The organism is Enterobacter sp. fkY84-1 (assembly GCF_052974705.1).
In genome coordinates, this window is the sequence record NZ_CP169393.1 from 230,282 (window position 1) to 287,952 (window position 57,671).

Here is a 57,671-nt window from a genome sequence, read left to right on the forward strand (position 1 = left end):
TGGCCATCGGCAGAACGTGCTCGCCGTCGACCATCACGATAAAGCTGGCTTCTTCACCGTCGAGGAACTCTTCAATCACGATACGGTGGCCCGCATCGCCGAAAGCGTTACCTGCCAGCATGTCCTGAACCGCGGCTTCGGCTTCTTCGAGCGTCATCGCGACGATCACGCCTTTACCGGCGGCCAGACCGTCGGCCTTGATAACAATCGGCGCGCCCTTCTCACGTAAGTAGGCCAGAGCAGGCTCCACTTCAGTGAAATTCTGATATTCCGCCGTCGGGATATTATGACGCGCGAGGAAATCTTTGGTGAAGGCTTTGGAGCCTTCCAGCTGCGCGGCCCCTTGCGTTGGGCCGAAGATTGTCAGGCCCGCCGCGCGGAACGCGTCAACGACGCCAATCACCAGCGGCGCTTCCGGGCCGACGATGGTCAGGTCGATTTTCTCCTGCTGAGCAAAGCTTAACAGCGCCGGAATGTCGGTCACGCCGATAGCCACGTTCTGCAGCGCGGGTTCCAGTGCGGTACCGGCGTTGCCCGGTGCCACGAAGACCGTTTTAACCAGCGGAGACTGGGCCGCTTTCCACGCCAGCGCGTGCTCGCGTCCGCCGTTACCAATCACTAATACTTTCATTTTCTGCTCCGGGAATTAATGGCGGAAGTGACGCATGTCGGTGAAGATCATCGCAATGCCGTGTTCGTCGGCAGCGGCAATCACTTCGTCGTCACGGATTGAGCCGCCAGGCTGGATCACGCAGGTGATGCCGACAGCGGCTGCGGCGTCGATACCGTCACGGAACGGGAAGAAGGCGTCAGAGGCCATGGCGGAGCCTTTGACTTCCAGGCCTTCATCGCCTGCTTTAATACCCGCGATTTTCGCCGAGTAAACGCGGCTCATCTGGCCTGCGCCTATCCCGATAGTCATGTTCCCTTTGGCATAGACGATGGCGTTGGATTTCACGAACTTCGCCACCTTCCAGCAGAACAGCGCGTCACGCAGCTCCTGTTCGGTCGGCTGGCGTTTCGTTACCACGCGCAGGTCGGCTTCTGTCACCATCCCCAGATCGCGGTCCTGAACCAGCAGGCCGCCGTTCACGCGCTTGAAGTCCAGGCCCGGCACGCGTTCTGCCCACTGGCCGCAAACCAGCACGCGCACGTTCTGTTTTGCCGCGGTGATTTTCAGCGCGTCTTCGGAGGCCGATGGCGCGATGATCACTTCGACAAACTGGCGGGAGATGATGGCCTGAGCGGTTTCAGCATTCAGCTCGCGGTTGAAGGCGATAATGCCGCCGAACGCGGAGGTCGGGTCGGTTTTGTAGGCGCGGTCGTAAGCGTCCAGGATAGAGGTACTGACCGCTACGCCACATGGGTTCGCATGCTTGACGATAACACAGGCCGGCTCGCTGAATTCTTTCACGCATTCCAGCGCTGCGTCTGTATCGGCAATGTTGTTATAGGAGAGCGCTTTGCCTTGCACCTGCTGGGCGGTCGCAACTGAGGCTTCTTTTACCTCTTCTTCTATATAGAAGGCAGCCTGCTGGTGGCTGTTCTCGCCGTAGCGCATATCCTGCTTCTTAATGAAGTTCAGATTCAGGGTGCGCGGGAAGCGGCCTGAAGGATCTTTGCTTTCACCGTGGTAAGCCGGCACCAGGCTACCGAAGTAGTTGGCGATCATGCTGTCGTACGCGGCGGTGTGCTCGAAGGCTTTGATGGCGAGGTCGAAACGCGTTTCCAGGGTCAGCGACCCATCGTTGGCGTCCATCTCATTAATAATGGCGCTGTAATCGCTGCTCTTGACCACGATGGCGACATCTTTATGGTTCTTGGCCGCAGAGCGCACCATGGTCGGGCCACCGATATCAATATTCTCTACGGCATCTTCCAGAGAGCAGCCTTCGCGCGCCACGGTCTGGGCGAACGGGTAGAGGTTAACGACAACCATGTCGATCGGCGCGATATCGTGCTGTTCCATAATGGCGTCGTCCTGACCGCGACGGCCAAGAATACCGCCGTGGACTTTCGGGTGCAGGGTTTTGACGCGTCCATCCATCATTTCCGGGAAACCGGTGTAATCGGACACTTCGGTTACCGGCAGACCTTTATCTGCTAACAGGCGAGCGGTTCCACCTGTGGAAAGCAGCTCTACACCGCGTGCAGAAAGTGCCTGAGCGAATTCGACGATACCGGCTTTATCAGAAACACTGAGCAGAGCGCGGCGGACTGGACGACGTTGTTGCATGGTAAATCCCCTGGATTTCACGATTACAGAGAGCGTTAGATGAATTTTCCTGTGAAAAACTCATCTAACACACCTGACGAGGCATCCTTGTAAAGCGCGAGCATTTTAACGAAAACGTTTGCGCAACGCTCGCACATTTTCACTTTTTCGCATCATTGTGGATAAGTCTGTGTGTAAAAAGGTATAAGGCGGGGTTTTGCTGTGGAATGCAGCAGTCAGTCATTTTTCTGTCATTTAGCGGTTGCGGCCTGCGGAGAACTCCCTATAATGCGCCTCCATCGACACGGCGGATGTGAATCACTTCACACAACAAGCGGTTCGGTTGAAGAGAAAAAATCCTGAAATAACGGGTTGACTCTGAAAGAGGAAAGCGTAATATACGCCACCTCGCAACGGTGAGCGAAAGCCGCGTTGCACTGCTCTTTAACAATTTATCAGACAATCTGTGTGGGCACTCAAAGTGACATGGATTCTTAACGTCGCAAGACGAAAAATGAATACCAAGTCTCTGAGTGAACATGCGTAATTCATTACGAAGTTTAATTCACGAGCATCAAACTTAAATTGAAGAGTTTGATCATGGCTCAGATTGAACGCTGGCGGCAGGCCTAACACATGCAAGTCGAGCGGTAACACAGGGAGCTTGCTCCTGGGTGACGAGCGGCGGACGGGTGAGTAATGTCTGGGAAACTGCCTGATGGAGGGGGATAACTACTGGAAACGGTAGCTAATACCGCATAACGTCGCAAGACCAAAGAGGGGGACCTTCGGGCCTCTTGCCATCAGATGTGCCCAGATGGGATTAGCTAGTAGGTGGGGTAACGGCTCACCTAGGCGACGATCCCTAGCTGGTCTGAGAGGATGACCAGCCACACTGGAACTGAGACACGGTCCAGACTCCTACGGGAGGCAGCAGTGGGGAATATTGCACAATGGGCGCAAGCCTGATGCAGCCATGCCGCGTGTATGAAGAAGGCCTTCGGGTTGTAAAGTACTTTCAGCGGGGAGGAAGGTGTTGAGGTTAATAACCTCAGCAATTGACGTTACCCGCAGAAGAAGCACCGGCTAACTCCGTGCCAGCAGCCGCGGTAATACGGAGGGTGCAAGCGTTAATCGGAATTACTGGGCGTAAAGCGCACGCAGGCGGTCTGTCAAGTCGGATGTGAAATCCCCGGGCTCAACCTGGGAACTGCATTCGAAACTGGCAGGCTAGAGTCTTGTAGAGGGGGGTAGAATTCCAGGTGTAGCGGTGAAATGCGTAGAGATCTGGAGGAATACCGGTGGCGAAGGCGGCCCCCTGGACAAAGACTGACGCTCAGGTGCGAAAGCGTGGGGAGCAAACAGGATTAGATACCCTGGTAGTCCACGCCGTAAACGATGTCGACTTGGAGGTTGTGCCCTTGAGGCGTGGCTTCCGGAGCTAACGCGTTAAGTCGACCGCCTGGGGAGTACGGCCGCAAGGTTAAAACTCAAATGAATTGACGGGGGCCCGCACAAGCGGTGGAGCATGTGGTTTAATTCGATGCAACGCGAAGAACCTTACCTACTCTTGACATCCAGAGAACTTAGCAGAGATGCTTTGGTGCCTTCGGGAACTCTGAGACAGGTGCTGCATGGCTGTCGTCAGCTCGTGTTGTGAAATGTTGGGTTAAGTCCCGCAACGAGCGCAACCCTTATCCTTTGTTGCCAGCGGTTCGGCCGGGAACTCAAAGGAGACTGCCAGTGATAAACTGGAGGAAGGTGGGGATGACGTCAAGTCATCATGGCCCTTACGAGTAGGGCTACACACGTGCTACAATGGCGCATACAAAGAGAAGCGACCTCGCGAGAGCAAGCGGACCTCATAAAGTGCGTCGTAGTCCGGATTGGAGTCTGCAACTCGACTCCATGAAGTCGGAATCGCTAGTAATCGTAGATCAGAATGCTACGGTGAATACGTTCCCGGGCCTTGTACACACCGCCCGTCACACCATGGGAGTGGGTTGCAAAAGAAGTAGGTAGCTTAACCTTCGGGAGGGCGCTTACCACTTTGTGATTCATGACTGGGGTGAAGTCGTAACAAGGTAACCGTAGGGGAACCTGCGGTTGGATCACCTCCTTACCTTAAAGAACCTGCCTTTGCAGTGCTCACACAGATTGTCTGATGAATGATGAACTTCTGAATGTACTTTTGAGTGCATTAAGAAGTTTTGCTCTTTAAAAATCTGGATCAAGCTGAAAATTGAAACGACACATCTTAAATGGTGTGTTCGAGTCTCTCAAATTTTCGCAATCAGAAGTGAAACATCTTCGGGTTGTGAGGTTAAGCGACTAAGCGTACACGGTGGATGCCCTGGCAGTCAGAGGCGATGAAGGACGTGCTAATCTGCGAAAAGCGCCGGCGAGGTGATATGAACCTTTGACCCGGCGATGTCCGAATGGGGAAACCCAGTGTGATTCGTCACACTATCGTTAACTGAATACATAGGTTAACGAGGCGAACCGGGGGAACTGAAACATCTAAGTACCCCGAGGAAAAGAAATCAACCGAGATTCCCCCAGTAGCGGCGAGCGAACGGGGAGCAGCCCAGAGTCTGAATCAGCTTGTGTGTTAGTGGAAGCGTCTGGAAAGTCGCACGGTACAGGGTGACAGTCCCGTACACGAAAGCACACAGGCTGTGAACTCGAAGAGTAGGGCGGGACACGTGGTATCCTGTCTGAATATGGGGGGACCATCCTCCAAGGCTAAATACTCCTGACTGACCGATAGTGAACCAGTACCGTGAGGGAAAGGCGAAAAGAACCCCGGCGAGGGGAGTGAAAAAGAACCTGAAACCGTGTACGTACAAGCAGTGGGAGCACCTTCGTGGTGTGACTGCGTACCTTTTGTATAATGGGTCAGCGACTTATATTCTGTAGCAAGGTTAACCGTATAGGGGAGCCGAAGGGAAACCGAGTCTTAACTGGGCGTTAAGTTGCAGGGTATAGACCCGAAACCCGGTGATCTAGCCATGGGCAGGTTGAAGGTTGGGTAACACTAACTGGAGGACCGAACCGACTAATGTTGAAAAATTAGCGGATGACTTGTGGCTGGGGGTGAAAGGCCAATCAAACCGGGAGATAGCTGGTTCTCCCCGAAAGCTATTTAGGTAGCGCCTCGTGAACTCATCTTCGGGGGTAGAGCACTGTTTCGGCTAGGGGGCCATCCCGGCTTACCAACCCGATGCAAACTACGAATACCGAAGAATGTTATCACGGGAGACACACGGCGGGTGCTAACGTCCGTCGTGAAGAGGGAAACAACCCAGACCGCCAGCTAAGGTCCCAAAGTCATGGTTAAGTGGGAAACGATGTGGGAAGGCACAGACAGCCAGGATGTTGGCTTAGAAGCAGCCATCATTTAAAGAAAGCGTAATAGCTCACTGGTCGAGTCGGCCTGCGCGGAAGATGTAACGGGGCTAAACCATGCACCGAAGCTGCGGCAGCGACGCTTATGCGTTGTTGGGTAGGGGAGCGTTCTGTAAGCCGTTGAAGGTGTGCTGTGAGGCATGCTGGAGGTATCAGAAGTGCGAATGCTGACATAAGTAACGATAAAGCGGGTGAAAAGCCCGCTCGCCGGAAGACCAAGGGTTCCTGTCCAACGTTAATCGGGGCAGGGTGAGTCGACCCCTAAGGCGAGGCCGAAAGGCGTAGTCGATGGGAAACAGGTTAATATTCCTGTACTTGGTGTTACTGCGAAGGGGGGACGGAGAAGGCTATGTTAGCCGGGCGACGGTTGTCCCGGTTTAAGCATGTAGGCGGAACGATTAGGTAAATCCGGTCGTTTTTTAACGCTGAGGTGTGATGACGAGGCACTACGGTGCTGAAGTAACAAATGCCCTGCTTCCAGGAAAAGCCTCTAAGCATCAGGTAACATCAAATCGTACCCCAAACCGACACAGGTGGTCAGGTAGAGAATACCAAGGCGCTTGAGAGAACTCGGGTGAAGGAACTAGGCAAAATGGTGCCGTAACTTCGGGAGAAGGCACGCTGATATGTAGGTGAAGCCCCTGCGGGTGGAGCTGAAATCAGTCGAAGATACCAGCTGGCTGCAACTGTTTATTAAAAACACAGCACTGTGCAAACACGAAAGTGGACGTATACGGTGTGACGCCTGCCCGGTGCCGGAAGGTTAATTGATGGGGTTAGCGGCAACGCGAAGCTCTTGATCGAAGCCCCGGTAAACGGCGGCCGTAACTATAACGGTCCTAAGGTAGCGAAATTCCTTGTCGGGTAAGTTCCGACCTGCACGAATGGCGTAATGATGGCCAGGCTGTCTCCACCCGAGACTCAGTGAAATTGAACTCGCTGTGAAGATGCAGTGTACCCGCGGCAAGACGGAAAGACCCCGTGAACCTTTACTATAGCTTGACACTGAACACTGGTCCTTGATGTGTAGGATAGGTGGGAGGCTTTGAAGCGTGGACGCCAGTCTGCGTGGAGCCGTCCTTGAAATACCACCCTTTAATGGCTGGTGTTCTAACGTAGACCCGTAATCCGGGTTGCGGACAGTGTCTGGTGGGTAGTTTGACTGGGGCGGTCTCCTCCCAAAGAGTAACGGAGGAGCACGAAGGTTAGCTAATCCTGGTCGGACATCAGGAGGTTAGTGCAATGGCATAAGCTAGCTTGACTGCGAGAGTGACGGCTCGAGCAGGTGCGAAAGCAGGTCATAGTGATCCGGTGGTTCTGAATGGAAGGGCCATCGCTCAACGGATAAAAGGTACTCCGGGGATAACAGGCTGATACCGCCCAAGAGTTCATATCGACGGCGGTGTTTGGCACCTCGATGTCGGCTCATCACATCCTGGGGCTGAAGTAGGTCCCAAGGGTATGGCTGTTCGCCATTTAAAGTGGTACGCGAGCTGGGTTTAGAACGTCGTGAGACAGTTCGGTCCCTATCTGCCGTGGGCGCTGGAGAATTGAGGGGGGCTGCTCCTAGTACGAGAGGACCGGAGTGGACGCATCACTGGTGTTCGGGTTGTCATGCCAATGGCACTGCCCGGTAGCTAAATGCGGAAAAGATAAGTGCTGAAAGCATCTAAGCACGAAACTTGCCCCGAGATGAGTTCTCCCTGAGACTTTAAGTCTCCTGAAGGAACGTTGAAGACGACGACGTTGATAGGTCGGGTGTGTAAGCGCAGCGATGCGTTGAGCTAACCGATACTAATGAACCGTGAGGCTTAACCTTACAACGCCGAAGATGTTTTGGCGAAGAGACAGACACGATTTTCAGCCTGATACAGATTAAACAGAATTTGCCTGGCGGCTTTAGCGCGGTGGTCCCACCTGACCCCATGCCGAACTCAGAAGTGAAACGCCGTAGCGCCGATGGTAGTGTGGGGTCTCCCCATGTGAGAGTAGGGAACTGCCAGGCATCAATTAGAAGAACCCCGTACCGAAAGGTGCGGGGTTTTTTGTTTTTGTTTTTCTTCCTCTCCCTCTCCCTGAAACTTTCTCACCTTCGCCTTGCAGACTCGACATTCCGATCATTTCTGGGTATCGTTAGCTGTCTGGATGTCTAAACGTTTATACGTATGTTGTGAGGATATAAAGCTATGCCGATTCGGGTGCAGGACGAGCTACCAGCCGTCAATTTCTTGCGTGAAGAAAATGTCTTTGTGATGACGACTTCACGTGCGACAGGTCAGGAAATTCGCCCGCTGAAGGTGCTTATTCTCAATCTGATGCCCAAAAAGATCGAAACAGAAAACCAGTTCCTGCGTCTGCTGTCGAACTCCCCGCTGCAGGTTGATATTCAACTGCTGCGGATCGACGCCCGTGAGTCTCGCAATACGCCTTCTGAGCACCTGAACAACTTCTACTGCAACTTTGATGACATTCAGGGTGAAAACTTCGACGGACTGATTGTGACCGGCGCGCCGCTGGGCCTGGTGGAATTTAACGATGTTGCCTACTGGCCGCAGATCAAACAGGTGCTGGAATGGGCAAAAGATCACGTCACGTCCACGCTGTTTGTCTGTTGGGCGGTACAAGCCGCACTGAATATTTTGTATGGCATCCCCAAGCAAACCCGCACTGAAAAGCTCTCCGGCGTATACGAACACCATATTCTCCATCCCCATGCGTTGCTGACGCGCGGGTTTGATGATTCTTTCCTGGCTCCGCATTCCCGCTACGCTGACTTCCCGGCCCAGCTGATTCGTGATTACACCGATCTGGAGATCCTGGCCGAAACGGAAGATGGGGACGCTTACCTGTTTGCCAGTAAAGATAAGCGCATTGCCTTTGTGACCGGACATCCTGAGTACGATCCGCACACCCTTGCGTCAGAGTATTTCCGTGATGTCGAAGCGGGTCTGAACCCGGATGTCCCGTACAACTATTTCCCGAAAGACGATCCGCAAAACAAACCGAGAGCGACCTGGCGCAGCCACGGGAATTTGCTTTTTACTAACTGGCTCAACTATTACGTCTACCAGATAACACCATACGATCTGCGTCACATGAACCCGACGCTGGAGTAATCGTCTGCACTAAACGATCCTAAAGCATTTCAGCTATTCAAATCAGGCACCTTCGGGTGCCTTTTTTATTTCCGAAATGTCACTCATCATTCTTTAAAACTTTAATTTCAATAAAATCAATCAATTAATTGCAATTTATAATTAAAATGGAAATAGTTTTTGATTTTAGAAAAAATAGAGATAGTCTTAATTCTGCTGAGCGAAAACTACCCAACGATCTTTCGTTCGCATCGGGAGCGTGATTTTGGATCTTTGATGAGGAGCAGAGTAATGACTCAACAGGCAACGACGGTCGATGAACTGGCCTTTACCCAGCCGTATGGCGAGCAAGAACAGCAAGTATTAACGGCAGAAGCGGTAGAATTTCTGACTGAACTGGTGACCCGCTTTACGCCGCAGCGCAATAAGCTGCTGGCGGCACGTATTCATCAGCAGCAGGAAATTGATAACGGCAAGTTGCCTGGTTTTATTTCGGAAACTGCTTCCATTCGTCGTGGCGAGTGGAAAATCCGCGGCATCCCTGAAGATTTACAGGATCGTCGCGTTGAGATCACCGGTCCGGTAGAACGCAAAATGGTGATCAACGCTATGAACGCGAACGTTAGAGTCTTTATGGCCGATTTTGAAGACTCGCTGGCACCGGACTGGCGTAAGGTCATCGACGGGCAGATCAACCTGCGCGACGCCGTAAACGGCACCATCAGCTATACCAATGAAGCCGGCAAAATATACCAGCTCAAACCGAACCCGGCGGTGCTGATCTGTCGCGTGCGCGGCCTGCACCTGCCCGAAAAACATGTCACCTGGCGTGGAGAAGCCATTCCTGGAAGCCTGTTTGATTTTGCACTCTATTTCTTCCACAACTACAAAGCCCTGCTGGCGAAAGGCAGCGGCCCGTATTTCTATCTGCCTAAAACGCAGGCCTGGCAGGAAGCAGCCTGGTGGAGCGAGGTCTTCAGCTATGCGGAAGATCGTTTCAACCTGCCGCGCGGCACCATCAAAGCCACCCTGCTGATTGAAACGCTGCCCGCCGTATTCCAGATGCATGAAATCCTGCATGCGCTGCGCGACCACATTGTGGGTCTGAACTGTGGACGCTGGGACTATATTTTCAGCTATATCAAAACCCTGAAAAATTATCCCGATCGCGTGCTCCCCGATCGTCAGGTTGTCACCATGGACAAACCGTTCCTGAGCGCCTATTCGCGTCTGCTGATCAAAACCTGCCACAAGCGCGGTGCCTTTGCGATGGGCGGCATGGCAGCCTTTATCCCGAGCAAAGACGCAGAGCGCAACAATCAGGTGCTCAACAAGGTGAAAGCCGACAAAGAGCTTGAAGCACGTAACGGCCACGACGGGACGTGGATCGCCCATCCGGGTTTGGCCGATACGGCGATGGAGGTCTTTAACCGCGTGCTCGGCGACAACAAAAACCAGCTGTTTGTCACCCGTGAAGACGATGCACCAATCGCAGAAGAACAGCTGCTGGCGCCGTGCGCGGGCGAACGTACGGAAGAGGGCATGCGTGCCAACATTCGCGTCGCGGTGCAGTACATCGAAGCGTGGATCTCCGGCAACGGCTGCGTGCCGATCTACGGCCTGATGGAAGATGCTGCGACGGCGGAGATCTCACGTACCTCTATCTGGCAGTGGATCCACCATCAAAAAACGCTCAGCAACGGCAAACCGGTGACCAAGACCCTGTTCCGCCAGATGCTGGCCGAAGAGATGCGGGTGATCCAGGACGAGCTGGGCGAACACCGCTTCAGCAGCGGGCGTTTTGACGACGCTGCGCGCCTGATGGAGCAAATCACCACATCAGATGACTTAATCGACTTCCTGACCCTGCCGGGCTACCGCTTCCTGGCGTAACTCACCACATAACAATATGGAGCATCTGCACATGAAAACCCGTACCCAACAGATCGAAGAATTAAAGAAAGAGTGGACTCAACCTCGCTGGGAAGGCATCCGCCGCCCGTACAGCGCGGAAGACGTGGTGAAATTACGCGGCTCGGTCAATCCGGAATGCACGCTGGCGCAAAATGGCGCCGCGAAAATGTGGAAGCTGCTGCACGGTGGTGCCAAAAAAGGCTACATCAACAGCCTCGGTGCGCTGACCGGCGGTCAGGCACTGCAGCAGGCGAAGGCCGGTATTGAGGCTATCTACCTCTCCGGCTGGCAGGTCGCGGCGGACGCCAACCTGGCCTCCAGCATGTACCCGGATCAGTCGCTCTATCCGGCTAACTCCGTGCCGTCGGTCGTGGATCGGATCAACAACACCTTCCGCCGTGCGGATCAGATCCAGTGGGCGGCGGGTATTGAGCCAAACGATCCGCGCTTTATTGACTACTTCCTGCCGATCGTTGCGGATGCGGAAGCGGGCTTCGGCGGCGTGCTGAACGCCTTTGAGCTGATGAAATCGATGATTGAAGCCGGTGCAGCGGCCGTTCACTTCGAAGATCAGCTGGCGTCAGTGAAGAAGTGCGGACACATGGGCGGTAAGGTGCTGGTTCCTACACAGGAAGCGGTGCAGAAGCTGGTTGCCGCGCGTCTGGCTGCTGACGTGCTCGGCGTGCCGACGCTGGTCATTGCCCGTACCGATGCCGACGCGGCTGACCTGATCACCTCTGACTGCGATCCGTACGACAGCGAGTTCATCACCGGCGAGCGCACCAGCGAAGGGTTCTATCGTACCCACGCGGGTATCGAGCAGGCGATCAGCCGCGGTCTGGCGTACGCGCCGTACGCGGATCTGGTCTGGTGTGAAACCTCTACGCCGGATCTGGCGCTGGCAAAACGCTTTGCCGACGCCATTCATGCGAAGTACCCGGGCAAACTGCTGGCCTACAACTGCTCGCCGTCCTTCAACTGGCAGAAAAAGCTGGATGACAAAACCATCGCTAGCTTCCAGCAGCAGCTGTCCGACATGGGCTACAAATACCAGTTCATTACGCTGGCAGGCATCCACAGCATGTGGTTCAACATGTTCGACCTGGCGCACGCCTATGCGCAGGGTGAGGGCATGAAGCACTATGTTGAGAAGGTGCAGCAGCCGGAATTTGCGGCGGGCAAAGACGGTTACACCTTCGTGTCTCACCAGCAGGAGGTGGGCACCGGCTACTTTGATAATGTGACCACGATTATTCAGGGCGGCACCTCCTCCGTCACCGCCTTAACGGGTTCAACGGAAGAAGCACAGTTCTAATCTTTTCCCCCTCTCCCCCCTGGGGAGAGGGTTGGTGGTGAGGGGGAATATATGTCGCGTGGCCTGGAATTACTGATTGCCCAAACTATTTTGCAGGGCTTCGATGCCCAGTATGGTCGTTTTCTGGAAGTAACCTCCGGCGCCCAGCAGCGCTTCGAACACGCAGACTGGCATGCGGTTCAGCAGGCCATGAAGCAGCGTATCCATCTTTATGACCACCACGTGGGTCTGGTGGTGGAGCAGCTGCGCTGTATTACCGACGGTAAAAGTCCGGACGCGGAATTTTTACTGCGCGTAAAAGAGCATTACACCCATCTGTTACCCGACTACCCGCGCTTCGAGATTGCGGAGAGCTTTTTCAACTCCGTCTATTGCCGGTTATTTGACCACCGCTCATTATCTCCTGAGCGGTTATTTATCTTCAGTTCCCAGCCCGAGCGACGCTTTCGTACCATTCCGCGTCCGCTGGCGAAAGATTTCTTCCCCGATCGCGGATGGGAAAAGCTCCTGCACCGCGTGCTGACGGATCTGCCGCTGCGTCTGCCCTGGGAGAATAAAGCCCGGGATATCGGGTATATCCACGCCCATCTCAAAGAAGCATTCGGCGCGGAGGTGCTCAGCCACAGCCATTTGCAGGTAGCCAACGAGCTTTTCTACCGCAATAAAGCGGCCTGGCTGGTGGGCAAACTGGTTACGCCGACGGCCATTGTGCCGTTTCTGCTGCCCATTCATCGTACCGACGACGGGGAACTGTTTGTTGATACCTGCCTGACTACCAGCGCCGAGGCCAGCATCGTGTTTGGCTTCGCCCGTTCCTATTTTATGGTGTACGCTCCGCTGCCCGCCGCGCTGGTGGAGTGGCTGCGCGAGATCCTGCCGGGTAAAACCACCGCCGAGCTGTATATGGCCATTGGTTGCCAGAAGCACGCCAAAACGGAAAGCTACCGGGAGTACCTGCGCTATGTCACCACGGCCGATGAGCAGTTCATCGAAGCGCCCGGCATTCGCGGCATGGTGATGCTGGTTTTTACGCTGCCGGGCTTCGACCGGGTCTTTAAGGTGATTAAGGACAGATTCGCGCCGCAGAAAGAGATGACCGCCGCGCACGTCCGCGCCTGCTACCAGCTGGTTAAGGAGCACGACCGCGTCGGGCGCATGGCGGATACTCAGGAATTCGAAAACTTTGTGCTGGATAAGCAGCAGATCGATCCGGCACTCATGGCACTTTTACTGCAGGAAGCGCCCGCCAAAATCACCGATCTTGGTGACAAGATCGTCATTAGCCATCTCTACATTGAACGACGCATGGTGCCGCTGAATATCTGGCTGGAGCAGTCCGACGGTCAGGCTTTAAGAGATGCGATTGAAGAGTACGGCAACGCGATTCGCCAGCTTGCCGCCGCCAATATCTTCCCGGGCGATATGCTATTCAAAAACTTCGGCGTCACCCGTCACGGGCGGGTAGTGTTCTACGATTACGACGAGATTTGCTACATGACCGAGGTGAACTTCCGCGATATCCCACCGGCCCGCTACCCGGAAGATGAGCTTTCCGGCGAGCCGTGGTACAGCGTTTCGCCGGGCGATGTGTTTCCCGAAGAGTTTCGCCACTGGCTCTGCGCCGATCCGCGCATCGGGCCGCTATTCGAAGAGATGCATGCCGATCTGTTCCGCGCCAGCTACTGGCGGGGACTGCAAACGCGGATCAAAAACGGGCACGTGGAAGATGTGTACGCTTACCGTCGCAAGCAGCGGTTTTGCATCCGGTTTTCAGAGGGCATCATGTAGGCCGGGTAAGGCGAAGCCGCCACCCGGCAATGCATGCTTAACGAATCCCACCGTACGCCAGCGTGACCTCTTTCGCCGCCTTAATCACCAGCGCACCCAACTCAGTGACCCGATCGTCGGTCATACGCGAAATCGGCCCGGAAATAGAGATGGCGGCAAACGGCTCGCGGTGCTCGTCAAAAATGCAGGCTGCGATACAGCGCAGGCCGAGGGCGTGCTCCTCGTCGTCAAACGAATAGCCGCGCTTGCGGGTCAGGGCCAGGTCTTCTTTCAGATGCACCGGCGAAACCAGCGTGGCGTGGGTATAGGCATGCAGTCCTTTACGGTGCAGCAGCCCCGTCACCTGCTCCTCGGTCAGCTGCGAGAGGAACGCTTTACCCGCCCCTGAGGCATGCATCGGCAGCTTGCCGCCAATCGGCGCGGACATGCGCATCAGCTGCGTGCATTGCACCTGGTCGATGATAATCGCCTGATGGTCGCTCTGGTCGAGCACGGCCAGATTCACGGTCTCGCCCGACTCTTCCATCAATTTGCGCAGAATCGGGTGCACAATCGCCAGCAGGTTACGGCTCTGCAGGAAGCTGCTGCCCACGATAAACGCATGCGCGCCCACCGCCCAGTGCCCCAGCTCGCCTACCTGGCGGACAAAGCCCAGCTGCTGCATGGTGGTCAGCAGGCGGTGCGTCGTGGAGTTCGGCAGGCCAGCCTGCTGGGCCAGCTCCGTCAGGGCCACGCTGCTGTGCGACTCGGCTATCCACTCCAGCAGCTTCAGACCGCGCGTGAGCGATTGAACCTGTCCACCCTGTTGTGCGGCAGCGGTGGTGGCAGCAGGTTTTCTGCCGCGTTTAGCGGGAACGGTCGCGACCATGACGATCTCCTTTTTCTGTATCGTGGAAATCATTTTCGTTTTATTTGGTGAATTTGCAACCGTTATCCTGACTGATCGGAGGAGTGATAGTGAACATGTCTCATGTTACCGCTGAGCGACTTTTCCACCCTGCGAGATTGTGCCAGTATGGAACGCAGCCTTTTGGCCTTGTTGAGCGTTGTCGGGAGCAAGTGTGAGCAGCAAAGTAGAGCAACTGCGTGCGCAGTTAAATGAACGAATTCTGGTGCTGGACGGCGGCATGGGCACCATGATCCAGGGCTATCGTCTGAGCGAAGGCGATTTCCGCGGCGAACGCTTCGCTGACTGGCCCTGTGACCTGAAAGGGAACAACGACCTGCTGGTGCTCAGCAAGCCGTCCGTGATCAAGGATATCCACAACGCCTACTTCGAAGCGGGCGCGGATATCGTTGAAACCAACACCTTTAACTCGACAACCATCGCCATGGCGGATTACCAGATGGAATCCCTGTCGGCGGAGATCAACTTTGAAGCCGCAAAGCTTGCGCGCGCCTGCGCCGACGAGTGGACGGCCCGCACGCCGGACAAGCCGCGCTACGTTGCCGGGGTGCTTGGCCCAACCAACCGCACCGCGTCGATTTCACCGGACGTCAACGACCCGGCGTTTCGTAATATCACCTTTGACCAGCTGGTTGTTGCCTACCGTGAATCGACCAGAGCGCTGGTGGAAGGCGGTTCCGATCTGATCCTGATTGAAACGGTATTCGACACCCTCAACGCCAAGGCCGCGATTTACGCGGTGAAAGAGGAGTTCGAGGCGCTGGGCGTTGACCTGCCGATCATGATTTCCGGCACCATCACCGATGCCTCCGGCCGTACCCTGTCCGGCCAGACCACCGAAGCGTTTTATAACTCCCTGCGCCACGCCGACGCGCTCTCCTTCGGCCTGAACTGCGCGCTGGGCCCGGACGAGCTGCGCCAGTACGTGCAGGAGCTGTCGCGCATTGCGGAATGCTACGTTACCGCGCACCCGAACGCCGGTCTGCCGAACGCCTTCGGTGAATACGATCTGGATGCCGACACCATGGCGGCGCAAATCCGCGAGTGGGCCGAGTCTGGATTTCTCAACATCGTCGGCGGCTGCTGCGGCACCACGCCGGAGCACATCGCCGCCATGAGCAACGCCGTGGCCGGACTGCCGCCACGCAGGCTGCCCGAACTGCCGGTTGCCTGTCGCCTCTCCGGCCTTGAGCCGTTAACCATCGGCGAAGACAGCCTGTTTGTGAACGTGGGTGAGCGTACAAACGTCACCGGCTCCGCGAAGTTCAAGCGTCTGATCAAAGAAGAGAAGTACAGCGAAGCGCTGGACGTTGCCCGCCAGCAGGTGGAAAGCGGCGCGCAGATTATCGATATCAACATGGATGAGGGGATGCTCGACGCCGAGGCGGCGATGGTGCGTTTCCTCAACCTGATTGCCGGTGAGCCGGACATCGCCCGCGTGCCGATCATGATCGACTCCTCCAAATGGGAGGTGATCGAGAAGGGGCTGAAGTGCATTCAGGGTAAAGGCATCGTCAACTCTATCTCGATGAAAGAGGGCGTGGATGTTTTCATCCACCACGCGAAGCAGGTCCGCCGCTACGGAGCCGCTGTGGTGGTGATGGCTTTTGATGAAGTGGGCCAGGCCGACACCCGCGCGCGTAAAATTGAGATTTGCCGCCGCGCGTACAAAATACTGACCGAAGAGGTAGGCTTCCCGCCGGAAGACATCATCTTTGACCCGAACATCTTCGCCGTGGCGACCGGCATCGAAGAGCACAACAACTACGCCCAGGACTTTATCGGCGCGTGCGAGGACATCAAGCGCGAGCTGCCGCATGCCCTCATCTCCGGCGGCGTATCGAACGTCTCGTTCTCGTTCCGCGGCAACGACCCGGTGCGTGAAGCGATCCACGCCGTGTTCCTCTACTACGCCATCCGCAACGGGATGGACATGGGGATCGTCAACGCCGGCCAGCTGGCGATTTATGACGACCTGCCTGCGGAGCTACGCGACGCGGTAGAAGACGTGATCCTCAACCGCCGCGACGACGCCACGGAGCGGCTGCTTGACCTGGCAGAAAAATACCGCGGCAGCAAGTCGGATGACGCAGCCAACGTTCAGCAGGCCGAGTGGCGCGCCTGGGACGTGAAAAAACGTCTGGAATATTCGCTGGTAAAAGGCATCACCGAGTTTATCGAGCAGGACACCGAAGAGGCGCGCCAGCAGGCAGCCCGCCCGATTGAGGTCATTGAAGGCCCGCTGATGGACGGCATGAACGTGGTCGGCGATCTGTTCGGCGAGGGCAAAATGTTCCTGCCGCAGGTGGTGAAATCCGCCCGCGTGATGAAGCAGGCCGTGGCGTACCTTGAGCCGTTTATCGAGGCCAGCAAAGAGAAAGGCTCCAGCAACGGCAAAATGGTCATCGCCACCGTGAAGGGCGACGTGCACGACATCGGCAAGAACATCGTCGGCGTGGTGCTGCAGTGCAATAACTACGAGATTATCGACCTTGGCGTGATGGTCCCGGCGGATAAAATCCTCAAGACCGCGCGCGAAGTGAATGCCGACCTGATTGGCCTCTCCGGGCTGATCACCCCGTCGCTGGACGAGATGGTTAACGTGGCGAAGGAGATGGAGCGTCAGGGCTTCACCATTCCGCTGCTGATTGGCGGCGCGACCACCTCCAAGGCGCACACGGCGGTGAAAATCGAGCAGAACTACAGCGGGCCGACGGTCTACGTGCAGAACGCCTCGCGCACGGTGGGCGTGGTCTCCGCGCTGCTCTCTGACACCCAGCGCGACGAGTTTGTTGAGCGCACCCGCAAAGAGTACGAAACCGTTCGCATCCAGCACGGGCGCAAGAAACCGCGCACCCCGCCAGTTTCACTCCAGGCGGCGCGCGATAACGATCTGGCGTTTGACTGGTCGAGCTATACGCCGCCGGTCGCGCATCGCCTGGGCGTTCAGGAGGTTAGTGCCAGCATCGAAACGCTGCGCAACTACATCGACTGGACGCCGTTCTTTATGACCTGGTCGCTCGCGGGCAAATATCCGCGCATTCTGGAAGATGAGGTGGTGGGCGAGGAGGCGAAACGCCTGTTTAACGATGCCAACGACATGCTCGACAGGCTAAGCGCGGAGAAAACCCTCAACCCACGCGGCGTGGTGGGGCTGTTCCCGGCCAACCGCGTGGGTGACGACATCGAAATTTACCGCGATGAAACCCGCACTCACGTGCTGGCAGTCAGCCGCCATCTGCGCCAGCAAACCGAGAAAGTGGGCTTTGCCAACTACTGCCTGGCCGATTTTGTCGCGCCGAAGCTGAGCGGTAAAGCCGACTATATTGGCGCCTTTGCGGTAACCGGCGGTCTGGAAGAAGATGCGCTGGCGGACGCGTTCGAAGCGCAGCACGATGATTACAATAAAATCATGGTGAAAGCGATCGCCGACCGCCTGGCGGAAGCCTTCGCCGAGTACCTGCACGAGCGCGTGCGTAAGGTGCACTGGGGCTACGCGGCGAACGAAAACCTCAGCAACGAGGAGCTGATCCGCGAAAACTACCAGGGGATTCGTCCGGCGCCGGGCTACCCGGCCTGTCCGGAACACACCGAAAAGGGCACGATCTGGCAACTGCTGGACGTCGAAGCCCATACCGGGATGAAGCTCACCGAGTCGTACGCCATGTGGCCGGGCGCGTCCGTCTCCGGCTGGTACTTCAGCCACCCGGACAGCAAGTACTTTGCCGTGGCGCAGCTTCAGCGCGATCAGATTGAAGATTACGCCCTGCGCAAAAGCATGAGCGTGTCAGAAGTAGAGCGCTGGCTGGCACCGAACTTAGGCTACGACGCAGACTAACGTCACTTTTCCTTACAACAAACAGGGCACCTCATGGGTGCCTTGTCTCTTTCTTACGCTTAACCCCTTATACTGAAATAAGGTTCTATCCCTGGCACCCGGTGGCGGTGCGCTTACCGGGCCTGTGCGTAGGTCAGATAAGGCGTCGCCGTCATCCGACATGGCAACGCGCAGGGAACCTCAGGAAAACCGATAAAGATAAGGAGGAAAACCATCCGTGCTGACCCTGTTACATCTGCTCTCTGCAGTCGCACTGCTCGTATGGGGCACCCATATCGTCCGTACCGGCGTGATGCGCGTATTTGGCGCCCGTTTACGTACCGTTCTCAGCAGCAGCGTTGAGAAGAAGCCGCTCGCCTTCTGCGCAGGCATTGGCGTAACGGCACTCGTTCAGAGCAGCAACGCCACAACCCTGCTTGTCACCTCTTTTGTGGCGCAGGATCTGGTGGCGCTGGCCCCGGCGCTGGTCATTGTGCTGGGGGCTGATGTGGGTACCGCGCTGATGGCGCGTATCCTGACCTTCGATCTCTCCTGGCTGTCGCCGCTGCTGATTTTTGTCGGCGTCATCTTCTTCCTCGGCCGCAAACAGACGCGCGCCGGGCAGCTTGGTCGCGTGGGGATTGGCCTGGGGCTGATTCTGCTGGCGCTGGAGCTGATTGTGCAGGCGGTCACCCCGATTACCGAGGCCAACGGCGTGCAGGTCATCTTCGCCTCCCTGACCGGTGACATCATGCTCGACGCGCTGATTGGCGCGGTGTTTGCCATCGTCAGCTACTCCAGCCTGGCCGCCGTGCTGCTGACGGCCACGCTCACCGCCGCCGGGGCGATCTCCTTCCCGGTCGCGCTGTGTCTGGTGATCGGTGCCAACCTCGGCTCTGGCCTGCTGGCGATGCTCAATAACAGCGCCGCCAACGCCGCCGCCCGCCGCGTGGCGCTCGGTAGCCTGCTGTTTAAGCTGGTGGGCAGCCTGATTATTCTGCCCTTTATCCATCCGCTGGCGAACCTGATGGATAACCTCCCGCTGCCGAAGGCGGAGCTGGTGATCTACTTCCACGTGTTCTATAACCTGGTGCGCTGCCTGGCGATGGTCCCTTTTGCCGGGTCGATGGCTCGCTTCTGCGAGCGACTCATTCAGGACGAACCGGAGCTGGACGCCCGCCTGAAGCCAAAGCATCTGGATACCTCCGCGCTGGACACCCCGGCGCTGGCGCTGGCGAATGCCGCGCGCGAGACGCTGCGCATGGGCGACGCCATGGAAACCATGCTCGAAGGGCTGCAAAAGGTGATGCACGGCGAGCCGCGAGAGGAGAAAGAGCTGCGCAGACTGGCGGACGATATCAACGTGCTCTATACCGCCATTAAGCTTTACCTGGCCCGCATGCCGCAGGACGAGCTGGCGGAGGAGGAGTCCCGCCGCTGGGCGGAAATCATTGAGATGTCGCTCAACCTTGAGCAGGCCTCCGATATTGTTGAGCGCATGGGCAGCGAGATAGCCGATAAGTCGCTGGCCGCCCGCCGGGCGTTCTCCGTTGAAGGCTTAAAAGAGCTTGAAGCGCTGCACGAACAGCTGGTCAGCAACCTCAAGCTGGCGATGCTGGTCTTCTTCTCCAGCGACGTGCCGAGCGCGCGCCGCCTGCGCCGCAACAAGCATCGCTTCCGCATTCTTAACCGCCGCTACTCGCACGCCCACGTTGAGCGCCTGCATCAGCAGAACGTGCAGAGTATCGAGACCAGCTCACTCCACCTGGGGCTGCTGGGTGATATGAAGCGCCTCAACTCGTTGTTCTGTGCGGTGGCCTACAGCGTGATGGAACAGCCGGATGAAGATGACCAGCGGGATGAGTATTAATCCCCGGCGTGTTTGAGTGTTAGCCCAAAACCCAATGCTTTCATGACCGCGAGCGTGGTTTTGAGCGTTGGGTTTCCTTTATCACTGAATGACCGATAAAGCTGCTCACGTGATAAACCGGTTTGCTGTGAAATGTTCGACATGCCTTTGGCTCGCGCGACAACACCAAGGGCTTTAGCGATATATGTCGAGTCGCCTGTTTCTAGTGCATCAGCGATAAACACGGCGATTTCCTCGTCATCCACCAACGCGTTGGCGGGATCGTAAGGTGTTAATTTATGCATGCTCATTCACTCCTGCCATTGGGATACATTGCTCAGCATTTTTGCCATCAGTATGTCTCTGGCCTGGCTGCTTTTGTCACCACCACATAACAGCACGATGATGTAATTGCCCTGGTCTTTAAAATAGATCCTGTAGCCCGGACCAAAGTGGATCCTTAGCTCACTTATACCTTCTCCCACGGGTTTAACGTCGCCCGCTAAGCCATTTGCCAACCGAAAGAGGCGGGAAGCGATAATGGTCTTCGCTCGTCGATCTTTTAAGTTTTGCTCCCAGCGTCGGAAGGATTCTGTCTGAACAATCTCCTTCATATTACTCCCTGTGATTTACAAACTACAAACACTTCTCCATGGAGAGTAAAACTAAAAGGCTTGAACACATGGGTAAATGACAGGATGCAAAATCCTGAAAGCGTCTCGCAAACTAAAAAACCCGTCTCAGTTACCGTCGGCTAATCTTTTTTTCCAGTCCATACCTAAGGTATATTTCGCCCTTCACAGGAGAAACTATGCTGCCAACTCAATCAACCCGATTAAACAAATACATTAGCGAGAGCGGGATCTGCTCACGTCGCGAGGCGGACCGTTACATTGAACAAGGTAATGTGTTCCTCAACGGCAAGCGCGCCACGATTGGTGACCAGGTCATGCCTGGCGACGTGGTTAAAGTGAATGGTCAGCTCATCGAACCGCGTGATGCCGAAGACCTGGTGTTTATCGCGTTGAACAAACCGGTTGGAATTGTCAGCACCACGGAAGACGGTGAGCGGGACAACATCGTTGATTTCGTGAACCACAGCAGCCGTATCTTCCCGATTGGCCGTCTGGATAAAGACTCTCAGGGGCTGATTTTCCTCACCAACCACGGCGATCTGGTCAACAAGATCCTGCGTGCCGGTAACGATCACGAAAAAGAGTACATTGTGACGGTGAATAAGCCGGTCACGGACGACTTTATTCGCGGCATGGGCGCCGGTGTGCCGATCCTCGGTACCGTCACGAAAAAGTGTAAGGTGAAGAAAGAAGCGCCGTTCGCGTTCCGCATTACCCTGGTGCAGGGCTTAAACCGCCAGATCCGCCGCATGTGCGAGTACTTCGGTTATGAAGTGACGAAGCTGGAGCGCACGCGCATCATGAACGTCAGCCTGTCCGGCATTCCGCTGGGCGAATGGCGCGACTTGACGGATGACGAACTGATCGAGCTGTTCAAGCTTATCGAGAACTCCTCGTCCGAAGCGAAGCCGAAGGCCAAAGCCAAACCGAAAACCCAGGCGATTAAACGTCCGGTCGTGAAGGCGCCGCAGGCGGAAGAGAAAGGACGCGGCAAACCGGGTAACGGGAAGCGATTTACCCAGCCTGGCCGTAAAAAGAAAGGGCGCTAGCTAGCGCCTTCCACGAGTAGAGGTATTGGCCGACCAGGAAAAGGTCGTTTCAGTATCCGGCTTATAAGCCTGCTGCTTTTTCAGCTTGCGGGCTTTTTTCGCCTCGGCGTCACGCTGCGCCATCAGTTTGTCGATGTACTCTTTTTTCACCTGATTGGTTTCGGCGTTGGTCAGCGTACGGCCATGCGCGATGCGGGCGCGGTCGAGAAGCGTTTTCAGTTCGCGCTGCTCGGCTTCCGTCATGTCTTTCTGGGTCAAACGTGGTGTCGCCATTGCTGAAGCCTCCTGAGAGAGAGGCTTCAGTGTAAAGCAAGCTGAGTCAATTAACCCTGTTTCACCGCATCTTTTTTCGTTTGTTCCTCAATCGGTTTGCCGGACCAGTAGCCCGCCAGCAGCGAGCCGGAGAGGTTGTGCCAGACAGAGAACAGCGCACCCGGCAGGGCCGCCAGCGGCGAGAAGTAGATTTTGCCGAGCGCCGCCGCCAGGCCGGAGTTCTGCATCCCTACCTCGATTGCCAGCGTGCGGCAGGTCGATTCGTCAAAGCCAAACAGTTTCCCGCCCCAGTAGCCGCCCAGCAGGCCAATGGTGTTATGCAGCACCACCGCAACGATCACCACAAAGCCTACGGAAGCTATGTGCGAGGCGGAACCCGCCACCACGGCGCTGATGATCGCCAGAATACAGACCATCGAAAACGCGGGCAGGTACGGCTCAACGGCCTTCACCACGCGCGGGAACAGGTGGTGAATGACCAGCCCCAGCGCAATCGGGATTACTACAATCTGCAGAATGCTCAGCAGCATCCCCATCACGTCCACCTGAATATGCGCATCCACGTACAGGCGGGTTAACAGCGGCGTGGCAATCACGCCAACCAGCGTGGAGACGGACGAGATAGTGACGGAGAGCGCCACGTCGCATTTCGCCAGATAGATCATGACGTTGGATGCCGTGCCGCTGGCGACGCTGCCCACCAGCACCATCCCGGCGGAGAGGTCGGGCGGCATCTTAAAGACCATCGCCAGCAGCCACGCCGCGAGCGGCATCACCAGGTAGTGCAGGAATATTCCTGCCGCGACGGGCGCAGGGCGAGACAGCACGCGCTTAAAATCGTCTACTTTCAGATGCACACCCATACCGAACATGATCAGCATCAGCAGCGTGGCGACCCACGGACCAATACCGGTGAACGTGGTGGGCGTGTAATACGCGAGTACGGAGAGCAGCAGCGCCCATAACGGGAACAGCCGCGTAATAGCGGATAACATAATGATTTCCTTGCGATGAATGTTGCGTGTGTTTGTTATAAAAAGCCGGGATCGAGCCCGGCTATAGTTATTGTTTATCGCGTAAGGAAGTAATATTCAAATGAATTATGACCGGATGCTTTCCCAGCTCAGACTAAATCGAGCCAGATATTTGCGCAGTCGGTCGGCGTCGTTAGGATTGGCTTTTTTGAGCCGTGAAACGGCAAACAGCTCACGTCCGGCTTCAGACAACGATGCGCTGCGGCGACATACCTCCAGCACCGTTTCAAGTTGCCGCTGGTCAAAGAGGTCAATCTCCATGTCAGTTGCAGGCTGCGTCACGTCAGTTTGCCAGTCGGTCTGAAGACGTGAGATCTCCTCCAGCACCAGATCCTGAGTAATACGCCCTCGTTCCGCCAGCGTCGCCATGCGTGCGACGCTGGCGCTCAGTTCGCGAAAGTTGCCCCGCCACAGCGCTCTGCTGGAACAGGCAAAGGCCAGATAGCCTTCGCGTGCCTCTTTATCGAAGCGGATTTGCGTCTGGCTTTCGCGAGAGAAACGTTGAAGTTCGTAGTCAACATTCGGCGTGATGTCTTCTTTCCGTTGGGCAAGGCCGGGTAAGGCAAAGCTCCACATATTAATACGGGCATAGAGATCTTCACGAAAACGTCCTTCTGCCACCCACTGGCGCATATCACGGTGGGTTCCGGCGATAAGTTGAAAATCGCTGTGAACTTCTTTATCGGAGCCAAACGGGAAAAAAGTTTTCTCTTCAATGGCTTTGAGCAGCATCGCCTGTTCATCCAGGCCTAGTTCGGCAATCTCGTCGAGGAAAAGGACGCCGCCATCGGCTTCACGCAGCAGGCCGCTGCGCGCCGACAGTGCGCCGGTAAAGGCTCCTTTCACATGGCCGAACAGCGTGGACATGGCGTTATCACCGCGCAGGGTCGCGCAGTTGACGGAAACCAGTTTGCCGGAAACCTGATGGCGTGACTGCTTAAGCTGATAAATGCGGTTCGCGAGGAACGACTTGCCCGCGCCGGTGGGGCCGGTCAGCAGGATCGGGGCTGTAGAACGTAGCGCCACGCGTTCAATCTTGTCGATCAGACTGTTAAAGGTGGCGTTTCGCGTCTCAATGCCCGCTTTCAGAAATGAGATTGACTGCTGCTGCTCGCGCTGAAAACGGTTGGTAAGGGTCGTGTAGCGGCTTAAATCCAGGTCGATAATTGAGTAAGTTCCGGCTGCAGTCTCCTCAGCAGAGGCTTCTTTTCTGGCAGGGCCAGTCTGCAAAAGGCTGGCGGGAAGATAGCGGGCTTCCGTCAGCAGGAACCAACAGATCTGCGCCACATGCGTGCCGGTGGTGATGTGGACGAAATACTCTTCGCGATCGGTATCAAAAGTGTACTGGGTGGCGAAATCGAGAAACGCGGCATAAACCTCTTCGAAATCCCACGGGTCTTCAATGATTACCGTGCTGGGACGCACCTCGGTGTGGGGGGAAACCAGCACAATATCTTCCGCCAGTTGCTGAGCCATGCCGAGATCTCGCGGTTGATGTAGCAGCTCCAGCCTGTCGACCGGGAAATCCGGCTGTTGGCACAGCCCGACGGTCGGTCGCCATTTGCGAAAGCGATTAGCCCGCTTTCCCCGTTTATCCATCACGGTGCCAAGCACCCCGATCACCACCTTCCGCTTCTTCATGTTTATCCAGAAAGATAATTGTCGATATATCAGGATAAGAAATGTTGAGCCGAACGGCAATGCATGAAAAGCGTGATAAATAAAAAGTATTAATTATCAATAAAATAAAAAAATAAAACGGCGATTTTTGTTTTTGGCACGCTTCTGGCAATACAGATAACGTCACGACGTTGAGCACACTGGGGGTTAAGGCCCCGTCGGCGCACCAGGAACGGCAAGGCTGTTTTCCGGGGGCGTTCCGTCAACCCATGACAGACAGAAGGGTTCGATTCCCGATTCATTCTCCCAATGAAAACTGGTTGTAAACATCAAAGTAAAAACGGGGATTGCGCAGTCAGCAATCCCAATGAAGGTCGCCGGTAATGGCGCCGGATCGCAGGCGAAAAGGCATTCCCCTGTGATTTCGTGCCTGCACCCGCGCCTGACTTTAAGGAATATAAAATGGCTAAGAAAATCACGATAAAAAAAGGTCAGTTAGGACTGGTAGCAAAAGCTGGCGATTATTACCGGGTACTGGAGGCGGGTGAACACCGTCTGGGTTGGTTCAATACTGACGACGTGCTGGTGGTGAGCCAGGATGGCAGCGAGGTGCCGGGTGCGCTGGCGGATTATCTGCGCCGCTTTCAGCCTGACTGGGTGGTACGTTACTGCCTGGCGGTAGACCTTACTGCGGATGAAATCGGGGTGTTATCGAACAACGGCGTATTGCAGGAAATTGTGCCGCCTTCGACTCGTCGTCTGTACTGGCAGCAGGATGCGGCGTTGACCCTGCAAAGAATCGATACCCGCGACGTGCGGGTGCCGGTGGACGTGATGAATGCTGCTCTGCAACCGCGTCGCAATGGCGCGCTAAAGGGGCGCGACGCGATGCTGGTGGTACAGGTACCTGCCTGGCACGTCGGGGTGGTGAAAATCGACGGAGAAATTCAGGCACTGTTACCGCCGGGACTGACGGCCTACTGGAAAATTAACCATCTGGTTGAGGCAGAGGTCGTGGATACGCGCCTTCAGGTGGTGGAAGTGAGCGGGCAGGAGATCCTGACGAAGGACAAAGTTAACCTGCGCCTGAACCTGGCGGCTAACTGGCGTTACAGCGACGTGCTGCAGGCCTGCGGGCAGCTTACGAAACCGCTGGAACATTTGTACCGCGAACTCCAGTTCGCACTGCGTGAGGCGGTCGGCACCCGCACGCTCGATGAGTTACTGGAAGATAAGCAGATCATTGATGAGGTGGTCAGCAAACAGGTGCAAGGCCGCCTGTCATCCTTTGGAATGGAAATTGCGTCGCTTGGGGTAAAAGATATTGTTTTACCTGGTGATATGAAAACGATTTTATCCCGTCTGGTAGAGGCCGAAAAATCGGCCCAGGCGAATGTTATTCGCCGACGTGAAGAAACGGCGGCGACACGATCGCTGTTAAACACCGCAAAGGTGATGGAAAACAACCCGGTGGCGCTGCGTTTAAAAGAGCTGGAAACCCTGGAAAGGGTCGCGGAGCGTATCGACAAAATTTCAGTATTTGGTGGCCTGGACCAGGTATTACACGGCCTTGTTAACCTGAAAGGATAACGCAATGCAACAGAATGATTTTGAATTACTGACGGCGCCATACGGCGCCCCGATCAAAATGTGGACTCACGGTGTGCCCGTGGAACCAGAGGCACAGGCGCAGTTACTGATTACCGCAAAGATGCCGTTTATTTTCAAACACCTTGCGGTGATGCCCGACGTTCACCTCGGTAAAGGCTCAACCATCGGCAGCGTGATCCCGACCAAAGGGGCAATTATTCCTGCGGCGGTTGGCGTAGATATTGGCTGCGGGATGATTGCCGTTCGCACGTCGCTGGTGGCCGGTGATTTGCCGGATAATCTCAGCGGTTTACGTAGCGCCATTGAACAGGCAGTACCGCATGGGAGAACTAATACCCGTTCTCGACGGGATAAAGGCGCGTGGGAAACGCCACCGAAAGAAGTGGACGATCGCTGGTGGGTGCTGGCCCCACGTTTTAAACAACTCACGGATAAATACCCGCAGTTGCTGAAAACCAACAACTACCAGCATCTGGGCACGCTGGGTACCGGAAACCACTTTATTGAAATTTGCCTCGATGAGCAGCAGCGCGTCTGGGTGATGTTGCACAGCGGCTCGCGCGGCGTAGGAAACGCCATCGGTAATGTGTTTATCGCCCTGGCACAGCAGGATATGCAGCATCACCTGGGACATCTGCCGGATAAAAATCTGGCCTATTTTCAGGAGGGGAGTCGTCACTATGAGGACTACATCGAGGCGGTGGAGTGGGCGCAGGATTTTGCCCGCCACAATCGGGAAGTGATGATGTCGCGCGTGCTGGCGGCGCTCTCTCGCGAAGTGACAAAGCCCTTTATTACGCAGCAGGAGGCGGTTAACTGCCATCACAACTATGTGCAGAAAGAGCATCACTTTGGGGAAGAGGTACTGATCACGCGCAAAGGTGCGGTGTCGGCGCAGAAAGGGCAGATGGGGATTATTCCGGGCTCAATGGGCGCAAAGAGCTTCATCGTGCGTGGCCTCGGCAACGAGCAAAGCTTCTGTTCCTGCAGCCACGGCGCCGGGCGAGTGATGAGCCGAACGGCGGCAAAAAAACGCTATACCCTTAGCGACCATATTCAGGCGACCTCTCACGTAGAGTGTCGCAAAGACAATGAGGTGATCGATGAAACGCCGATGGCCTATAAAGACATTGATGCCGTGATGGCCGCGCAATCGTCGCTGGTGGAGATCGTTCACACCCTGCGTCAGGTAGTGTGTGTAAAAGGATAAAAAAATGAGCAACAACGATGTTGATAGCGCGATGCGCGCACGTGTCTGCGCGCAACTTCGCGATATAGAGCAGCGCTATAACGTGCGCGTGCTCTACGCCTGTGAATCGGGCAGCCGGGGATGGGGATTTGCCTCACCGGATAGCGATTATGATGTGCGGTTTTTGTACGTTCACCGCCCAGAATGGTATCTGCGCGTCGAATCCCAGCGGGATGTGATCGAGCTGCCGATAGATGATGAACTGGACGTTTGTGGCTGGGAATGGCGCAAGGCACTGGGCCTGCTGAAGGGGGCAAACCCGACGCTTATCGAGTGGCTGGATTCCCCTGTTGTTTATCAGGAGGATGAGACGGTAGTGGCCGAGTTGCGCGCGCTAATACCTGCGTGGTTTTCGCCATTGCGCGCCCGCTGGCATTACTACTCGATGGCCCGAAAAAACTTCCGTGGATATTTACAGGGGGAAACGGTTCGGCTGAAAAAGTACTTTTATGTTCTGCGACCTTTGCTGGCGGCGCGGTGGGTAGAAGCGGGGAAAGGCGTTCCACCGATGCGTTTTGCCGAACTGCTTGCCGGGAGCGAACTGTGTGCGCCGTTACGTGCGGAAATCGATGCATTGCTGGAAATAAAACAGCGCGCAGGTGAAGCGGAATATGGTCCTAAACGGCCCTTACTCCACGCTTTTTTGCAAAGTGAGCTGGTGAGAGGAGAAGTGCCGCCTGTACTACCCGACAGCAGAGAAGGAAATTTAAAAGATCTGGATTCGCTGCTGATGAGAACAGTAATGAAAAGCTAAAGAATGGCCCGGTAGTGAAAACGCCCGGGCCATTCTTGCGCTTATTCAAACAAATTCTGATGAAGTTTCTGCACCACCTGCTCGGCCTGATCGGCTGGCACCAGGAAGCAGAGGTTATAGCTGGACGCACCGTAGCAAATCATGCGGATGTTGAACGGGTCGAGCACGCCAAACACCTCTTTGCCCACGCCGCAGGCGCGCGACAGCTTGTTGCCGATGATAGCAACCAGCGCCAGGTCTTCTTCGACTTCCACGCGGCACAGCTCGGACAGCTCAATCAGCAGCGACTGCGTCAGCAGAGTATCACCGGTTGATGTGGAGCCGGTGGTGTCCAGCGTCAGCGCAATGCTCACTTCAGAGGTGGTGATCAGATCCACGGAGATATTGTGGCGCGCCAGAATGCCAAACACTTCCGCCAGGAAACCGCGGGAGTGCAGCATATTGTGGCTGTGGAGCGTCACCAGCGTCTGGCGACGGCGCAGGGCCAGGGCGCGGAACAGCGGCGGGTTTTCCGTTTTCTTGCAGACCAGCGTGCCGCCCGCTTTTGGATCTTTACTGGAGCCGACGAAGACCGGAATATCGCTGCGCACAGCAGGCAGCAGCGTGGCCGGGTGCAGCACTTTCGCGCCGAAGGTGGCCATTTCCGCCGCTTCTTCAAACGCGATCACATCAATACGTTTCGCCGCGGAAACAACGCGCGGGTCGGTGGTGTAAATGCCCGGAACGTCAGTCCAGATATCGACGCGCGTAGCATGCAGGGCCTCGCCCAGCAGCGCGGCGGTATAGTCGCTGCCGCCACGGCCAAGCGTGGTGGTGCGGCCTTTTGCTTCGCTACCGATAAAGCCCTGAGTGATCACGATGCCGTCTGCCAGGCGCGGGGCCAGCTGCTGATTGGTCAGCTCGGCCAGCGCTTCAACGTCCGGCTCGGCGCGGCCAAAGCGGTCGCTGGTACGCATGATTTTGCGTACGTCAAACCACTGCGCCTGAACGTTACGCTCGCGCATGATTTCAACAAACAGCAGGGTGGACATCAGCTCACCGTGGCTGACCAGCTCATCGGTCAGGGCGGTGGAGGTGGCCAGCGAGGCGGCTTCTGCCAGCGTGGTGATGTTTTCCAGCAGGCGTTCCACTTCCTCGCGGATGACGTTCGGGTTCTGCAGACGCTCAAGGATGTCGAACTGAATTTTGCGCAGTGCATCCAGCTTCACGAAACGTTCTGTCGCTTCCAGTCCTTCAGACAGAGAAACCAGCAGGTTCGTCACGCCGGCGGATGCAGACAGCACCACCAGGCGGGTATTCGGATCGGCCAGCACCACATCGGCGCTGCGGTTCATGGCATCGTAATCGGCCACACTGGTGCCGCCAAACTTGGCGACCACAAAACTCGTCATAACAACCTCGTGTCAGGGAATGAATAAGCGACCATGGCACAAGAATGAAACGAAAACAGGTGCAGGCGCAAAATACGGCCCTATAAATAAAATGTGGGGGAGGTCCTGTCAATGCTGGGATTATGCGGATTTTTTATGGGGGGGTACCCCTGAGAAACAGGACTTATAACAGGGCCAGATTTTATGCTTCGTTTTAGGGCATTTTGACCGACATTTCTCCGCTCCAGGAGGGCGCTTCAGCAGCTATACTTTTCGGGTCTTTTCACCTGTGTTTGATGCAGGCCAGGGCAATGGCATAAAAACCATCACAATTTTTATTTGCAGGCGCTACAATCGACCGCAGTCACAATTCTCAAATCAGAAGAGTATTGCTAATGAAAAACATCAACCCAACGCAGACCGCTGCCTGGCAGGCACTCCAGAAACATTTTGATGAAATGAAAGACGTCACCATCGCGGACCTGTTCGCGAAAGATGCCGATCGTTTCAGCAAGTTCTCCGCGACCTTCGACGACCTGATGCTGGTGGATTTCTCTAAAAACCGCATTACCGAAGAGACGCTGGCAAAACTGCAGGATCTGGCGAAAGAGACCGAGCTGGCGGACGCCATCAAATCCATGTTCTCCGGTGAGAAGATCAACCGCACCGAAGACCGTGCCGTGCTGCACGTAGCCCTGCGTAACCGTAGCAATACCCCAATCATCGTTGACGGCAAAGACGTCATGCCGGAAGTGAACGCGGTGCTGGAAAAGATGAAAACCTTCTCCGAAGCGATCATCTCCGGAAGCTGGAAAGGCTACACCGGCAAAGCGATCACCGACGTGGTTAACATCGGTATCGGCGGCTCTGACCTCGGCCCGTTCATGGTGACCGAAGCGCTGCGCCCGTACAAAAACCACCTCAATATGCACTTTGTGTCTAACGTCGATGGTACCCACATCGCCGAAGTGCTGAAAAACGTGAACCCGGAAACCACCCTGTTCCTGGTTGCGTCTAAAACCTTTACCACCCAGGAAACCATGACCAACGCCCACAGCGCGCGCGACTGGTTCCTGAAAACCGCGGGCGACAACAAGCACGTGGCGAAACACTTCGCTGCGCTGTCCACCAACGGTAAAGCCGTCAGCGAGTTCGGTATCGACACCGCGAACATGTTCGAATTCTGGGACTGGGTCGGTGGCCGCTACTCTCTGTGGTCTGCAATCGGTCTGTCTATCATCCTGTCCGTGGGCTTCGACAACTTCGTTGAGCTGCTCTCCGGCGCGCATGCGATGGACAAACACTTCTCCACCACCGCACCAGAGAAAAACCTGCCGGTGCTGCTGGCGCTGATCGGTATCTGGTACAACAACTTCTTTGGCGCTGAAACCGAAGCGATCCTGCCGTATGACCAGTACATGCACCGCTTTGCTGCTTACTTCCAGCAGGGCAACATGGAATCCAACGGTAAATACGTGGACCGTAACGGCAACGCGGTGGATTACCAGACTGGCCCAATCATCTGGGGCGAGCCGGGCACTAACGGTCAGCACGCGTTCTATCAGCTGATTCACCAGGGCACCAAAATGGTACCGTGCGATTTCATCGCCCCGGCTATCACCCATAACCCGCTGTCCGACCACCATCCGAAGCTGCTGTCCAACTTCTTCGCCCAGACCGAAGCGCTGGCGTTCGGTAAATCCCGCGAGGTGGTTGAGCAGGAATACCGCGACCAGGGTAAAGATCCGGCAACGCTGGAGCACGTGGTGCCGTTCAAAGTGTTCGAAGGTAACCGTCCAACCAACTCCATCCTGCTGCGCGAAATCACGCCGTTCAGCCTTGGCGCGCTGATTGCTCTGTACGAGCACAAAATCTTCACGCAGGGCGCGATCCTGAACATCTTCACCTTTGACCAGTGGGGCGTTGAGCTGGGTAAACAGCTGGCAAACCGTATTCTGCCAGAGCTGGGTGACGATAACGCGATTACCAGCCATGACAGCTCGACCAATGGGTTGATCAACCGTTATAAAGCATGGCGTGCGTAATTAAAACGCCATGAAAACGTGCCGGCTTAATGCCGGCATTTTTTTATAAGATAATTCCTGATGTCTGTTAGTTAACGCAAATTCTGGTTCTGAGTTTAATCTGAAAAAGACGTTTAACCCGTTAATTGCTGCGGTTTATTTTAAGAAAATACGCAGAAGGAACTTAATACATCAATATTATAAGTTATTGTTTTATATTCATTTAATATTTTTTCTCTTTGTCTTTCATTTCGATTTTATCCATTAGTCTGAAAACCCACCCTCTATTTCCCCTTACGGCAAACCCACGGCATGAGTTGTGTATACTCGATTCCGCCTGAAATTCTTTTCGGGCAAATCTCCATTCATTCATTGAAGGGAAATTGTTATGAAGAAAGTACTGTATGGCATTTTTGCCATATCTGCGCTTGCGGCGACATCTGTTTATGCAGCTCCGGTTCAGGTCGGGGAAGCGGCAGGGTCGGCTGCGACGTCTGCGTCTGCGGGAAGTTCTACCGCAGCCAGCGCCAGCACCGTAAGTTCAGCCGTGGGTGTCGCGCTGGCGGCAACCGGTGGCGGTGATGGCTCCAACACCGGAACCACGACCACCACGACAACCAGCACCCAGTAATAGCGGGTGTTTTAATCATAACCACACTTCGGTGTGGTTATTTCGCCCCTTCGGAGAAGAGTCGTGAAGCGACCAGCAATCATTCTGATTTGCCTGCTGCTGCAGGCATGCTCGGCCACCACTAAAGGGCTGGGAAACTCACTGTGGGAAAGCCTGTTCGGCACACCGGGCGTGCATCTGACCGATGACGAGCTTCAGAACATGCCTTATGCCAGTCAGTACATGCAGCTTAACGATGGCCCGCAACTGTTTGTGGTGCTCGCTTTCGATGAAAACGGGCAGCAGAAATGGGTGACGCAGGATCAGGCCACCATCGTGACGCAGCATGGTCGTATCGTGAAAACCCTGTTGGGCGGCGATAACCTGCTGGAGGTGAATAATCTCGCTGACGATCCGCTGATCAAGCCGAACCAGATCGCCGACGGTGCGGGCTGGACGCGCACGATGGGCTGGACCGAACACAAACAGGTGCGTTACGCCACGGCACGCTCGACCTTCCGCTGGGACGGCACCGACAGCGTGAAGGTCGGCAGCGACGAAACGCAGGTTCGCGTGCTGGATGAAGAGGTCACCACCGACCAGGCCACCTGGCACAACCGCTTCTGGATCGACGAGGAAGGGCAGATCCGCCAGTCCTTACAGTATCTCGGTGCCGGATTCTTCCCGGTCAAAACCACCCTGATCAAGGCGGCGAAATCATGAAAACGCTCATCCACGCTGCGCTTATCGCCAGTTTTGCCGCGCCGCTGGCATGGTCCGCGGGAACGGTAAAGGTCTACACGCCGGACAGTGAAAAACCTAAAACCTTAACCCACGCCGAACGTCTGCTCGATCTCGTCGGACAGCCAAGGCTTGCCAACAGCTGGTGGCCAGGCGCGGTCATCGCTGAACGGCAGAAGACCGTGGAAGCGGAACAGCAGCACAAGGCGCTTCTTGCCAGGCTAACGGGACTCGCGGAACAGGAAGACGGCGACGACGCGGCGGCCATTAACAGCGTCCGTCAGCAGCTGCAGGCGCTGAAGGTGACGGGCCGACAGAACGTCAATCTTGACCCGGATGAGGTGCGCGTCACGGAAAACGGCAACCCGACCCTGGAAGGGGACTATACGCTCTGGCTTCCGGCGAAGCCGACGACGGTGACCGTGATGGGGCTGATCGGCAGCCCGGGTAAGAAGCCCTTTACCCCCGGCCGCGACGTGGCGAGCTATCTCGACGAGCAGAGTCTGCTGAGCGGTGCGGATAACAGCTACGCCTGGGTGGTTTACCCTGACGGCCACACGCAAAAAGCGCCCGTTGCTTACTGGAATAAACGACATATCGAACCCATGCCGGGCAGCATTATTTTTGTCGGTTTTGCCGACCATTTCTGGACGAAGGCGTATGACGGGCTTAACGCCGATATCCTTCACTCCCTGATTCAGCGGATACCGGAATAATGAAAAGAACCTATCTCTACAGCATGCTGGCGCTCTGCGTGAGTGCCGCCTGCCATGCAGAAACGTATCCGGCACCCATTGGCCCGTCTCAGTCAGACTTCGGCGGCGTCGGTTTACTGCAAACGCCCACCGCGCGTATGGCGCGCGAAGGGGAAATTAGCCTTAACTACCGTGATAACGACCAGTATCGTTACTACTCGGCGTCGGTGCAGTTGTTCCCGTGGCTTGAAACCACGCTGCGCTATACCGACGTCCGTACGAAACAATACAGCAGCGTCGAGGCGTTCTCAGGCGATCAGACCTACAAAGATAAAGCCTTCGACGTCAAGCTGCGCCTGTGGGAAGAGAGCTACTGGATGCCGCAGGTCTCCGTGGGCGCCAAAGATATTGGTGGTACCGGCCTGTTTGATGCGGAATACATCGTGGCCAGCAAGGCCTGGGGGCCGTTCGACTTCTCGCTCGGTCTGGGATGGGGCTATCTCGGCACCAGCGGCAACGTGAAAAACCCGTTTTGCTCCTACAGCGATAAATACTGCTACCGCGATAACAGCTATCAGAAAGCGGGCTCCATCAACGGCGACCAGATGTTCCACGGCCCGGCCTCGCTGTTTGGCGGCGTGGAGTATCAGACGCCCTGGCAGCCACTGCGTCTGAAGCTGGAGTACGAGGGGAATGACTACTCGCAGGACTTCGCCGGGAAGATTGAGCAGAAGAGCAAGTTTAACGTCGGCGCCATTTATCGCGTCACCGATTGGGCCGACGTTAACCTCAGCTACGAGCGCGGCAATACGGTGATGTTTGGCTTTACGCTGCGCACCAACTTCAACGACATGCGGCCGCACTACAACGACAACGCGCGGCCTGCATACCAGCCGGAGCCGCAGGATGCGATTCTGCAGCACTCCGTGGTGGCAAACCAGCTGACGCTGCTGAAATACAATGCCGGTCTGGCGGATCCAAAAATTCAGGTGAAAGGCGATACGCTTTACGTCACCGGCGAGCAGGTGAAATACCGCGACTCGCGGGAAGGGATCGAGCGCGCCAACCGGATCGTCATGAACGATCTCCCGGACGGGATCCGTACGATCCGCGTGACGGAGAACCGTCTCAACCTGCCGCAGGTGACGACGGAAACGGACGTTGCCAGCCTGAAGCGCCATCTGGAAGGCGAACCGCTCGGACATGAAACCGAGCTGGTGCAAAAGCGCGTTGAGCCGATCGTGCCGGAGACCACCGAGCAGGGCTGGTATATCGACAAGTCGCGCTTCGATTTCCATATCGATCCGGTGCTAAACCAGTCCGTCGGCGGGCCGGAAAACTTCTACATGTATCAGCTGGGCGTCATGGCGACGGCGGATCTGTGGCTGACCGACCACCTGCTGACCACCGGCAGCCTGTTCGGCAACATCGCCAACAACTACGACAAGTTCAACTACACCAACCCGCCAAAAGACTCGACGCTGCCGCGCGTGCGTACCCGCGTGCGTGAGTACGTACAGAACGATGCTTACGTGAACAACCTGCAGGCCAACTACTTCCAGTACTTCGGTAACGGCTTCTACGGTCAGGTGTACGGCGGGTATCTGGAAACCATGTACGGCGGCGCGGGGGCAGAAGTGCTTTATCGTCCTGTCGACAGCAACTGGGCGTTTGGGATTGATGCCAACTACGTTAAACAGCGTGACTGGCGCAGCGCGCAGGACATGATGAAGTTCACCGACTACAGCGTTAAAACCGGTCACCTGACCGCGTACTGGACGCCGTCGTTCGCGCCTGACGTGCTGGTGAAAGCCAGCGTCGGCCAGTACCTGGCGGGCGATAAGGGCGGCACGCTGGATATCTCTAAACACTTCGACAGCGGCGTCGTGGTGGGTGGCTACGCCACCATTACCAACGTCTCGCCGGACGAATATGGGGAAGGGGACTTCACCAAAGGAGTTTACGTGTCGATTCCGCTGGATCTGTTCTCATCCGGTCCAACCCGTAGCCGCGCGGCCATCGGCTGGACGCCGCTGACGCGTGACGGCGGTCAACAGCTTGGACGTAAGTTCCAACTGTACGACATGACCAGCGATAAGAACATTAACTTCCGCTGATGCTTCACGCCGGGCGGCACTGCGTTTGCCCGGCCTACGGTTTTTGTAGGCCCGGTAAGCGCAGCGCCACCGGGCGAATGCGCCAAACATAAACAAAAAATATAGATCCCCGTCACATTTTTGCGTTATACAGAAACCTCGCCCTGGAGAATGAGGTGCTGTATGACATCCCTGACTCGCCCGCGCGTTGAGTTTATCTCAACTGTCCTCCAGACCGTGCTGAACCTCGGTCTGCTGAGCCTTGGCCTGATCCTGGTCGTCTTTTTGGGTAAGGAGACGGTGCATCTGGCGGATGTGCTGTTCGCCCCTGAACAAACCAGCAAATATGCGCTGGTGGAAGGCCTGGTGGTCTACTTTCTCTACTTTGAATTTATCGCCCTGATTGTGAAGTATTTTCAGTCCGGCTTTCACTTCCCGCTGCGTTATTTTGTCTACATTGGGATCACCGCGATTGTGCGGCTGATCATCGTCGATCATAAATCCCCGCTCGATGTGCTGATCTACTCGGCGGCGATCCTGCTGCTGGTGATCACCCTCTGGCTGTGTAACTCGAAGCGGCTGAAACGCGAATAAAAAAATGGCGGCCCGGAGGCCGCCTAACAACAGTCACAAGTTGGGTCAATACAATACGTCTAAAGTTGAGGGTTGCAGTGGCATAACAAAATGAAACTTAACCTTTCACACCGCCCGCCGTCAGGCCGTTCACCAGCCAGCGCTGCGCCAGCAGGAACACCACGGTAATCGGGATGGCAGAGAGTACGGCCGCCGCGGCAAAGTCGCCCCACAGGTAGTTTTGCGGGTTGAGGTATTGCTGCATCCCTACGGCCAGGGTGTAGCTGTTCACATCACGCAGTAACAGTGAGGCAACCGGTACTTCGGTGATCGCAGCGATAAACGACAGGATAAACACTACCGCCAGAATCGGCACCGACAGCGGCAGCAGCACCAGGCGGAACGCCTGCCATGGGGTCGCGCCATCCAGCGCAGCCGCTTCTTCCAGCGAACCGTCGATGGTTTCGAAATAGCCTTTAATGGTCCACACATGCAGTGCGATACCGCCAAGGTAGGCGAAGATCACGCCGCCGTGGGTGTTCAGACCGATAAACGGAATGTACTGGCCCAGGCGGTCAAACAGGGCATATAACGCCACCAGCGACAGCACCGCCGGGAACATCTGGAAAATCAGCATCCCTTTCAGCAGCGTCGCTTTGCCCGGGAAACGCATGCGGGCAAAGGCGTAAGCGCAGGTGGTGGACAGCGCCACGATACCAATGGCGGTAATACCTGCGATTTTCACCGAGTTCCACAGCCACAGCAGCACCGGGAACGGCGGCGGCGTGACGCGGCCATCCGCGTGTTCCACGCTGAAGCCCAGCGCGAGCTTCCAGTGCTCCCAGGAGATTTCGTCCGGGATCAGGCTCCCGGTGGCGAAGTTACCCGAACGCAGGGAGATGGCGATAACCATCAGCAGCGGGAACATGATCGCCGCGATAAAAATCAGCAGGCCCAGGTGCGTCGCCAGGAGGCGCAGTTTCTGAGATTTGGGTTGTACCATAGCCATGTTCAGTGCCCTCCTTAGTCAAATTTCATACGCGTGGCTTTCAGGTTCACAATCGCCAGGGCGCCCACCAGCAGGAAGATCAGGGTGGCAATCGCTGCCGCCAGACCGAAGTCCTGACCGCCGCCGCCTTCGAAGGCGATACGGTAGGTGTAGCTCACGAGCAGATCGGTATAGCCTGCCGGCGTGGTGGTGCCAAGACGGTCCGGGCCGCCGTTGGTCAACAGCTGAATCAGCACGAAGTTGTTAAAGTTAAAGGCGAAGCTGGCAATCATCAGCGGGGTGAGCGGCTTGATGAGCAGCGGCAGCGTAATCTTAAAGAAGTTCTGGAACGGACCCGCGCCGTCCATCGCCGAAGCTTCGTACAAGTCATCCGGGATGGCCTTCAGCAGCCCCATGCACAGGATCATCATGTACGGATAGCCCAGCCAGGTGTTCACGATGATGATCATCGAGCGGGCGGTGGTCGGGTCGCTGAACCAGGCCGGTTTGATGCCGAACAGCGCGCTCAGCATCATGTTGATTTCACCGAAGCTCTGGTTAAACAGCCCTTTGAAAATCAGAATCGAGATAAACGACGGTACGGCATACGGCAGAATCAGCAGCACGCGGTAAATCGCTTTGCCCTTCAGGGATTCCCACTGGACCAGACAGGCCAGCACCATACCCACGGCCACGGTCAGGATCACGGTCAGTACGGAGAAGACCACCGTCCAGACGAAGATGGCGAAGAACGGTTTCTGAATGCCTTCGTCGGTAAATACGCGGGTAAAGTTGTCCCAGCCGATGGTGACGGTGTAGCCCGGGCTGAGTTTGTCATCACCCCATTTGCCGTCGGCAGTAATGGATTGATAGAAACCAATGTCGTTATTCGGACGGTACTTCACGCCGCTCTGGTTGTTGGTCAGCGTGCCGTCATCCGCCAGGGTATAGAGCGGTTGGGTGCCGGAGAACTGGCGCAGCGAGCTCATGATCACTTTGCTGTCGTCTGGCAGCACGGCGGTGAGCTGGGTCAGCGCCTGACGGTTTTGGGTAATGACGCGCAGGTTGGCACGTTCACCTTCCGGCAGAGCCTGGGCCTCTTTTAAGGTCAGCTTCTGCTCGCCGCCAAATTTGAAGGCGTCAGAGACATAGTATTTCCCGCTTGCTTCGTCAGTAAGCGCTAACTTCCATTCGTTGCCTGCGGGATACAGGCCGAAGTTAAAGGTCTTGCCTGCCTGGTATGAGCGGTCCAGCAGGACCTGCTGCGCGCGTTCCTGCGCAAGCTGGTTGGTGCTGCTGTAGTTGGTAAACGCAATGGCGACGGTACAAATCAACGGGAACAGGACAAACAGCCCCATCCCGGCCACGCCCGGGTAGACATAGCGCCAGGCATAGGCTTTACGGTTGGCGAAAATATACAGGCCAGCAGAGCTTAAAATCAGCGTCATGATGGCGAACAGATATTCCCCTTGTACGTACATTAAAACAACAAGGTAACCCACCAGCAGGCACAGCAGACCGATCGCTGACCACTTCAGCGCGTCGCTTTGCCACCAGCGTTTCTTTTTAATGACATCCATGGGGTTCTTCCTCTACAACGGTGGAATCTTATCGTCAGGTGGCGCTGCGCTTACCTGACCTACGGATCGTGCCGTAGTCGTAGGGCGGGTAAGCGCACGCGCTACCCGCCGTTTTTCAGACTTACTTAGTAATACGACCCTGAGCATCTTTCAGTGCGGCATCGACAGTCTGACGACCGCTTGCAGCGTTGATAACCGCGGTACGGGTGGCGTACCAGAATGCGGCCATCTGTGGGATGTTCGGCATGATTTCGCCTTTCTGGGCGTTATCCATGGTGGCCGCGATACGTGGGTCTTTCGCCAGCTGATCCTGGAAGGATTTCAGCGCAACGGCACCCAGCGGTTTGTCCTTGTTCACCTCATCCAGACCCTGATCGGTCAGCAGGTAGTTTTCCAGGAACTCTTTCGCCAGCTCTTTGTTCGGGCTGGCGGCGTTGATGCCTGCGCTCAGCACGCCAACGAACGGTTTAGACGGCTTGCCTTTGAAGGTTGGCAGCAGCGTCACGCCGTAATTGACTTTGCTCTTGTCGATGTTGGTCCAGGCCCACGGACCGTTGATGGTCATCGCGGTTTCGCCTTTGTTGAACGCCGCTTCCGCGATGGAGTAATCGGTATCCGCGTTCATGTGTTTGTTCTTGATCAGGTCGACCAGGAAGGTCAGGCCCGCTTTCGCGCCCGCGCTGTCGACGCCCACGTCTTTCACGTCGTATTTGCCGTTTTCAAACTTGAACGCGTAACCGCCGTCGGCAGCAATCAGCGGCCAGGTGAAGTACGGCTCTTGCAGGTTGAACATCAGGGCAGATTTACCTTTCGCCTTCAGCTCTTTATCCAGTTTCGGGATCTCTTCCCAGGTTTTCGGTGGGTTAGGGACCAGGTCTTTGTTGTAAATCAGAGACAGGGCTTCAACCGCGACAGGGTAAGCGATCAGCTTGCCGTTATAGCGAACGGCGTCCCAGGTGAACGGGAACAGTTTGTCCTGGAAAGCTTTGTCCGGGGTGACTTCAGCCAGCAGGCCAGACTGTGCGTAACCGCCAAAACGGTCATGCGCCCAGAAGATGATGTCCGGGCCGTCGCCGGTTGCCGCAACCTGCGGGAATTTCTCTTCCAGTTTGTCCGGGTGCTCTACGGTCACTTTGATGCCGGTGTCTTTCTCGAATTTTTTGCCCACTTCGGCCAGGCCGTTATAGCCCTTGTCGCCGTTAATCCAGATAACCAGCTTGCCTTCTTCAATTTTGGCGAGCGCCGGTGCGGAAATCATCATTGCTGCAAGGGCGGACAATGCGAAAACGCGTGCGCCAGTCTTGATATTCATATCTGCCATCCTTTTTGGTGATGTCTCGTGGTATGACTTCAGTGGTTCAACGTGACTCAGTCTCCTTATTTGACATCCTCTTTCCATCCTCCCAACCCCTACGCCCCACCCCCCGTTTGTGTGATCTCCGTTGCATAAATTTAAGTTATGAGTGCTGGCGCACATAAAAACGCACTGAATTTTGCAGGCGGCTTCACGAATTTTGCCTCAGCCCGCCCACGCCGGTCGCAGAGCCTGCTCTCTCATCCTCCCGCCTCCTCCCCCATAAAAAAGCCGGGGGGTGGAGGATTCGTGAAAGTAATGGATCCCCCATAGTCACCTTATCTTGAATGTTTCTGTCGGTGACAGGTTGTAACGAAGGGAGAAGGGCATGGCGAGCGTACAGCTGCGTAATGTAACGAAAGCCTGGGGTGACGTTGTGGTGTCGAAAGACATCAATCTGGACATCCACGAAGGTGAATTCGTGGTATTTGTCGGCCCATCAGGCTGCGGTAAATCAACCCTGCTGCGTATGATTGCCGGTCTTGAAACCATCACCAGCGGCGACTTGCTGATCGGTGATACACGAATGAATGACATCCCGCCTGCCGAACGTGGCGTAGGCATGGTGTTCCAGTCTTATGCACTCTATCCCCATCTTTCCGTCGCCGAGAACATGTCCTTTGGTTTGAAGCTGGCCGGCGCGAAGAAAGAGGTGATTAACCAGCGCGTGACGCAGGTGGCGGAAGTACTACAGCTGGCGCACCTGCTGGAGCGTAAACCGAAAGCGCTTTCCGGCGGTCAGCGTCAGCGTGTGGCGATTGGCCGTACCCTGGTCGCCGAGCCGCGCGTCTTCCTGCTCGACGAACCGCTTTCCAACCTGGATGCCGCCCTGCGCGTCCAGATGCGTATCGAAATCTCCCGTCTGCACAAGCGTCTTGGCCGCACGATGATTTACGTCACCCACGATCAGGTCGAAGCGATGACCCTCGCCGACAAAATTGTGGTGCTGGATGCCGGCCGCGTGGCGCAGGTGGGCAAACCGCTGGAGCTGTATCACTACCCGGCAGACCGCTTTGTTGCGGGCTTCATTGGCTCGCCAAAGATGAACTTCCTGCCCGTCAAAGTGACCGCGACAGCCATTGAACAGGTACAGGTGGAGCTGCCAAACCGCCAGCAGGTCTGGCTGCCGGTCGACAGCGCCAACGTACAGGTGGGGGCAAACATGTCCCTCGGTATTCGTCCTGAGCATTTACTGCCGAGCCACATTGCCGATGTGACGCTGGAAGGTGAGGTTCAGGTCGTCGAACAGCTTGGTCACGAAACACAGATTCATATCCAGATCCCCGCCATCCGTCAGAACCTGGTCTACCGCCAGAATGACGTGGTGTTGGTAGAAGAGGGTGCCACATTCGCTATCGGCTTGCCGCCAGAGCGCTGCCATCTGTTCCGTGAGGATGGCACCGCATGTCGTCGGTTGCACAAAGAGCCAGGCGTTTAAGCAATCCCAAAAGAAGACACGAAACCGACAGGTGAAGTGTTCAAAGAAAAGCAATGATCTCAGGAGATAGAATGATGATTACTCTGCGCAAACTTCCTCTGGCAGTTGCCGTCGCAGCGGGCGTAATGTCTGCTCAGGCACTGGCCGTGGATTTCCATGGTTATGCTCGTTCCGGTATCGGCTGGACGGGTAGTGGCGGCGAACAGCAGTGCTTCCAGGCAACCGGTGCCCAAAGTAAATACCGTCTGGGTAACGAATGTGAAACCTATGCGGAACTGAAGCTGGGCCAGGAAGTGTGGAAAGAAGGCGACAAGAGCTTCTACTTCGACACCAACGTCGCGTACTCCGTGGCGCAACAGAACGACTGGGAAGCTACCGACCCGGCGTTCCGTGAAGCCAACGTGCAGGGTAAAAACCTGATTGAGTGGCTGCCAGGTTCCACCATCTGGGCCGGTAAGCGCTTCTATCAGCGTCATGACGTTCACATGATCGACTTCTACTACTGGGATATTTCAGGTCCTGGTGCCGGTATCGAAAACGTCGATCTGGGCTTCGGTAAACTGTCTCTGGCAGCGACCCGTTCTCAGGAAGCAGGCGGCTCATACATCTTCACCAGCAACGATATCTATCATGACTTCAAAGACACCGCTAACGACGTCTTCGATGTGCGCTTGGCGCAGATGGAAATCAACCCGGGCGGCACGCTGGAGTTGGGTGTTGACTATGGCCGAGCTAACAAAACTGACGGTTACAGCTTCGCTGACGGCGCATCTAAAGATGGCTGGATGTTCACCGCTGAACATACCCAGAGCATGCTGAAAGGCTACAACAAGTTTGTTGTCCAGTACGCTACCGATGCAATGACCACTCAGGGCAAAGGTATTCCGCAGGGTTCCTTCACCGGCAACAACTATGACAAAGACGCTGAAATTGGTGTTGTAAATAACAAGATTAACAACAACGGTTCCCTGGTTCGTATTCTCGACCACGGTGCGATCTCTCTGGGTGACAGCTGGGATCTGATGTACGTCGGTATGTATCAGGATATCGATCGTGACGACAACAACGGTACGACCTGGTACACCGTGGGTGTGCGCCCAATGTATAAATGGACGCCAATCATGAGCACCTTGCTTGAAGTTGGCTACGACAACGTTAAGTCGCAGAAAACTGACGATACCAACAACCAGTACAAAATTACCCTTGCACAGCAATGGCAGGCCGGTAACAGCATCTGGTCCCGTCCAGCGATCCGTGTCTTCGCAACTTACGCGAAGTGGGATGAGAAATGGGGTTATGACAACGGCATTGCAAAAAGCGATACCAAAGCCACAACCTACAGCCGTGGTGACAACGATGAGTGGTCCTTCGGCGCCCAGATGGAAATCTGGTGGTAATCCCGTCTTAATCTGACGTAATGACCAAACTGAGGGGCGCAAGCCCCTCAATCCTTGGGACGGCGCGCTATTGCCTGGCTACCGCTGACCTGTGCATTTTGAGGTGATAACAATGAAAATGAACAAAACTCTCCTTGCCCTTTGTTTATCCGCAGGGTTGCTGGCGAGCGCGCCTGCTGTAACGCTCGCTAATGTGAATTTCGTTCCGCAAAACACAACATCCGCGCCGGCCATTCCGGCAGCTGCGTTGCAACAGCTGGTCTGGACGCCTGTCGATCAATCTAAAGCCCAAACGACCCAGCTCTCGACGGGTGGGCAACCGCTTAATGTTCCGGGTATTAGTGGTCCGGTGGTCGCGTACAGCGTGCCCGCTAACATTGGCGAACTGACGTTAACGCTCTCCAGTGAAGTCAATAAACAGACCAGCGTCTTTGCGCCGAACGTGCTGATTCTTGACCAGAACATGACGCCTTCTGCGTTCTTCCCGAGCGAATATTTTACCTATCAGGAACCGGGTGTCATGAGCGCCGATCGCCTGGAAGGGGTAATGCGCCTGACGCCTGCGCTGGGTCAGCAGAAAATTTATGTACTCGTCTTCACCACGGAAAAAGATTTGCAGCAAACCACCACGCTGCTTGATCCTGCGAAGGCCTATGCCAAAGGCGTAGGTAACGCCGCACCGGATATCCCGGATCCGATCGCCCGCCACACCACTGACGGCCTTGTGAAGCTGAAAGTGTCGACCAGCAGTGCGTCCAGCGTCCTGGTCGGCCCGCTGTTTGGCTCCTCCGGTACCGGCCCTGTCACCGTGGGCAACACCGCTGCGCCTGCCTATACTGCGCCCGCTGCCACGGCAGTCGCACCGGTAGCGACCGCAGCGCCGGCCCCGGCGAAGAAAGCGGAGCCGGTACTGAACGACACCGAAGAATACTTCAACAATGCCATCAAGCAGGCGGTGAAGCGCGGCGATGTCGATAAAGCGCTGAAGCTGCTTGATGAAGCCGAACGTTTAGGTTCAACCACTGCCCGTTCCACCTTTATCAGCAGTGTAAAAGGCAAGGGGTAACCGTTTCCCCACAATGCTGATTTGTTAGTCGTTTGGTGCGCCTGAGTGGGCGCACTTTTTTTCGTCTCCGCCGGGCTGTTGCACTCTTGTTGCGATCGTGATCGTTAAATAACGTTTGGCCCCCCTCAATCCGCGTTTCTGCGATACAATGCCTGTACGTTATGTATCGGAGAGTCTGGCATGTCACACCCTGCGCTAACGCAACTGCGTGCGCTGCGCTATTTCGACCAAATACCTGCGCTTGATCCGCAGCAGCTGGACTGGCTGTTGCTGGAAGATTCCATGACAAAACGTTTTGAGCAGCAGGGAAAAACGGTCACGGTGACCCTGATTCAGGAAGGGTTTGTCTCCGGCGATGAGATCGCCAACGAGCTGCCGCTGCTGCCGCACGAGCCACGTTACTGGCTGCGTGAAATTTTACTCTGCGCTGACGGCGAGCCGTGGCTTGCCGGACGGACGGTGGTGCCCGAGTCCACCCTTTCCGGGCCCGAGCTGGCGCTGCAGCGTCTGGGGAAAACGCCGCTGGGGCGTTACCTCTTCACCTCGTCAGAACTTACCCGGGATTTTATTGAGATTGGTCGTGATGCCGAACTGTGGGGGCGTCGTTCCCGCCTTCGCCTGAGCGGTAAACCGTTAATTCTGACGGAGCTTTTTTTACCGGCATCACCGTTGTACTAAGAGGAAGAAAAAATGGAGTGGAGCCTGACGCAGAATAAGCTGTTGGCGTATCACCGCTTAATGCGTACCGATAAACCGATTGGCGCGTTACTGCTGCTGTGGCCGACCTTATGGGCGCTGTGGGTCGCCACGCCGGGCGTGCCGCCGCTGTGGATCCTCGGCGTGTTTGTTGCTGGCGTCTGGCTGATGCGCGCAGCGGGCTGCGTGGTCAATGATTATGCCGATCGTAAATTCGACGGCCATGTAAAGCGGACTGCCGGTCGTCCGTTACCCAGCGGGCAGGTGACCGGGAAAGAAGCCCGCGTGCTGTTTGCTGTTCTGGTGCTGCTCTCTTTCCTGCTGGTGTTAACCCTGAACACCATGACCATACTGCTTTCCGTTGCGGCGCTGGCACTGGCCTGGGTTTATCCGTTTATGAAGCGCTATACCCACCTGCCTCAGGTGGTGCTGGGCGCAGCGTTTGGCTGGTCGATTCCAATGGCGTTTGCGGCAGTTAGTGAGTCCTTACCGCTCAGCTGCTGGCTGATGTTCCTGGCGAACATACTTTGGGCCGTGGCTTACGACACGCAATACGCGATGGTTGACCGCGACGATGACCTGAAAATTGGCATCAAATCCACCGCCATCCTCTTTGGCCGTCAGGACAAGCTGATTATCGGGATTCTGCAGGTCGCCGTGCTGGCGCTGATGGTGGCGATTGGCCGCCTGAACGGGCTGAACTGGGCGTTTTACTGGTCGGTGCTGGTGGCGGGGCTGCTGTTTGCGTACCAGCAAAAGCTGATTGCGAAGCGCGAACGCGACGCCTGCTTCAAGGCGTTTATGAACAATAACTACGTCGGTCTGGTGCTGTTTTTAGGGCTGGCGATGAGCTACTTCTTATAAAAAAAGCCGGGTGGCGGCTTCGCCTTACCCGGCCTACGTTTTAGCAGGATATGTAGGCCCGGTAAGCGTCAGCGCCACCGGGCGTTTTTTTACCGGCGACGCAGCAGCCGCAGCGCGTTCGCCGTCACCAGCACCGTCGCGCCGGTATCCGCCAGCACCGCCAGCCACAGTCCGGTCATGCCCAGCAGGGTGGTCACCAGGAAAATCCCCTTCAGCCCCAGCGCAATGCCGATGTTCTGGCGGATGTTGGCACGCGTCGCCCGCGCAAGAGCGATCATCTGCGCCAGTCCGGTCAGGCGGTTGTGGGTCAGCGCCGCGTCCGCCGTCTCTAGCGCCACGTCGGTGCCGCTGCCCATCGCAATGCCGATGGTGGATGCCTTCATCGCCGGGGCATCGTTAATCCCGTCTCCGACCATCGCCAGCGGGGCGTGCGCGTTCAGCTCCGTTACCGCGCTGACCTTATCCGCCGGCAGTAATCCGGCTTTAAACGCCAGCCCCAGCTCACCGGCAATCGCTGCCGCCGCGCGAGGGTTATCGCCGGTGAGAATCACGCCCTGCACGCCCAGCTGATGCAGCGCCGCCACGGCTTCTTTTGCGTCATCGCGCAGGGTGTCGCGCAGCGCCAGCATCCCTTTTGCGACGCCGTTCTGCATAACGGTCACGACAGTTTGTCCGGTCTGTTCTAACGCCTCCACCTCTGGATGAGAAGACTTGCCCGCCGCGACAATCAGAACTTTTTTACCGTCAACGGTGGCCTCAATCCCGGAGCCTACCAGCGCCCGCTGAGCGGTTGCCGGTGGGATATTCAGCCCGCGCGACTGCGCTTCCCGCACAATTGCCAGCGCCAGCGGGTGAGTGGAGCCCTGCTCAACGGCGGCGGCCAGGGTCAGCAGTTCGTCTTCACTGATGCCCTGCGAATACACGCCGGTGACCTGCGGCTTGCCGATGGTTAACGTACCGGTTTTATCGAAGGCGATATGCTGCACCTGACTCAGCTGCTCCAGCGCCGCGCCGCCCTTAATCAGCGCCCCGCGACGTGCCGCAGCCGCCAGCCCGGAGGTAATGGCCGCCGGGGTGGAGATGACCAGCGCGCATGGACAGCCGATCAGCAATAGCGTCAGCCCTTTATAAATCCACCCCTCCCACGGCGCGCCAAAGAACAGCGGCGGGACGACGGTGACCAGCAGGGCAACCAGCATAATGGCGGGCGTGTAGATGCGGCTGAAGCGGTCGATAAAGCGTTCGACCGGCGCGCGGCGCTCTTCGGCCTCTTCAATCAGCTTCAGGATGCGGTCGATGGCGCTGTCACCCGGCTCGGAAAGCACGGTGAGCTGCACCAGACGGTCGACGCTGGTGGCGCCAGCAGGCACTTTTTCACCTGCGGCACGTTCAACCGGAATGGACTCACCGGTCAGGGCACTTTCATCAAAGCTCGCGGTGGCGGTAAGCAGCGCGCCGTCGGCAGGCAGGCGTCCGCCTGCCGCAACTTCTATCACGTCGCCCGGACGCAGGGTCGTGATGGCGACCGTTTCACGCGTGCCGTTTACTACGCGCGTGGCGGTTTCCGGCTTCAGCGCCATCAGCGCGCTGACCCCTTTACGCGCCCGGCTCGCCGCCCAGCCCTCAAGACGTTCACCGATTAAGAACAGCAGCAATACCATCGCCGCTTCTGCCGTCGCGCCAATAAACAGCGCGCCGATGGCCGCCACGCTCATCAGCGTTTCAATGGCGAACCAGCTGCCGCTTTTCATCAGACGCAGCGCCTGACGGGCAATCGGGAACAGCCCGACCAGCGTGGTGGCGATAAACGCCAGGTTGCCGAACGGATGGTTGATCTGTTCCAGCCCCCAGCTCAGGGCCATCATGAGGATCAGGGTAATGAGCGGCAGGTTTTCTTTCAGTGAAGAGGTTTTTTCCGCGGGCGCGGCTTCACTACGCAGGCTGTAACCCGCCTTGCTTACCGCGTCTTCAACCTGTTTGCTGACGTCGCTATCGGCGCTAACCAGCAGCTTTTCGGTGGCGAACAGCACCTGAACGTGGCTGACGCCCGGCACCTGTTTCACCGCATTTTCCACTTTGCGGGCGCAGGCGGCGCAGTCCATGCCGTTAACGACCCAGCTGTAGCGGTTGCCGCTTTCAGGAAGCGTTTGAGTTTGCGTTTCGCACGCGCCTTCGCAGCAGCAGCCATCTTTCGACGGAACGGGACTGAGCTTAAGCGCCGAGAATTGAGGGACTTTTTTGGGTGTTTCTGGAGTCGACATGGCAGTCTCCGGCAATGATAATTTTCTCATTAACCGCAGCATACACTCTGGAGTCGACTCCAGAGTCAAGCGTTATTTAGATATACAGCGAACGCACAATCAGGAAGTGCCCGGCAAAGTAGCAGGCGGCGGCAATCGCGTTATCCGCCCGGAAACGGCGGCGATAGTGGCTACCCAGCCACACGATATTCCCAATCAGCAGCAGCGCGGCCCCGAAGAATGCGGACATCGCCGGAGCGGTCGGACGGAAGAACCACAGTTCACCTGCCAGCCATACCATCACCAGCGTCATGGCGATAAACGTGCAGATCGGCAACCGCATCTCTTCCAGACGCGACCAGATCACCGCGATCAGCAGGGCACCAATCACCAGCAGGACCAGCGGCAGCGGCCAGAAGAAAGAGAGCGTCATCTGGCTGGCGAAGTAGATGGTATACAGCAGATGCGACAGGAAAAACGCCCCTACGGCATACAGCAGGCGCTGGCGCGGCAGCAGGGTTAAGGCATCGCCAATCAGAGAGGCGCACAGCCCGGCGAGGACCAGATAACTGACGGCATTAAACATCGGTGCTTGCCAGGCCAGCAGCAGGAGCAGCAACAGCGTGACGGGTTTAAACAGCCAGCGCTGCCAGGTGGGACCACGGTACGACGCATCGACATAAAGCCATGCGGAAAAACAGACAGCGATAAATGACCAAAGCATATTAACTCCCTGTATCTGTTAAGTCTGAATAATCAGTTTCTGATCCAGTGTAGTGACGCGGGCGGGCGTTTGGCAATGCCGGGGAAGGCAGGGTATCCTGAATTCCGCATAATCTGATGGGATAGTTGAATGAGCAAGATGCCGCTGTTTTTCATTATCGTGGTGGTGATTATCGTCATTGCCGCCTCGTTCCGCTTCGTGCAGCAGCGCCGCGAGAAGGCGGATAGCGATGCCGCGCCGCTGATGCAAAAGCGCGTGGTGGTGACGAACAAACGCGAAAAGCCGCTCAATGACCGCCGCTCGCGCCAGCAGCAGGTGACGCCTGCGGGCACAACAATGCGTTATGAAGCGAGCTTTAAGCCGGAAACGGGCGGCCTGGAGATAACCTTCCGCCTGGAGGCGCAGCAGTACCACCAGCTGACGGTGGGAGAGAAAGGAACGCTGAGTTACAAAGGATCGCGGTTTGAGGGGTTTGTTCCGGAGTTGTAACGCCGGGCGGCACTGCGTTTGCCCGGCCTACGTGGTTTCGTAGGCCCGGTAAGCGAAGCGCCACCGGGCGACTAAACGCACCTTACTTCTTCACCTGCGCCTTAAACTTCTTCATCCACACCAGCAGCTCAAACACGCCGAAAATAAACACGCGCAGCTGCTGCCAGCCTGTCATCTGCGGGCCGTCTTTCGGCAGACCGTTTTTCAGCATCACCATCTGCAGGGCGTGCATGAACGAGGTGAAAATCAGCGCGACGTTAACAAAAATATTCATCGGGCGCGGGAACGGGTGCACCAGGTTGAGCAGCAAAAACGCCCAGACGCCCAGCATCAGCAGACGTCCCAGATTAATCAGTACCGGCATCGGATCCTCCTTGTGCCTGACGGTGATACAGACGATAAGCAACCTGACCTGCCACTTTTTCACGGTGCAGATCCCAGTGAGCGGGAACCGGCGGCAAACCGTTTTCCACTTCGCTTTCCACGTAAATCAATGCGTCATCCGCCAGCCAGCCGTTTTGCTCCAGCAGGGATAACGTCTCTTCCAGCAGCCCCTTGCGGAACGGCGGGTCGACAAACACCACGGTGTGCGGCGTGCCCTTTTGCGCGAGGAAGCTCAGCGTGTTGGTGTTAACCACTTTCGCGTTGCTCGCTTTCAGCGTCGCCAGATTTTGCTGCAGCGTCTGCGCCACGCCGCGCTCCATCTCCAGCAGCGTGGCGCTGGCAGCATAGCGCGACAGCGCTTCCAGCCCGAGCGCGCCGCTACCGGCGAAGCAGTCCAGGCAGCGGGCGTCTACCATTGACGGGGCCAGCCAGTTAAACAGCGTCTCGCGCACGCGGTCGGTAGTGGGGCGTAAACCGGGGCTGTCCGGCACCGGTAATTTCCGGCCTCGCCACTGACCGCCGATAATACGAATTTGACCGGCCGGGGCGCGGTTGGGTTTCTTCATCTCAGGAAAGCTCTGTTAACAATTGGCCTGCGATTGCGGGCGGTGATGTCAATTAAGTAAAGTGTTAGACTATTTCATCATTTTTTTAGCTTCCATGTATATAGCGCCGCGAGGAGTGTAGTCGCAGATGGCAAAACAAAAAAAACGTGGCTTCTTTTCCTGGCTGGGCTTCGGTGAAAAAGAGCAAGAAACAGAACAGAAAACCGAAGAGCAACAAGCCGTTGAAGAGCCATCGCAGCCTGAAACGCCAGTAGAAACAGCCGCGGTTGTCGATGCGGAAGAAACGGCGCACAGCAAAGAAGAGGTTGAAACCTTTGCTGAAGAGGTGGTTGAGGTCACTGAACAGGTTCAGGAGAGCGAGAAGCCAGAACCGGTTGTCGTAGAAGCCGCTATCGAAGCGCCTCAGGCCGCTATCGAACACGAAGAGCTTCCGCTGCCGGAAGAGGTCAAAGACGAAGCGGTGTCTGCCGAAGAGTGGCAGGCCGAAGCGGAAACCGTTGAAATCGTTGAGGCGGTGGAAGAAGAAGCGGCGCTCGAGCCGGAGCTGACCGACGAAGAGCTGGAAGCCCAGGCGCTGGCGGCGGAAGCGGCTGAAGAAGCGGTCATCGTTGTGCCGGTAGAAGAGCAGGCCGAAGAAGAGATCGTTCAGGAGCAGGAAAAACCGACCAAAGAAGGTTTCTTCGCGCGCCTGAAGCGCAGCCTGCTTAAAACCAAAGAAAACTTAGGTTCCGGATTTATCAGTCTGTTCCGCGGCAAGAAGATCGACGACGATCTGTTTGAAGAGCTGGAAGAGCAGCTGCTGATTGCGGACGTTGGGGTAGAAACTACCCGTAAGATCATCACTAATCTCACCGAAGGGGCGAGCCGCAAGCAATTGCGTGACGCCGAAGCGCTGTACGGCCTGCTGAAAGACGAGATGGGTGAAATTCTCGCAAAAGTTGACGAACCGCTTAATATTGAAGGCAAAACGCCATTTGTTATTCTGATGGTCGGCGTGAACGGCGTGGGTAAAACCACTACCATCGGCAAGCTGGCGCGTCAGTTCGAGCAGCAGGGCAAATCGGTGATGCTGGCGGCGGGCGACACCTTCCGTGCGGCGGCGGTTGAGCAGCTGCAGGTCTGGGGCCAGCGCAACAACATCCCGGTGATTGCTCAGCATACCGGCGCGGATTCCGCATCCGTGATCTTTGACGCTATCCAGGCGGCGAAGGCGCGCAACGTGGACGTGCTGATTGCCGATACCGCAGGGCGTTTGCAGAACAAATCGCACCTGATGGAAGAGCTGAAGAAGATCGTTCGCGTCATGAAGAAGCTGGACGAAGACGCACCGCATGAAATTATGCTGACCATTGACGCCAGCACCGGACAGAACGCCATCAGCCAGGCGAAGCTGTTCCATGAAGCGGTAGGACTGACGGGGATCACGCTGACCAAACTGGACGGCACCGCGAAAGGCGGGGTGATCTTCTCCGTGGCCGACCAGTTCGGCATTCCTATCCGTTACATCGGTGTGGGCGAGCGTATTGAGGATTTACGTCCGTTTAAGGCGGACGACTTTATTGAGGCATTATTTGCCCGAGAGGACTAACAATGATTCGCTTTGAACACGTCAGCAAGGCCTATCTCGGTGGGAGACAAGCGCTGCAGGGGGTGACCTTTCACCTGCAGCCGGGCGAGATGGCATTCCTGACCGGCCATTCCGGCGCGGGGAAAAGTACCCTGCTCAAGCTTATCTGTGGGATCGAGCGGCCAAGCGCCGGAAAAATCTTTTTCAGCGGCCATGAGATCAGCCGTCTGAAAAACCGTGAGGTGCCGTTCCTGCGTCGTCAGATCGGCATGATTTTCCAGGATCACCACCTGCTGATGGATCGCACCGTTTTCGATAACGTGGCCATTCCGCTGATTATTGCCGGCGCCAGCTATGACGATATCCGCCGCCGCGTCTCTGCGGCGCTGGATAAGGTCGGGCTACTGGACAAAGCGAAGAACTTCCCGATCCAGCTCTCCGGCGGTGAACAGCAGCGCGTGGGTATCGCCCGCGCGGTGGTGAACAAGCCTGCCGTGCTGCTGGCGGATGAACCGACCGGTAACCTGGACGATGCCCTGTCAGAAGGGATTTTGCGTCTGTTTGAGGAGTTTAACCGCGTAGGGGTTACCGTATTGATGGCAACGCACGACATCGGGCTGATTTCCCGTCGTTCGTACCGCATGCTGACCCTGAGCGACGGGCATTTGCACGGAGGCCACGGTGAACAAGCGTGATGCAATAAACCAGATTCGGCAGTTCGGGAACCGGTTTGACCGTTTCCGTAAGCCGCAGGGCGGGGGTGACGGCAATCGTAATGCGCCGAAGCGCCAGAAGGCCGCGCCAAAACCGGCCTCCCGCAAAACCAACGTCTTTAACGAGCAGGTGCGCTACGCGTTCCACGGCGCGCTGCAGGACCTGAAAAGCAAACCGCTGGCGACGTTCCTGACGGTGATGGTAATCGCCATCTCCCTGACGCTGCCAAGCGTCTGCTACATGGTTTACAAGAACGTCAACCAGGCGGCGTCGCAGTATTATCCGTCTCCGCAGATCACGGTCTATCTGGATAAAGCGCTCGACGATAACGCGGCCGCGCAGGTGGTTGGGCAAATTCAGGCCGAGCAGGGCGTGGAGAAGGTCAACTATCTCTCACGTGAAGACGCGCTGGGCGAGTTCCGCAACTGGTCAGGCTTTGGCGGTGCGCTGGATATGCTTGAAGAGAACCCGCTGCCCGCCGTGGCGGTGGTGATCCCGAAGCTGGATTTCCAGGGAACCGATTCGCTTAACACCCTGCGCGATCGCATCACGCGCATTAAGGGCATTGATGAAGTGCGCATGGATGACAGCTGGTTTGCGCGTCTCGCTGCTTTGACCGGGCTGGTAGGCCGCGTCGCGGCGATGATTGGCGTGCTGATGGTGGCGGCGGTCTTCCTCGTCATTGGCAACAGCGTACGCCTGAGCATCTTCGCTCGTCGCGATACCATCAACGTGCAGAAACTGATTGGTGCGACGGATGGCTTCATCCTCCGACCGTTCCTTTACGGTGGCGCACTGCTCGGTTTTTCCGGCGCATTTCTTTCACTGATATTGTCAGAAATTTTGGTGATGCGGCTTTCCTCTGCCGTGACTGAAGTGGCGCAGGTTTTCGGAACCAAGTTTGATATCAGCGGCTTAGGGTTCGATGAGTGTCTCTTACTGCTGCTGGTGTGTTCAATGATTGGGTGGGTGGCAGCGTGGCTGGCAACCGTTCAACATTTACGTCACTTTACTCCCGACTAATAAAAGCGTGATATAATCTTTCCCTGCACCGAGATGTTCGCTCTGCAGGGAAAGTGTCCCTGTTGTCTCTTCCCCTGTTATCATCTCCATGTCACATTTTGTGCGTAATTTATTCACCGTTGCACCTGGAACTTGTGGATAAAATCACTGTCTGATAAAAGAGTGAATGCTAATCTCGTTGCTCAAACGCTTTGGCATGGTTGTTGCCTGACGGGGACAGCCTGGACCAGAAGAAACACTGAGAGGAATGAATGACCAAAGAAATGCAAACTTTAGCTTTAGCCCCTGTTGGTAACCTGGAATCTTATATCCGGGCTGCGAACACCTGGCCGATGTTAACGGCCGAGGAAGAAAAGGAGCTTGCTGAAAAGCTGCATTACCAGGGCGATCTGGAAGCAGCGAAAAAGCTGATCCTGTCTCACCTGCGCTTTGTTGTTCACATTGCTCGTAATTATGCGGGCTATGGCCTGCCGCAGGCGGACTTGATTCAGGAAGGTAACATCGGCCTGATGAAGGCTGTGCGTCGCTTTAACCCGGAAGTGGGTGTGCGACTGGTCTCCTTCGCCGTCCACTGGATCAAAGCAGAAATTCATGAATACGTGCTGCGCAACTGGCGTATCGTGAAAGTCGCCACGACAAAAGCGCAACGCAAACTGTTCTTCAACCTGCGTAAAACCAAGCAGCGTCTGGGCTGGTTCAATCAGGACGAAGTGGAAATGGTGGCGCGCGAGCTGGGTGTTTCCAGCAAAGACGTGCGTGAGATGGAATCCCGTATGGCCGCGCAGGACATGACTTTTGACATGTCTTCCGACGACGACGCATCTGACAGCCAGCCGATGGCACCGGTTCTGTATCTGCAGGATAAAACCTCTAACTTTGCTGACGGCATCGAAGAGGACAACTGGGAAGATCAGGCCGCGAATAAGCTGAGCTATGCGATGGAAGGCCTCGACGAACGTAGCCAGGATATTATCCGCGCCCGCTGGCTGGACGAAGACAACAAGTCCACGCTGCAGGAGCTGGCCGACCGCTACGGCGTCTCTGCGGAACGTGTCCGTCAGCTTGAAAAGAACGCCATGAAGAAACTTCGCGCCGCTATCGAAGCGTAATTAACGCGAAGTACACCGAGAACCCCTGGATGAGAGTCTGGGGGTTTTGTTTTTTTAGCGCCCGCTCTGGCGAATTCCCTCCCCCTGGCAAACACTTACTGATGCGCTAAGCAGGCGACTTTCTCAGGGGGACAGGGTGAAAAACAACGAACTGAACGACCGGCGGTTACAGGCGACGCCGCGCGGCATTGGCGTGATGTGTAACTTCTATGCCGATAAAGCCGAAAACGCCACGGTGTGGGACGTGGAAGGCAATGAGTACATCGACTTCGCCGCCGGGATCGCGGTGCTGAATACCGGCCATCGCCATCCTAAAGTCATTTCCGCCATCGAAAAACAACTCCACGCGTTTACCCACACGGCCTACCAGATTGTGCCGTACGAAGGCTACGTGGCGCTTGCCGAGCGCATCAATCAGCGCGTGCCGATTGACGGCCCGGCCAAAACCGCGTTCTTCTCGACGGGGGCTGAGGCGGTCGAAAACGCGGTGAAAATTGCCCGCGCCTTTACCAGACGTCCTGGCCTTATCACCTTCGGCGGCGCGTTCCACGGCCGCACCTTTATGACCATGGCGCTGACCGGCAAGGTTGCGCCTTACAAGCTCGGCTTTGGGCCCTTCCCCGGCTCGGTGTATCACGCGCAGTATCCGAATGAACTGCACGGCGTCAGCACCGCTGAGGCGTTAAAAAGCCTGGAACGCATCTTTAAAGCGGATATTGCCCCTGACCAGGTCGCGGCGATTATTCTCGAACCGGTTCAGGGAGAGGGCGGCTTCAACATCGCCCCGGCTGATTTTATGCAGGCGCTGCGCGCCCTGTGCGATACCCACGGCATTTTGCTGATTGCCGACGAGGTGCAAAGCGGCTTCGCCCGCACCGGCAAGCTGTTCTCGATGGAACACCACTGCGTGAAGCCCGATCTGATCACTATGGCGAAAAGCCTGGCGGGCGGGATGCCGCTCTCGGCGGTGTCGGGCCGTGCTGAAGTGATGGATGCGCCCGCGCCGGGTGGGCTGGGCGGTACCTACGCGGGTAACCCGCTGGCGATTGCGGCGGCGCACGCCGTGCTGGACGTGATTGACGAAGAGGATCTCTGCACGCGATCGGCGCATCTTGGCCATCACCTGGTGGAAGTGTTGAACAAGGCGAAGGAACACTGCCCGTATATCGCGGATATTCGCGCGCAGGGCTCGATGGTGGCGGTGGAGTTTAACGATCCGCAAACGGGCCGGCCTTCGCCGGAATTTACCCGCCAGGTGCAGGAGCGTGCATTGCAGGAAGGTCTGCTGCTTCTGAGCTGCGGCGTCTACGGCAACGTCATTCGTTTCCTGTATCCGCTGACGATTCCCGAAGTGCAGTTCCGTAAAGCGCTGGACATTATCTCCGCGTCGCTGACACGTTAAAGCCACATGCCCGGCGGAACTCTCTGCCGGGCTTATTATATATTCATTTCAAATTTGCTATTCCAAAATCATAAAAATGGGGTATGTTTTAGCAGAGTATGCTGAAAAAGCGCGAACAGCACACCTATAACTGAAATAAAGCGCTGCACAACAACATCACAACAATCGTAATAACCATAATAATGGGGAATCTCAGGATGAACATGAAGGGTAAAGCGTTACTGGCAGGATGTATCGCGTTGGCATTCAGCACCATGGCGCAGGCAGACATCAAAGTGGCTGTGGTTGGCGCCATGTCCGGTCCGGTAGCGCAGTACGGCGACCAGGAGTTTACTGGCGCAGAACAGGCGGTTGCAGACATTAACGCTAAGGGCGGTATCAAGGGCGAAAAACTGCAGATCGTAAAATATGATGATGCCTGTGACCCGAAACAGGCGGTCGCGGTCGCGAACAAAGTGGTGAACGACGGGATCAAATACGTTATCGGTCACCTGTGCTCTTCTTCTACTCAGCCGGCGTCTGACATCTACGAAGACGAAGGTATCCTGATGATCACCCCGGCGGCGACCGCGCCAGAGCTGACCGCACGCGGCTACAAGCTGACCCTGCGCACCACCGGTCTGGACTCTGACCAGGGCCCGACCGCGGCGAAATACATCGTTGAAAAAGTGAAGCCGAAACGCATTGCCATTGTTCATGACAAGCAGCAGTACGGTGAAGGTCTGGCGCGTTCAGTGCAGGACAACCTTAAGAAAGCCAATGCCGACGTGGTGTTCTTCGACGGGATCACCGCCGGTGAGAAAGATTTCTCCACGCTGGTTGCGCGTCTGAAGAAAGAGAATATCGACTTTGTTTACTACGGCGGCTACCACCCGGAAATGGGCCAGATCCTGCGCCAGGCGCGCGCGGCCGGCCTGAAAACCCAGTTCATGGGCCCGGAAGGCGTGGCGAACGTTTCTCTGTCTAACATCGCGGGTGAATCCGCCGAAGGCCTGCTGGTGACCAAACCGAAGAACTACGACCAGGTCCCTGCGAACAAACCTATCGTAGATGCCATCAAGGCGAAGAAACAGGATCCAAGCGGCGCGTTCGTCTGGACCACCTACGCGGCGCTGCAGTCGCTGCAGGCGGGCCTGAACCAGTCAGCCGATCCGGCTGAGATTGCCACCTGGCTGAAAGCGAACACCGTCGAAACCGTTATGGGGCCTCTCTCCTGGGACACGAAAGGCGACCTGAAGGGCTTCGAGTTCGGCGTGTTTGACTGGCATGCGAACGGCACGGCGACAGACGCCAAATAATTTTCCCGTCGCCTTTCGCGCCGCAGGTGCGTTGGCTGCGTTATTCAACCCCGGTCGCTTACTTATGTAAGCTCCCGGGGATTTCATAACTTGCCGCCTTCCTGCAACACGAAATGCTTGAGAAAATGCG

General features: G+C 56.3%; 44 protein-coding genes and 3 rRNA genes (1 of these 47 cut by a window edge). 31 read left to right on the forward strand and 16 right to left on the reverse strand.

What is annotated here, in order from left to right; translation table 11 throughout:
- On the reverse strand, window positions 1–631 hold the 5' end (the start) of the coding sequence (gene purD / locus ACEPLT_RS01070) for a phosphoribosylamine--glycine ligase (RefSeq protein ID WP_063618796.1). 662 nt of this gene lie to the left of the window's left edge; the window shows 631 of its 1,293 coding nt (coding positions 1–631); its start codon is at window positions 629–631; the stop codon falls past the left edge of the window.
- 15 nt (window positions 632–646) lie between these two features.
- A complete protein-coding gene (gene purH, locus ACEPLT_RS01075) occupies window positions 647–2,236 on the reverse strand; it encodes a bifunctional phosphoribosylaminoimidazolecarboxamide formyltransferase/IMP cyclohydrolase (RefSeq protein ID WP_232929280.1) in 1,590 nt (529 codons plus the stop codon).
- A 561-nt stretch (window positions 2,237–2,797) separates the two neighbouring features.
- Between purH and ACEPLT_RS01080 the strand changes: the two genes are divergently transcribed.
- From ACEPLT_RS01080 to aceK, 7 genes are all read left to right on the forward strand, one after another.
- Window positions 2,798–4,337 (forward strand): 16S ribosomal RNA (locus ACEPLT_RS01080).
- Between the two features lie 199 nt (window positions 4,338–4,536).
- Window positions 4,537–7,442 (forward strand): 23S ribosomal RNA (locus tag ACEPLT_RS01085).
- 70 nt (window positions 7,443–7,512) lie between these two features.
- Window positions 7,513–7,628, forward strand: a 5S ribosomal RNA gene (gene rrf, locus ACEPLT_RS01090).
- Together the 16S, 23S and 5S rRNA genes form the textbook arrangement of a ribosomal RNA operon.
- Window positions 7,629–7,809: 181 nt before the next feature.
- Entirely contained in the window at window positions 7,810–8,739 is a 930-nt protein-coding gene (metA, locus tag ACEPLT_RS01095) for a homoserine O-acetyltransferase MetA (RefSeq protein WP_008503405.1), read from the forward strand.
- Window positions 8,740–9,009: 270 nt separating this feature from the next.
- The gene (gene aceB / locus ACEPLT_RS01100; protein WP_032654592.1) at window positions 9,010–10,611 is read left to right on the forward strand and encodes a malate synthase A; all 1,602 of its coding nucleotides are present in this window, start codon (window positions 9,010–9,012) and stop codon (window positions 10,609–10,611) included.
- A gap of 31 nt (window positions 10,612–10,642) precedes the next feature.
- On the forward strand, window positions 10,643–11,947 hold the full coding sequence (aceA, locus tag ACEPLT_RS01105) for an isocitrate lyase (RefSeq protein ID WP_023619257.1): 1,305 nt from the start codon (window positions 10,643–10,645) through the stop codon (window positions 11,945–11,947).
- Between the two features lie 51 nt (window positions 11,948–11,998).
- Window positions 11,999–13,735 carry a bifunctional isocitrate dehydrogenase kinase/phosphatase gene (aceK, locus tag ACEPLT_RS01110; RefSeq protein WP_232929227.1) on the forward strand — a complete coding sequence of 579 codons (1,737 nt, stop codon included), beginning with the start codon at window positions 11,999–12,001 and terminating at the stop codon, window positions 13,733–13,735.
- Between the two features lie 37 nt (window positions 13,736–13,772).
- On the opposite strand, the gene iclR is transcribed toward aceK, so the two are convergent.
- A complete protein-coding gene (gene iclR / locus ACEPLT_RS01115; RefSeq protein WP_023293555.1) occupies window positions 13,773–14,603 on the reverse strand; it encodes a glyoxylate bypass operon transcriptional repressor IclR in 831 nt (276 codons plus the stop codon).
- 193 nt (window positions 14,604–14,796) lie between these two features.
- Between iclR and metH the strand changes: the two genes are divergently transcribed.
- Together metH and ACEPLT_RS01125 are read left to right on the forward strand one after the other, a co-directional pair.
- Complete coding sequence (metH, locus tag ACEPLT_RS01120; protein WP_232929229.1) at window positions 14,797–18,480, forward strand: methionine synthase; 3,684 nt, start codon at window positions 14,797–14,799, stop codon at window positions 18,478–18,480.
- A 217-nt stretch (window positions 18,481–18,697) separates the two neighbouring features.
- Window positions 18,698–20,329: a Na/Pi cotransporter family protein gene (locus tag ACEPLT_RS01125; RefSeq protein WP_008503411.1), complete on the forward strand. Its 1,632-nt coding sequence runs from the start codon at window positions 18,698–18,700 to the stop codon at window positions 20,327–20,329.
- Here ACEPLT_RS01125 and ACEPLT_RS01130 read toward each other — a convergent pair.
- Together ACEPLT_RS01130 and ACEPLT_RS01135 are read right to left on the reverse strand one after the other, a co-directional pair.
- The gene (locus tag ACEPLT_RS01130) at window positions 20,326–20,613 is read right to left on the reverse strand and encodes an addiction module antidote protein (RefSeq protein WP_021242718.1); all 288 of its coding nucleotides are present in this window, start codon (window positions 20,611–20,613) and stop codon (window positions 20,326–20,328) included. The two genes, ACEPLT_RS01125 and ACEPLT_RS01130, sit on opposite strands and share 4 nt — an antisense overlap.
- Before the next feature lie 6 nt (window positions 20,614–20,619).
- Window positions 20,620–20,922: a type II toxin-antitoxin system RelE/ParE family toxin gene (locus tag ACEPLT_RS01135; protein ID WP_023293553.1), complete on the reverse strand. Its 303-nt coding sequence runs from the start codon at window positions 20,920–20,922 to the stop codon at window positions 20,620–20,622.
- 197 nt (window positions 20,923–21,119) lie between these two features.
- Between ACEPLT_RS01135 and rluF the strand changes: the two genes are divergently transcribed.
- Entirely contained in the window at window positions 21,120–21,992 is an 873-nt protein-coding gene (gene rluF, locus ACEPLT_RS01140; RefSeq protein WP_008503414.1) for a 23S rRNA pseudouridine(2604) synthase RluF, read from the forward strand.
- Here the strand turns inward: rluF and ACEPLT_RS01145 are convergent, their stop codons facing one another.
- The 3 genes from ACEPLT_RS01145 to rtcR all read right to left on the reverse strand — a co-directional run bounded on the left by ACEPLT_RS01145 (window position 21,993) and on the right by rtcR (window position 24,940).
- A complete protein-coding gene (locus tag ACEPLT_RS01145) occupies window positions 21,993–22,265 on the reverse strand; it encodes a DUF3811 domain-containing protein (RefSeq protein ID WP_014830263.1) in 273 nt (90 codons plus the stop codon). It abuts the gene before it with no gap.
- A gap of 50 nt (window positions 22,266–22,315) precedes the next feature.
- On the reverse strand, window positions 22,316–23,260 hold the full coding sequence (gene panS / locus ACEPLT_RS01150; protein WP_232929231.1) for a ketopantoate/pantoate/pantothenate transporter PanS: 945 nt from the start codon (window positions 23,258–23,260) through the stop codon (window positions 22,316–22,318).
- Between the two features lie 105 nt (window positions 23,261–23,365).
- The gene (rtcR, locus tag ACEPLT_RS01155; RefSeq protein ID WP_039024657.1) at window positions 23,366–24,940 is read right to left on the reverse strand and encodes an RNA repair transcriptional activator RtcR; all 1,575 of its coding nucleotides are present in this window, start codon (window positions 24,938–24,940) and stop codon (window positions 23,366–23,368) included.
- A gap of 441 nt (window positions 24,941–25,381) precedes the next feature.
- On the opposite strand from rtcR, the gene ACEPLT_RS01160 reads away from it, so the two are divergent.
- From ACEPLT_RS01160 to ACEPLT_RS01170, 3 genes are read left to right on the forward strand one after another with little or no spacing between them, the layout of a single operon-like run.
- Complete coding sequence (locus ACEPLT_RS01160) at window positions 25,382–26,509, forward strand: slipin family protein (RefSeq protein ID WP_023618733.1); 1,128 nt, start codon at window positions 25,382–25,384, stop codon at window positions 26,507–26,509.
- A 4-nt stretch (window positions 26,510–26,513) separates the two neighbouring features.
- Window positions 26,514–27,740, forward strand: a complete 1,227-nt coding sequence (locus ACEPLT_RS01165) for an RtcB family protein (RefSeq protein WP_063616518.1) — start codon at window positions 26,514–26,516, stop codon at window positions 27,738–27,740.
- A gap of 4 nt (window positions 27,741–27,744) precedes the next feature.
- Entirely contained in the window at window positions 27,745–28,533 is a 789-nt protein-coding gene (locus tag ACEPLT_RS01170) for a nucleotidyltransferase domain-containing protein (protein ID WP_095443188.1), read from the forward strand.
- Window positions 28,534–28,574: 41 nt separating this feature from the next.
- Here the strand turns inward: ACEPLT_RS01170 and lysC are convergent, their stop codons facing one another.
- On the reverse strand, window positions 28,575–29,924 hold the full coding sequence (gene lysC / locus ACEPLT_RS01175; protein ID WP_008503421.1) for a lysine-sensitive aspartokinase 3: 1,350 nt from the start codon (window positions 29,922–29,924) through the stop codon (window positions 28,575–28,577).
- Window positions 29,925–30,298: 374 nt separating this feature from the next.
- Between lysC and pgi the strand changes: the two genes are divergently transcribed.
- From pgi to psiE, 6 genes are all read left to right on the forward strand, one after another.
- The gene (gene pgi / locus ACEPLT_RS01180) at window positions 30,299–31,948 is read left to right on the forward strand and encodes a glucose-6-phosphate isomerase (RefSeq protein ID WP_008503422.1); all 1,650 of its coding nucleotides are present in this window, start codon (window positions 30,299–30,301) and stop codon (window positions 31,946–31,948) included.
- 367 nt (window positions 31,949–32,315) lie between these two features.
- On the forward strand, window positions 32,316–32,558 hold the full coding sequence (yjbE, locus tag ACEPLT_RS01185) for an exopolysaccharide production protein YjbE (RefSeq protein ID WP_008503423.1): 243 nt from the start codon (window positions 32,316–32,318) through the stop codon (window positions 32,556–32,558).
- Between the two features lie 63 nt (window positions 32,559–32,621).
- Window positions 32,622–33,260 (forward strand): YjbF family lipoprotein, encoded by a 639-nt coding sequence (locus ACEPLT_RS01190; RefSeq protein ID WP_008503424.1) that lies wholly within the window; start codon window positions 32,622–32,624, stop codon window positions 33,258–33,260.
- The gene (locus ACEPLT_RS01195) at window positions 33,257–33,994 is read left to right on the forward strand and encodes a capsule biosynthesis GfcC family protein (RefSeq protein ID WP_072205820.1); all 738 of its coding nucleotides are present in this window, start codon (window positions 33,257–33,259) and stop codon (window positions 33,992–33,994) included. The genes ACEPLT_RS01190 and ACEPLT_RS01195 overlap by 4 nt, the downstream gene beginning before the upstream one ends.
- The gene (locus ACEPLT_RS01200) at window positions 33,994–36,090 is read left to right on the forward strand and encodes a YjbH domain-containing protein (RefSeq protein WP_008503426.1); all 2,097 of its coding nucleotides are present in this window, start codon (window positions 33,994–33,996) and stop codon (window positions 36,088–36,090) included. The genes ACEPLT_RS01195 and ACEPLT_RS01200 overlap by 1 nt, the downstream gene beginning before the upstream one ends.
- Before the next feature lie 162 nt (window positions 36,091–36,252).
- The gene (gene psiE / locus ACEPLT_RS01205) at window positions 36,253–36,663 is read left to right on the forward strand and encodes a phosphate-starvation-inducible protein PsiE (RefSeq protein WP_021242727.1); all 411 of its coding nucleotides are present in this window, start codon (window positions 36,253–36,255) and stop codon (window positions 36,661–36,663) included.
- A 97-nt stretch (window positions 36,664–36,760) separates the two neighbouring features.
- Here psiE and malG read toward each other — a convergent pair whose 3' ends face one another.
- From malG to malE, 3 genes are all read right to left on the reverse strand, one after another.
- Window positions 36,761–37,651: a maltose ABC transporter permease MalG gene (malG, locus tag ACEPLT_RS01210; protein ID WP_008500077.1), complete on the reverse strand. Its 891-nt coding sequence runs from the start codon at window positions 37,649–37,651 to the stop codon at window positions 36,761–36,763.
- 14 nt (window positions 37,652–37,665) lie between these two features.
- Complete coding sequence (gene malF, locus ACEPLT_RS01215) at window positions 37,666–39,210, reverse strand: maltose ABC transporter permease MalF (protein WP_023345256.1); 1,545 nt, start codon at window positions 39,208–39,210, stop codon at window positions 37,666–37,668.
- Between the two features lie 121 nt (window positions 39,211–39,331).
- A complete protein-coding gene (gene malE, locus ACEPLT_RS01220; protein WP_008500079.1) occupies window positions 39,332–40,522 on the reverse strand; it encodes a maltose/maltodextrin ABC transporter substrate-binding protein MalE in 1,191 nt (396 codons plus the stop codon).
- Window positions 40,523–40,892: 370 nt separating this feature from the next.
- Here malE and malK point away from each other — a divergent pair, with 370 nt between their 5' ends.
- The 5 genes from malK to ubiA all read left to right on the forward strand — a co-directional run bounded on the left by malK (window position 40,893) and on the right by ubiA (window position 46,025).
- Entirely contained in the window at window positions 40,893–42,002 is a 1,110-nt protein-coding gene (gene malK, locus ACEPLT_RS01225) for a maltose/maltodextrin ABC transporter ATP-binding protein MalK (protein ID WP_008500080.1), read from the forward strand.
- 71 nt (window positions 42,003–42,073) lie between these two features.
- Entirely contained in the window at window positions 42,074–43,399 is a 1,326-nt protein-coding gene (locus ACEPLT_RS01230) for a maltoporin (RefSeq protein WP_008500081.1), read from the forward strand.
- A 112-nt stretch (window positions 43,400–43,511) separates the two neighbouring features.
- The gene (gene malM, locus ACEPLT_RS01235; protein WP_065102829.1) at window positions 43,512–44,465 is read left to right on the forward strand and encodes a maltose operon protein MalM; all 954 of its coding nucleotides are present in this window, start codon (window positions 43,512–43,514) and stop codon (window positions 44,463–44,465) included.
- A gap of 180 nt (window positions 44,466–44,645) precedes the next feature.
- On the forward strand, window positions 44,646–45,143 hold the full coding sequence (gene ubiC, locus ACEPLT_RS01240) for a chorismate lyase (protein WP_021242729.1): 498 nt from the start codon (window positions 44,646–44,648) through the stop codon (window positions 45,141–45,143).
- A 12-nt stretch (window positions 45,144–45,155) separates the two neighbouring features.
- Window positions 45,156–46,025, forward strand: a complete 870-nt coding sequence (ubiA, locus tag ACEPLT_RS01245) for a 4-hydroxybenzoate octaprenyltransferase (RefSeq protein WP_023293539.1) — start codon at window positions 45,156–45,158, stop codon at window positions 46,023–46,025.
- Between the two features lie 89 nt (window positions 46,026–46,114).
- Here the strand turns inward: ubiA and zntA are convergent, their stop codons facing one another.
- Window positions 46,115–48,286 carry a Zn(II)/Cd(II)/Pb(II) translocating P-type ATPase ZntA gene (gene zntA / locus ACEPLT_RS01250; RefSeq protein ID WP_232929234.1) on the reverse strand — a complete coding sequence of 724 codons (2,172 nt, stop codon included), beginning with the start codon at window positions 48,284–48,286 and terminating at the stop codon, window positions 46,115–46,117.
- Between the two features lie 76 nt (window positions 48,287–48,362).
- On the reverse strand, window positions 48,363–48,989 hold the full coding sequence (locus ACEPLT_RS01255) for a lysoplasmalogenase (protein ID WP_008500086.1): 627 nt from the start codon (window positions 48,987–48,989) through the stop codon (window positions 48,363–48,365).
- A gap of 129 nt (window positions 48,990–49,118) precedes the next feature.
- Here ACEPLT_RS01255 and ACEPLT_RS01260 point away from each other — a divergent pair, with 129 nt between their 5' ends.
- Complete coding sequence (locus tag ACEPLT_RS01260) at window positions 49,119–49,478, forward strand: DUF2500 domain-containing protein (protein ID WP_232929236.1); 360 nt, start codon at window positions 49,119–49,121, stop codon at window positions 49,476–49,478.
- A gap of 82 nt (window positions 49,479–49,560) precedes the next feature.
- On the opposite strand, the gene ACEPLT_RS01265 is transcribed toward ACEPLT_RS01260, so the two are convergent.
- Together ACEPLT_RS01265 and rsmD are read right to left on the reverse strand one after the other, a co-directional pair.
- Entirely contained in the window at window positions 49,561–49,842 is a 282-nt protein-coding gene (locus ACEPLT_RS01265; protein WP_008500088.1) for a DUF1145 family protein, read from the reverse strand.
- Complete coding sequence (rsmD, locus tag ACEPLT_RS01270) at window positions 49,826–50,428, reverse strand: 16S rRNA (guanine(966)-N(2))-methyltransferase (RefSeq protein ID WP_008500089.1); 603 nt, start codon at window positions 50,426–50,428, stop codon at window positions 49,826–49,828. The genes ACEPLT_RS01265 and rsmD overlap by 17 nt, the downstream gene beginning before the upstream one ends.
- Window positions 50,429–50,555: 127 nt before the next feature.
- Here rsmD and ftsY point away from each other — a divergent pair, with 127 nt between their 5' ends.
- The 6 genes from ftsY (at window position 50,556) to livJ (ending at window position 57,541) form a co-directional block, all read left to right on the forward strand.
- Entirely contained in the window at window positions 50,556–52,016 is a 1,461-nt protein-coding gene (gene ftsY, locus ACEPLT_RS01275) for a signal recognition particle-docking protein FtsY (RefSeq protein ID WP_039266986.1), read from the forward strand.
- A 2-nt stretch (window positions 52,017–52,018) separates the two neighbouring features.
- The gene (ftsE, locus tag ACEPLT_RS01280; RefSeq protein ID WP_008500091.1) at window positions 52,019–52,690 is read left to right on the forward strand and encodes a cell division ATP-binding protein FtsE; all 672 of its coding nucleotides are present in this window, start codon (window positions 52,019–52,021) and stop codon (window positions 52,688–52,690) included.
- Entirely contained in the window at window positions 52,677–53,732 is a 1,056-nt protein-coding gene (gene ftsX / locus ACEPLT_RS01285) for a permease-like cell division protein FtsX (protein ID WP_023326488.1), read from the forward strand. The genes ftsE and ftsX overlap by 14 nt, the downstream gene beginning before the upstream one ends.
- A gap of 251 nt (window positions 53,733–53,983) precedes the next feature.
- Entirely contained in the window at window positions 53,984–54,841 is an 858-nt protein-coding gene (gene rpoH, locus ACEPLT_RS01290; RefSeq protein ID WP_008500093.1) for an RNA polymerase sigma factor RpoH, read from the forward strand.
- 136 nt (window positions 54,842–54,977) lie between these two features.
- Complete coding sequence (locus tag ACEPLT_RS01295) at window positions 54,978–56,243, forward strand: 4-aminobutyrate--2-oxoglutarate transaminase (protein WP_128301871.1); 1,266 nt, start codon at window positions 54,978–54,980, stop codon at window positions 56,241–56,243.
- A gap of 197 nt (window positions 56,244–56,440) precedes the next feature.
- Entirely contained in the window at window positions 56,441–57,541 is a 1,101-nt protein-coding gene (gene livJ, locus ACEPLT_RS01300) for a branched chain amino acid ABC transporter substrate-binding protein LivJ (protein ID WP_021242735.1), read from the forward strand.
- Window positions 57,542–57,671 lie beyond the last annotated feature (130 nt).

What these genes read in the sequence shown, in the direction of transcription:
- ubiC (WP_021242729.1), top strand. Translation starts at nt 44,646, where the DNA reads ATGTCACACCCTGCGCTAACGCAACTGCGTGCGCTGCGCTATTTCGAC.
- rsmD (WP_008500089.1), bottom strand. Translation starts at nt 50,428, where the DNA reads ATGAAGAAACCCAACCGCGCCCCGGCCGGTCAAATTCGTATTATCGGC.
- ACEPLT_RS01130 (WP_021242718.1), bottom strand. Translation starts at nt 20,613, where the DNA reads ATGCATAAATTAACACCTTACGATCCCGCCAACGCGTTGGTGGATGAC.
- ACEPLT_RS01265 (WP_008500088.1), bottom strand. Translation starts at nt 49,842, where the DNA reads ATGCCGGTACTGATTAATCTGGGACGTCTGCTGATGCTGGGCGTCTGG.
- ACEPLT_RS01195 (WP_072205820.1), top strand. Translation starts at nt 33,257, where the DNA reads ATGAAAACGCTCATCCACGCTGCGCTTATCGCCAGTTTTGCCGCGCCG.
- metA (WP_008503405.1), top strand. Translation starts at nt 7,810, where the DNA reads ATGCCGATTCGGGTGCAGGACGAGCTACCAGCCGTCAATTTCTTGCGT.
- yjbE (WP_008503423.1), top strand. Translation starts at nt 32,316, where the DNA reads ATGAAGAAAGTACTGTATGGCATTTTTGCCATATCTGCGCTTGCGGCG.
- ACEPLT_RS01135 (WP_023293553.1), bottom strand. Translation starts at nt 20,922, where the DNA reads ATGAAGGAGATTGTTCAGACAGAATCCTTCCGACGCTGGGAGCAAAAC.
- malE (WP_008500079.1), bottom strand. Translation starts at nt 40,522, where the DNA reads ATGAATATCAAGACTGGCGCACGCGTTTTCGCATTGTCCGCCCTTGCA.
- ACEPLT_RS01200 (WP_008503426.1), top strand. Translation starts at nt 33,994, where the DNA reads ATGAAAAGAACCTATCTCTACAGCATGCTGGCGCTCTGCGTGAGTGCC.
- ACEPLT_RS01160 (WP_023618733.1), top strand. Translation starts at nt 25,382, where the DNA reads ATGGCTAAGAAAATCACGATAAAAAAAGGTCAGTTAGGACTGGTAGCA.
- malG (WP_008500077.1), bottom strand. Translation starts at nt 37,651, where the DNA reads ATGGCTATGGTACAACCCAAATCTCAGAAACTGCGCCTCCTGGCGACG.
- zntA (WP_232929234.1), bottom strand. Translation starts at nt 48,286, where the DNA reads ATGTCGACTCCAGAAACACCCAAAAAAGTCCCTCAATTCTCGGCGCTT.
- lysC (WP_008503421.1), bottom strand. Translation starts at nt 29,924, where the DNA reads ATGACGAGTTTTGTGGTCGCCAAGTTTGGCGGCACCAGTGTGGCCGAT.
- ACEPLT_RS01145 (WP_014830263.1), bottom strand. Translation starts at nt 22,265, where the DNA reads ATGGCGACACCACGTTTGACCCAGAAAGACATGACGGAAGCCGAGCAG.
- ACEPLT_RS01170 (WP_095443188.1), top strand. Translation starts at nt 27,745, where the DNA reads ATGAGCAACAACGATGTTGATAGCGCGATGCGCGCACGTGTCTGCGCG.
- aceK (WP_232929227.1), top strand. Translation starts at nt 11,999, where the DNA reads ATGTCGCGTGGCCTGGAATTACTGATTGCCCAAACTATTTTGCAGGGC.
- purH (WP_232929280.1), bottom strand. Translation starts at nt 2,236, where the DNA reads ATGCAACAACGTCGTCCAGTCCGCCGCGCTCTGCTCAGTGTTTCTGAT.
- malM (WP_065102829.1), top strand. Translation starts at nt 43,512, where the DNA reads ATGAAAATGAACAAAACTCTCCTTGCCCTTTGTTTATCCGCAGGGTTG.
- aceA (WP_023619257.1), top strand. Translation starts at nt 10,643, where the DNA reads ATGAAAACCCGTACCCAACAGATCGAAGAATTAAAGAAAGAGTGGACT.
- rluF (WP_008503414.1), top strand. Translation starts at nt 21,120, where the DNA reads ATGCTGCCAACTCAATCAACCCGATTAAACAAATACATTAGCGAGAGC.
- rpoH (WP_008500093.1), top strand. Translation starts at nt 53,984, where the DNA reads ATGACCAAAGAAATGCAAACTTTAGCTTTAGCCCCTGTTGGTAACCTG.
- malK (WP_008500080.1), top strand. Translation starts at nt 40,893, where the DNA reads ATGGCGAGCGTACAGCTGCGTAATGTAACGAAAGCCTGGGGTGACGTT.
- ftsY (WP_039266986.1), top strand. Translation starts at nt 50,556, where the DNA reads ATGGCAAAACAAAAAAAACGTGGCTTCTTTTCCTGGCTGGGCTTCGGT.
- malF (WP_023345256.1), bottom strand. Translation starts at nt 39,210, where the DNA reads ATGGATGTCATTAAAAAGAAACGCTGGTGGCAAAGCGACGCGCTGAAG.
- livJ (WP_021242735.1), top strand. Translation starts at nt 56,441, where the DNA reads ATGAACATGAAGGGTAAAGCGTTACTGGCAGGATGTATCGCGTTGGCA.
- rtcR (WP_039024657.1), bottom strand. Translation starts at nt 24,940, where the DNA reads ATGAAGAAGCGGAAGGTGGTGATCGGGGTGCTTGGCACCGTGATGGAT.
- panS (WP_232929231.1), bottom strand. Translation starts at nt 23,260, where the DNA reads ATGTTATCCGCTATTACGCGGCTGTTCCCGTTATGGGCGCTGCTGCTC.
- ACEPLT_RS01230 (WP_008500081.1), top strand. Translation starts at nt 42,074, where the DNA reads ATGATGATTACTCTGCGCAAACTTCCTCTGGCAGTTGCCGTCGCAGCG.
- ubiA (WP_023293539.1), top strand. Translation starts at nt 45,156, where the DNA reads ATGGAGTGGAGCCTGACGCAGAATAAGCTGTTGGCGTATCACCGCTTA.
- ACEPLT_RS01165 (WP_063616518.1), top strand. Translation starts at nt 26,514, where the DNA reads ATGCAACAGAATGATTTTGAATTACTGACGGCGCCATACGGCGCCCCG.
- pgi (WP_008503422.1), top strand. Translation starts at nt 30,299, where the DNA reads ATGAAAAACATCAACCCAACGCAGACCGCTGCCTGGCAGGCACTCCAG.
- ftsE (WP_008500091.1), top strand. Translation starts at nt 52,019, where the DNA reads ATGATTCGCTTTGAACACGTCAGCAAGGCCTATCTCGGTGGGAGACAA.
- psiE (WP_021242727.1), top strand. Translation starts at nt 36,253, where the DNA reads ATGACATCCCTGACTCGCCCGCGCGTTGAGTTTATCTCAACTGTCCTC.
- aceB (WP_032654592.1), top strand. Translation starts at nt 9,010, where the DNA reads ATGACTCAACAGGCAACGACGGTCGATGAACTGGCCTTTACCCAGCCG.
- ACEPLT_RS01255 (WP_008500086.1), bottom strand. Translation starts at nt 48,989, where the DNA reads ATGCTTTGGTCATTTATCGCTGTCTGTTTTTCCGCATGGCTTTATGTC.
- iclR (WP_023293555.1), bottom strand. Translation starts at nt 14,603, where the DNA reads ATGGTCGCGACCGTTCCCGCTAAACGCGGCAGAAAACCTGCTGCCACC.
- ACEPLT_RS01260 (WP_232929236.1), top strand. Translation starts at nt 49,119, where the DNA reads ATGAGCAAGATGCCGCTGTTTTTCATTATCGTGGTGGTGATTATCGTC.